Origin of the sequence: Stieleria mannarensis, from assembly GCF_014154935.1 — a bacterium.
Taxonomy (GTDB): domain Bacteria; phylum Planctomycetota; class Planctomycetia; order Pirellulales; family Pirellulaceae; genus Stieleria; species Stieleria mannarensis.
This window is the reverse complement of record NZ_JACEHH010000053.1, coordinates 1-57671: the sequence shown is the minus strand read 5'-3', so window position 1 is coordinate 57671 and position 57671 is coordinate 1. Positions and strand designations below refer to the sequence as shown.

41 protein-coding genes (1 of these 41 running past the window's edge) are annotated in these 57671 nt (G+C 61.0%); 19 read left to right on the top strand and 22 right to left on the bottom strand.

Going from position 1 to position 57671, the window contains the following annotated elements; translation table 11 throughout:
* Positions 1-634, top strand: partial view of an ABC transporter ATP-binding protein gene (locus tag H1B37_RS26975; RefSeq protein WP_182870387.1) — the 3' portion only. Its footprint begins 146 nt before the window's first position; only the last 634 of its 780 coding nucleotides appear in the window; its start codon lies off the left edge, out of view; its stop codon occupies positions 632-634.
* A complete protein-coding gene (locus H1B37_RS26970; protein ID WP_182870386.1) occupies positions 631-1662 on the top strand; it encodes an HlyD family secretion protein in 1032 nt (343 codons plus the stop codon). The genes H1B37_RS26975 and H1B37_RS26970 overlap by 4 nt, the downstream gene beginning before the upstream one ends.
* A 110-nt stretch (positions 1663-1772) precedes the next feature.
* Here the strand turns inward: H1B37_RS26970 and H1B37_RS26965 are convergent, their stop codons facing one another.
* The 4 genes from H1B37_RS26965 to H1B37_RS26950 form a co-directional block, all read right to left on the bottom strand.
* The gene (locus tag H1B37_RS26965) at positions 1773-4844 is read right to left on the bottom strand and encodes a serine/threonine-protein kinase (protein WP_353620932.1); all 3072 of its coding nucleotides are present in this window, start codon (positions 4842-4844) and stop codon (positions 1773-1775) included.
* Positions 4845-5218: 374 nt separating this feature from the next.
* Positions 5219-6211 carry a 2-hydroxyacid dehydrogenase gene (locus H1B37_RS26960; protein WP_182870385.1) on the bottom strand — a complete coding sequence of 331 codons (993 nt, stop codon included), beginning with the start codon at positions 6209-6211 and terminating at the stop codon, positions 5219-5221.
* A 69-nt stretch (positions 6212-6280) separates the two neighbouring features.
* Positions 6281-7744, bottom strand: a complete 1464-nt coding sequence (locus H1B37_RS26955; protein ID WP_182870384.1) for an NAD(P)/FAD-dependent oxidoreductase — start codon at positions 7742-7744, stop codon at positions 6281-6283.
* The gene (locus tag H1B37_RS26950; protein ID WP_182870383.1) at positions 7744-8616 is read right to left on the bottom strand and encodes a hypothetical protein; all 873 of its coding nucleotides are present in this window, start codon (positions 8614-8616) and stop codon (positions 7744-7746) included. Before H1B37_RS26950 ends, H1B37_RS26955 begins: the two co-directional genes overlap by 1 nt.
* Before the next feature lie 55 nt (positions 8617-8671).
* On the opposite strand from H1B37_RS26950, the gene H1B37_RS26945 reads away from it, so the two are divergent.
* The 3 genes from H1B37_RS26945 to zwf all read left to right on the top strand — a co-directional run bounded on the left by H1B37_RS26945 (position 8672) and on the right by zwf (position 13244).
* The gene (locus tag H1B37_RS26945; RefSeq protein ID WP_182870382.1) at positions 8672-8881 is read left to right on the top strand and encodes a hypothetical protein; all 210 of its coding nucleotides are present in this window, start codon (positions 8672-8674) and stop codon (positions 8879-8881) included.
* A 2140-nt stretch (positions 8882-11021) separates the two neighbouring features.
* Positions 11022-11492, top strand: coding sequence for a thioredoxin-dependent thiol peroxidase (gene bcp / locus H1B37_RS26940; protein ID WP_182870381.1), 471 nt, complete (start codon positions 11022-11024; stop codon positions 11490-11492).
* Between the two features lie 291 nt (positions 11493-11783).
* On the top strand, positions 11784-13244 hold the full coding sequence (zwf, locus tag H1B37_RS26935; RefSeq protein ID WP_182870380.1) for a glucose-6-phosphate dehydrogenase: 1461 nt from the start codon (positions 11784-11786) through the stop codon (positions 13242-13244).
* Between the two features lie 261 nt (positions 13245-13505).
* On the opposite strand, the gene H1B37_RS26930 is transcribed toward zwf, so the two are convergent.
* The 11 genes from H1B37_RS26930 to H1B37_RS26880 form a co-directional block, all read right to left on the bottom strand.
* Positions 13506-16340 (bottom strand): type II secretion system protein GspD, encoded by a 2835-nt coding sequence (locus tag H1B37_RS26930; protein WP_182870379.1) that lies wholly within the window; start codon positions 16338-16340, stop codon positions 13506-13508.
* Positions 16341-16488: 148 nt separating this feature from the next.
* Positions 16489-17073: a hypothetical protein gene (locus tag H1B37_RS26925; protein WP_182870378.1), complete on the bottom strand. Its 585-nt coding sequence runs from the start codon at positions 17071-17073 to the stop codon at positions 16489-16491.
* The gene (locus H1B37_RS26920; protein ID WP_182870377.1) at positions 17063-17758 is read right to left on the bottom strand and encodes a hypothetical protein; all 696 of its coding nucleotides are present in this window, start codon (positions 17756-17758) and stop codon (positions 17063-17065) included. The genes H1B37_RS26925 and H1B37_RS26920 overlap by 11 nt, the downstream gene beginning before the upstream one ends.
* Entirely contained in the window at positions 17755-18615 is an 861-nt protein-coding gene (locus tag H1B37_RS26915) for a hypothetical protein (RefSeq protein WP_182870376.1), read from the bottom strand. Before H1B37_RS26915 ends, H1B37_RS26920 begins: the two co-directional genes overlap by 4 nt.
* Entirely contained in the window at positions 18612-19634 is a 1023-nt protein-coding gene (locus tag H1B37_RS26910; RefSeq protein ID WP_182870375.1) for a hypothetical protein, read from the bottom strand. The genes H1B37_RS26915 and H1B37_RS26910 overlap by 4 nt, the downstream gene beginning before the upstream one ends.
* Positions 19635-19931: 297 nt before the next feature.
* Positions 19932-21191, bottom strand: coding sequence for a type II secretion system F family protein (locus H1B37_RS26905; protein ID WP_182870374.1), 1260 nt, complete (start codon positions 21189-21191; stop codon positions 19932-19934).
* A gap of 4 nt (positions 21192-21195) precedes the next feature.
* Positions 21196-23031 carry a GspE/PulE family protein gene (locus tag H1B37_RS26900; protein WP_182870373.1) on the bottom strand — a complete coding sequence of 612 codons (1836 nt, stop codon included), beginning with the start codon at positions 23029-23031 and terminating at the stop codon, positions 21196-21198.
* Between the two features lie 18 nt (positions 23032-23049).
* Entirely contained in the window at positions 23050-23382 is a 333-nt protein-coding gene (locus tag H1B37_RS26895; protein WP_182870372.1) for an STAS domain-containing protein, read from the bottom strand.
* Positions 23383-23400: 18 nt separating this feature from the next.
* Positions 23401-24933 (bottom strand): PAS domain-containing sensor histidine kinase, encoded by a 1533-nt coding sequence (locus H1B37_RS26890; protein ID WP_182870371.1) that lies wholly within the window; start codon positions 24931-24933, stop codon positions 23401-23403.
* Positions 24926-25435 (bottom strand): response regulator, encoded by a 510-nt coding sequence (locus H1B37_RS26885; RefSeq protein ID WP_182870370.1) that lies wholly within the window; start codon positions 25433-25435, stop codon positions 24926-24928. The genes H1B37_RS26890 and H1B37_RS26885 overlap by 8 nt, the downstream gene beginning before the upstream one ends.
* 85 nt (positions 25436-25520) lie before the next feature.
* Positions 25521-25949 carry a type II secretion system protein gene (locus H1B37_RS26880; protein WP_220498391.1) on the bottom strand — a complete coding sequence of 143 codons (429 nt, stop codon included), beginning with the start codon at positions 25947-25949 and terminating at the stop codon, positions 25521-25523.
* A 570-nt stretch (positions 25950-26519) separates the two neighbouring features.
* On the opposite strand from H1B37_RS26880, the gene H1B37_RS26875 reads away from it, so the two are divergent.
* The 6 genes from H1B37_RS26875 (at position 26520) to H1B37_RS26850 (ending at position 34991) form a co-directional block, all read left to right on the top strand.
* Positions 26520-27320, top strand: a complete 801-nt coding sequence (locus H1B37_RS26875; protein WP_182870368.1) for a hypothetical protein — start codon at positions 26520-26522, stop codon at positions 27318-27320.
* A 151-nt stretch (positions 27321-27471) separates the two neighbouring features.
* Positions 27472-29007, top strand: a complete 1536-nt coding sequence (gene nusA / locus H1B37_RS26870; RefSeq protein ID WP_182870367.1) for a transcription termination factor NusA — start codon at positions 27472-27474, stop codon at positions 29005-29007.
* Positions 29008-29395: 388 nt separating this feature from the next.
* Positions 29396-32395 carry a translation initiation factor IF-2 gene (infB, locus tag H1B37_RS26865; RefSeq protein ID WP_436298905.1) on the top strand — a complete coding sequence of 1000 codons (3000 nt, stop codon included), beginning with the start codon at positions 29396-29398 and terminating at the stop codon, positions 32393-32395.
* A 104-nt stretch (positions 32396-32499) separates the two neighbouring features.
* Complete coding sequence (gene rbfA / locus H1B37_RS26860; protein ID WP_182870365.1) at positions 32500-32946, top strand: 30S ribosome-binding factor RbfA; 447 nt, start codon at positions 32500-32502, stop codon at positions 32944-32946.
* A 108-nt stretch (positions 32947-33054) separates the two neighbouring features.
* Positions 33055-34167, top strand: coding sequence for a hypothetical protein (locus tag H1B37_RS26855; protein WP_182870364.1), 1113 nt, complete (start codon positions 33055-33057; stop codon positions 34165-34167).
* Positions 34168-34244: 77 nt separating this feature from the next.
* Positions 34245-34991 (top strand): YebC/PmpR family DNA-binding transcriptional regulator, encoded by a 747-nt coding sequence (locus H1B37_RS26850; protein WP_182870363.1) that lies wholly within the window; start codon positions 34245-34247, stop codon positions 34989-34991.
* Between the two features lie 143 nt (positions 34992-35134).
* Here H1B37_RS26850 and H1B37_RS26845 read toward each other — a convergent pair whose 3' ends face one another.
* Positions 35135-38128 carry a vitamin B12-dependent ribonucleotide reductase gene (locus H1B37_RS26845; protein WP_182870362.1) on the bottom strand — a complete coding sequence of 998 codons (2994 nt, stop codon included), beginning with the start codon at positions 38126-38128 and terminating at the stop codon, positions 35135-35137.
* 1106 nt (positions 38129-39234) lie between these two features.
* Here H1B37_RS26845 and H1B37_RS26840 point away from each other — a divergent pair.
* The 8 genes from H1B37_RS26840 (at position 39235) to H1B37_RS26805 (ending at position 49775) form a co-directional block, all read left to right on the top strand.
* The gene (locus H1B37_RS26840) at positions 39235-39534 is read left to right on the top strand and encodes a DUF202 domain-containing protein (RefSeq protein ID WP_182870361.1); all 300 of its coding nucleotides are present in this window, start codon (positions 39235-39237) and stop codon (positions 39532-39534) included.
* 27 nt (positions 39535-39561) lie between these two features.
* Positions 39562-41328: a biotin/lipoyl-binding protein gene (locus H1B37_RS26835; RefSeq protein WP_182870360.1), complete on the top strand. Its 1767-nt coding sequence runs from the start codon at positions 39562-39564 to the stop codon at positions 41326-41328.
* Positions 41319-42455 (top strand): HlyD family secretion protein, encoded by a 1137-nt coding sequence (locus H1B37_RS26830; RefSeq protein ID WP_182870359.1) that lies wholly within the window; start codon positions 41319-41321, stop codon positions 42453-42455. The genes H1B37_RS26835 and H1B37_RS26830 overlap by 10 nt, the downstream gene beginning before the upstream one ends.
* 20 nt (positions 42456-42475) lie before the next feature.
* Positions 42476-44761, top strand: coding sequence for a hypothetical protein (locus H1B37_RS26825; protein ID WP_182870358.1), 2286 nt, complete (start codon positions 42476-42478; stop codon positions 44759-44761).
* 114 nt (positions 44762-44875) lie between these two features.
* The gene (locus tag H1B37_RS26820) at positions 44876-45151 is read left to right on the top strand and encodes a hypothetical protein (RefSeq protein WP_182870357.1); all 276 of its coding nucleotides are present in this window, start codon (positions 44876-44878) and stop codon (positions 45149-45151) included.
* Positions 45152-45197: 46 nt separating this feature from the next.
* Positions 45198-46010, top strand: a complete 813-nt coding sequence (locus H1B37_RS26815) for a TatD family hydrolase (protein WP_182870356.1) — start codon at positions 45198-45200, stop codon at positions 46008-46010.
* Positions 46011-46233: 223 nt separating this feature from the next.
* The gene (locus H1B37_RS26810) at positions 46234-48417 is read left to right on the top strand and encodes an APC family permease (RefSeq protein WP_353620931.1); all 2184 of its coding nucleotides are present in this window, start codon (positions 46234-46236) and stop codon (positions 48415-48417) included.
* A 2-nt stretch (positions 48418-48419) separates the two neighbouring features.
* Positions 48420-49775 carry a serine/threonine protein kinase gene (locus H1B37_RS26805; protein WP_182870355.1) on the top strand — a complete coding sequence of 452 codons (1356 nt, stop codon included), beginning with the start codon at positions 48420-48422 and terminating at the stop codon, positions 49773-49775.
* Positions 49776-50138: 363 nt separating this feature from the next.
* On the opposite strand, the gene H1B37_RS26800 is transcribed toward H1B37_RS26805, so the two are convergent.
* The 6 genes from H1B37_RS26800 to H1B37_RS26775 form a co-directional block, all read right to left on the bottom strand.
* Positions 50139-50582 (bottom strand): hypothetical protein, encoded by a 444-nt coding sequence (locus H1B37_RS26800; RefSeq protein WP_182870354.1) that lies wholly within the window; start codon positions 50580-50582, stop codon positions 50139-50141.
* Positions 50583-50598: 16 nt separating this feature from the next.
* Positions 50599-51666: a flotillin-like protein FloA gene (gene floA / locus H1B37_RS26795; protein ID WP_182870391.1), complete on the bottom strand. Its 1068-nt coding sequence runs from the start codon at positions 51664-51666 to the stop codon at positions 50599-50601.
* A 208-nt stretch (positions 51667-51874) separates the two neighbouring features.
* Positions 51875-52462, bottom strand: a complete 588-nt coding sequence (locus H1B37_RS26790) for an NfeD family protein (RefSeq protein WP_182870353.1) — start codon at positions 52460-52462, stop codon at positions 51875-51877.
* 3 nt (positions 52463-52465) lie between these two features.
* Entirely contained in the window at positions 52466-54589 is a 2124-nt protein-coding gene (locus H1B37_RS34570) for an NfeD family protein (RefSeq protein WP_182870352.1), read from the bottom strand.
* Positions 54590-55023: 434 nt separating this feature from the next.
* Positions 55024-56010 (bottom strand): ParB/RepB/Spo0J family partition protein, encoded by a 987-nt coding sequence (locus H1B37_RS26780; protein ID WP_182870351.1) that lies wholly within the window; start codon positions 56008-56010, stop codon positions 55024-55026.
* The gene (locus H1B37_RS26775) at positions 56003-56749 is read right to left on the bottom strand and encodes a ParA family protein (protein ID WP_353620930.1); all 747 of its coding nucleotides are present in this window, start codon (positions 56747-56749) and stop codon (positions 56003-56005) included. Before H1B37_RS26775 ends, H1B37_RS26780 begins: the two co-directional genes overlap by 8 nt.
* Positions 56750-57671: the final 922 nt, after the last annotated feature.

The window sequence follows — 57671 nt, the reverse complement described above, 5'->3', positions numbered from 1 at the left end:
CTATGTCATCGGCGGCCAAGCTCGCCCGGTGCTCGACGGAATCGACTTTCACGTCGATCCGGGGGAATGCGTGTTTCTGGCTGGTCCGTCGGGAAGCGGGAAAACCACGCTGCTGTCGATCCTGGGGCTACTGTTGACATCAGATTCCGGACAGCTGTTTTTGAAAGATCGACGTGTCGACGGATTGAACGAAGTCGAACGCACGCTGGTGCGACGCCAGCGGATCGGATTCGTTTTCCAACGCTTTCAACTGATCAACGGACTGACGGCGGAAGACAACGTCGCCATCCCGCTAACCATGGACGGGATGCCGATGCGAGAGGCTCGCGACCGTGCCGGCGACCTGTTGTGCCGAATGGGCCTGCAAGATCACTGCAAGGCGTTGCCGACGTCGATGAGTCCCGGGCAATGCCAGCGAGTGGCATTGGCTCGCGCGGTGATCAATGAACCGGAGCTAATCCTGGCCGACGAGCCGACGGCGGCGCTCGACGGAAAATCGGGCAAGGCCGTGATGGAGTTGCTGCACCAATTAACCAAAGAGTTCGCCAGCTCGACCGTCGTCGTGACCCATGATCCTCGGATCTACGAGTACGCCGATCGCATCTGCGAGATGGAAAACGGGAGATTCAAATGAGACAGCTGTTTCTTGCTGGAGCATTCGCGGCGCTGGGGACCGGACTCTTGATCATCGCCGACCAGCACCAACGGGCCAGCTCCCGGCCGGCATCGCTGCCCGAGAAGGCGGAACCCGTGATCGCCAAGTCGTCGGTGCATGCCGCCGGTCGAATCGAAGGGACGACGGAAAACGTCTTGATTCGGCCCCAATTCCCCGGCCGAATCGAATCGGTCTTCGTGGCCCGTGGGACGCGTGTCGAAAAAGGCCAGGTGCTGTTTCAACTGGAAACACGTCGCTATGAAGCGCAACGAGACCTCGCCTCGGCGACCTTGTCGGCGGCACGAGCGAAACGAATGCGACTGGTCGCCGGTGCGCGGGAAAGTGAAATCGAAGCGGCCAAGCAAGAGATGATCGCCGCACAAGCACGCTATGACAGTTCCAAATCCCGATTCGATCGGGCGAGCAAATTGTTCTCTCGCAACGCGCTCAGCTCCCAAGGCCTGGAAGATTATCGCGCCGATCACGATGCCAACCTGGCGTTGCTGCAGGCAGCTCACCAGCGTTACGAAACGATCAAAGCCGATCCGCGTCTTGCAGACCTGATGGCCGCCGACGCCGAGATCGCTTCCGCCCAAGCCCAACTGCAGATGGCCGAGATCGATCTGCAGCGCTGTTCCGTCGTTTCGCCGTCCCCCGCCGTCGTGTTGGCGGTGGATATCAACCCCGGCGAATGGATCAGCCCCGAGATGCCCGATGCGGCGATTGAACTTTCCAACACCGAGCGTTTGCGAGTCGTCGCCGATGTGGACGAACGCGACGCGTTGACGGTGACCCTGGGGCAGACGTGTGAGGTCACCGCCGATGCGTTGCCGGGCCAGCATTTCTCGGGTGTCGTGGTCGAAATCGAACCGAGAATGGAACCGAAGAAGATCTATGGCGGCTGGGCGGGCGAACGCAATGAGACGCACACCCGGCGCGTTTGGATCGATCTGCGGACTGAGGTGACGCTGCCAGTCGGATTGCCGGTTGAGGTGATGATTCGATAGGTGACGGTCCGCTCGCAATGCCAGCACGACGCGTGAGCGAGTGGCACACGTCGGCGGCGGAGGGAGACTCGAGGGCCGCTCGCTTACGCTTCCCGCTGGCATTTGCGGCGTTACGGCAACTTCGGCAGATCGGGTTCTTGGAAACCGAAATAGATCGCTCCGTCTTGGCGGTAGTTGCTCGGCGTCAGCCGATGGTAGGTCTGCGATCGGGAGCGTGCCGACGACCAGCGGACTGACCAGCGCGGTCGTCGCTCGTCGATCCAGGGCAGCGACTGGGCGGCCAGCTCTTCCATCATGTACACCGACGTGTTGCCGGCCAAATCGGAAACATACAACACCGGATCACTCAGCGTCGGCGCGCCGACATAGGCGTTGTCTTCTCCGCGAAGCTTCAAGTAGGGCCGCTCGTTGGCGAGTGATTCCACGCCGATGATCTCCACGTGCGGCTGGCCTTCTTCGACCAAGAACACACACTGATTGGCTTCACGTTCGATCGGAATCGGAAAGATTCCGTCGGGGCCGAGCCGCATCCGGAGCATGCCGCGTGGGATTTCGGCGGTGACATTCCACAGTGACAATTGGATCGGGCTGGCGACGACCGTCGGGCGTCGCAGCGCCCCCGAAGTGTCGATCATGCGACCGCTGATGGCCAGCAAGCCATTCTTCCAGACCAATTGCAACGCGGCGGCATAGTCCATTTGGATCAGCGTTGCTTCGCCGCGCACAATGGCATTGTCCAGCTGAATCGCAACTAATGGTAGCGCGTTTTCGTTGGGGTTGAGAACTCGGCCCGGCAAGGTTTCCGAATCCGGCAGTGCTTTGGGGTCGGTGATGATCTGGAAAAACGACACGCCGTCATGGATCGCTTTGTTGACCAACGTGAACGTGCAGTTTTGAAAGCGTGTCAATCGATTGTCGTTGACCACGAACATCGAACCGCCGTCGACCTGCTCTTGGGCCAGTTCCCAATGAAAGTCCAGATTGCGGAACTGGGTGCGATTGTTCCCGATGTTCAACATTTCGCTACGGCCGATCGCCAACGTGTCGGTGGAGACCATGCGGATGGCCGTTCGCCCCACCGTCGATTCGAACACCATGTTGTCTTGGGGGATCGTCAGCGGACCGGTGACCAATTCGGCGGTGGCCAATTCCACGCGTCCGACGCCGAACCGCATCGCCAGATCGATCGCGTCGGACAAGGTTGAAACCAAGATCGCGCCATCGGTATCCCGATCCACTTGGTCGACACGCATCGAAAGAGCCAGCAGACTCGGTGACACCACGCGGACGGATTGGGGTGGCGGTAATTCAGCGGGCGTAACGGGGCGAGTCGGCGACACATCGGACGCCGATCCGGCTTGTTCGTTGATCCGATTCATCTCTGGATTTCCCGCACCGATCACGGATCCCGCCGCGGCCAAACTGCCGGCCGCGGACGCCGACATTCCGGACACCGTTGAATCCAACTCCGTGTCCGCAGCCGCACTGCCGGTTGCCAAAGAGTTATTGTCGGTCGATGGCGACAACGGTTCGTCACCGCTTCCGAGCGTTTCGGGGAGAGGCAATCGGGCGGTGAAGCTAGGCGGCCGAGCGGCGGCTTCGGAGACATCATCAAGAGTCATGTCGGGGTCCGACGTCGATGGATCGATCGTGTCGCGGTTGACGCCATCGGCTTGGCCGGTCGAGTCGTTGGATCCTGGCGTCTGGGAGCTTCCCGTCGGCGTGTTGCCGTCGGAAAACGTTCCCGCATCGGAGCCGGCCCCGCCATCGGAAATCGGGGCATCGCCGGAGGTCGACGGTTGGGGCACCGAAGGGACGAGCGGCGGAGACAGCGAGGACGGTCGGGCCGTCCCCGTGCGACTCATCGAGGCCGGGCGATTGATGACGAACGCATCACGGGTCGCCGTCGACTGAAGTTCTAAATAGCCGCCGATCATCAAAATCAACAACGCCACGATCATCCATGGCAGATGCAGTTGCAGTCGTTGCAGGCCTTCGTTGCCCGAGGGAAGCGTGACGACCGCGTTGGATTGCGCCCGCTTCAATTGGAATCGATACGCCAATTCGCTCAAGTCGGCCAGCAGGTCCCGCGCGTTTTGATAACGCGCCTGAGGATCTTTGGCCATCATCCGGTGCATCACCGCGATCGCTTCGTCGGGCAGATCCGGACGCAGCACCTTGGGGTTGGGCAACGGTGCATTGCCGTGGCTGATCAGTTTTTGCAGCATCGTGCCGCCGGTGTAAGGCGCTTCACCGGTGACCATGAAATAGAACGTGCAACCGAGTGAATAAAGATCGCTGCGGATGTCGGCATCGCGCGGATCAAACGCTTGCTCCGGCGAAATATAATCAAACGTCCCCAGCGTCACGCCGCTGGCGGTCATGTCTTCACTGAGCTCCAAATTGTCGCTTCGCGCCAGCCCCATGTCGACCAACTTGACCGAACCGTCCTCGGACACCAGAACGTTCGAGGGTTTGATGTCGCGGTGGACGATCCCCCGCTGGGACGCATGATCGAGTGCTTCGGCGACCTGCGAGGTGAAGACAACGGCGTCATCGAGCGACAGGGCACCGTGGTGGTCGACCAAGTCACGGACGTTGGTCCCGTTGATGTATTCAAAGACGATGTAGTGCCAGTCGTCGTAGTTGCCGGCGTCGAAGACCCGCGCGATCCGTGGGTGATCCAACTTCGCCGCGTTCTGGGCTTCGTTTCGGAATCGCCGCTGCAACTCGGGATCGTTCCCGACGAACGGGATCACCTTGAGTGCGACGATTCGGTCGAGCCGTTGATCGTGGGCGCGAAAGACGGCGCCCATGCCGCCCCCGCCGATCAGGGCTTCGAGGAAGTATTGATTCAGCTGCTCACCGACCAGCACTTTGGCGATGTCGGCCGGGGTGCGTCCGCTGCCGGTGTTCTTTCGCTCTCCCGCCGCGGCGACCTGGCGGATCACGGTTTTGGCTTCTTCCAGCCCCGGCGCGAAGTCGGCCTCGACCGCCTCCGAGTCGGTTTGCCGGGCCGATCGGCTCTTGGGAGACTGCCGCACCGCGAACACTTCGTCGGTCGTCCGCTCCAGCTCCACGGGGCCGCGCCCCCCTTCGCCCGACGGCTCGGGCGCGCGGTGGACGGTTGAATCGCTAGCCGTTGGTTCTTGGTTTTCCATCGCCAGAGAGTTGAAGAGCACGCCCATCAAGTTGACGCGTAACTGGCCCGCACCCAAGAAAATCCGTCATTCTGCTCGCACCGGCCTAGCTCGAATCCTACTCGTGGACCCGGAATCGGTCAACGAAATCGGGGCCTGCAAGGGCTGGGAGCGGGCGTGCTGTGCCGGATGCGCCGGTCGCGCGTGAGTTGGGAGTTGGGAGTTGGGAGTTGGGAGTTGGGAGTTGGGAGTTGGGAGTTGGGAGTTGGGAGTTGGGAGCTGGGAGTTGGGAGTTGGGAGCTGGGAGCTGGGAGCTGGGAGTTGGGAGCTGGGAGCTGGGAGCTGGGAGCTGGAAGTTGGGAGCTGGGAGAACCCGTGGGCCGCTCGCTGACGCTTGCCGCTGGCATTTTCTTTGCTCACTCGCCGGGCTGGCGGGGTGTCCAGTCCGGGTTGACCAGATGGGGTGGTCGCTCGCCGCGGCAGGCGGCCAGGCAGTTTTCGATCGCCAATTCGCCCATCCGCGTGCGGGTCTGGACGGTGGCGCTGCCCAGGTGGGGGGCGAGCACCACATTGGGCAACTGCATCAATTCGGGATGCACCTTCGGCTCGTGCTCAAAAACATCCAGCCCGGCCCGTGCGATTTTCCCTTCGCGGAGCGCCTCGACCAACGCCGCTTCATCGACCACCGCGCCACGCGCCGTGTTGATCAACGTGGCCGTCGACTTCATCCGTTCCAACTGCGGCTTCGCGATCAGATGCTTGGTCTGGTCGGAAAGCGCGACGTGGACAGATACGAAATCCGACTCGCCCAACAAGTCATCCAGTGTCCGGTATTCCACGCCGAGCTCACGTTCTTCGGCGGCCGACAGTCGGGTGCGATTCCAGTAGCGGACGCGCATGTCAAACGCCAGCGCCCGCTTGGCCATCGCCTTGGCAATCCGTCCAAATCCGACCATCCCGATCGTTGCTCCGGTCACTTCGGCGCCGAGCATTTGCAACGGATCCCAGCCGGTCCACTGACCGGAACGAACCAAGTGGTCTCCTTCGGTGACCCGCCGGGCCGACGCCATCAACAGCGCCCACGCCATGTCGGCGGTGCAATCGGTCAACACTCCCGGCGTGTTCGTGACCGCAACATTTCGCCGGTTCGCGGCATCGATGTCGATGTTGTTGTAGCCGACCGCGTAGTTCGACACGACCTTCAGATTCCCAGCGGCATCCAAAACGTCCGCATCAATCCGATCGGTCAACACACAAATCAGCCCGTCGACGTCACGCACGCCTTCGATCAATTCCTCTCGCGTCAGCGCACGATCCAAGTCGCCGTGACAAAGATGCGTCTCCGCCCCCAACCGTTCCATCGAATCGGGCGGAAGTCGCCGCGTTAACAAGACCTTCGGAGGTTTCATTTCAGGTTTCAGGTTATCCGACATTTTCTTGTCTTACTCTCGTTCATTTTTCTGCCCTCTCCCCCAAACCTACTTTGTCGCCGTATAGGCGTACCGATTGCCTGCGCCGTCAAACAACCCCGCCGTATTCCAAGGTTGGATCAGCTCTCGCATTCGGCGCACCACTTCATTGTCATCCGCGTCAGAACCGACCAATTCGGCACAGCGACCGACCGCCGCGACAAATCGCTGATCGTCGGCTTGCCACAGTTTGCTCGGCTCTTCACCACCACCGATCCGTTCTTCACAGGCGATGGCGGCGGCAAAGTAGACCATACAGGAAGCGGCGAATCGCCGAAACGAGGGCATCGCTCGATAGCCCATCGCGACCATCTGGTCCAAATGCATCGCCTCGGCAAGAATCGACTCGCGGTAACGATGGACAAACCCGCCACGTTCCGGCGTGAGAAGAACGTCGGCCAATCGTCCCACGCCGGCCAGTGCATGGGCGATCCCGGTGCTGTGCAGCGGATCGATCGCAACCGCCGTCGTCGGCATCATCACACAATTCTCTGCGATGACGGGGTCGTACAAGCGTTGCACACGGCCGATGGAACGGATCTCCGAATCCGGCGCCACGATCTCGCTGTCTCGCATGATTTGATGCAGCGTCGGGTAACCACGGAAACGGTTTTCCAAAATCTGGACGGCTTGATCAACGGTGTTGCGACTGGTCGATGTATCGGCGGGGATCGGCGAGGTGATGCCGACGCTGGTGATGCCGTTGTTCAATCGCAGCATCCACACCCAACCCTGGTCGATCAAATGGTGTTGGGCTGCGGCATCAGCATCAAAGGGATCCCAGGCTCGCTGGTCGCCATGAATTGAGTTGAACAAATTCGCATAGGAATCGACGCCACGAAAATGAGCGAACGCCGCACAGGTTCTTGTCCGCAGACGCGCCGTCAACGGAGCGACGCCCAGCAATCGCGCCGACACCGCGGCCTGTCCAGACGCATCGACCACCATCGCGGCGGCGATGTCGTCCCCCGAGGCGAACCCGATGCGTGCGTCTCCCACCGCGGACAGATCCAGCGCCGTCACGGCGACGCCCTCCTGCGCGACCGCTCCGGCTTCGACCGCTTTGCCAAACAAGTACGCATCGACCTCGCTGCGATACCAATGCGTGTCGCTCTTGGAATCGCTGGGGCTGGCCGCAACGATCATCGAACGTTCGCCCCGATAGGATTCAACGCTCCCAGTTCGGTGATCGAAGTAGCTGAAGCCTCGCTTCATCCCACACGCCAACTCGGGAAACGATTGTCGCCAGTTTCCGTAGGCGGAAAGAGTTTCCAAATCCGGAAAACCGTAACACTGGCCAAGACGCCGGAGCAACAAGTCGGCGATCGGCGTCGAAGATTCTCCGATCGCGAATCTTGGATGGGTCGCGGCATCCAGCAGGGCCACGCGTCGGCCGCGGGACGCCAGGATTCGGGCCAGAATCGAACCGGAGAACCCCGAACCGATGATGGCCACATCGAATCGTCCCTCCATCACCGACTCGCTTTCTGATCAAGGATGGCGGATTGGAACCGATCTAGCATTCGGCGTCGTGGCTCACTCAATCGGTCTCGGTCGACGTCCCACAGATCGACCGACAGACATGCGGTCGTTCCTAGATCCGCCAGCGATTCATCGTACAAATCGGCCAGGTGCTCCAGTTCTATCTTTGGCAAGGAATCCGCCATGCCGTTCCATCCATGACCGGATCGCGCCGGAATCAAGCTGATGTGACGCGCGCCCGATTGGATCGCATGACGGACCGACAGCCGTGCCCAACGGAGTGATTCTTTCACCGACAGCTGTGGTGCGCCGACGATCAGAAACACGCGGAGATCGATCTGGCGCAAGCGTAAGAACGACGCGTAGCGATCGAAATCATCGCGTGACATCTGCTTTCGCAATCGATTCAAGATCCTGGGCTGGACGGTTTCCAATCCCACCGCGACTTCAAGCGTGCCGGAAACAAGATCACGAAAAGCTTCATGACGCCGAGCGCCGAATCGAGGGTGGTTTTCGATGATCACACGGTCGAAGCCGGCGCAAAGTTGTCCGATTTGTGCGTAGTCCTGCGGCGGTATACTGGAGGGATCGAAGAAATTGCCGCTGTTGTACAACTTGATCCAATTGGACGATTCCAGTCGAGTCTGGGCGTGGCGAATTTGATCGGGAATCGCGCCGGGCTGTGACGGCCCGGGCAACGTGTTTCGATGCAGATCACACATCGAGCAACCGACCGGACATCGGCTGGCGGTCAAAAAGACGGTCGCGACCGTGGCGATCGATCGCTGACCGTGAACGTCGCGCGCCGGTTCGCGCTCGTTTAAAAAGGCGTAGGGACGGCTGGGATCGAGGACTGCGGACAAGCGGCTTGTGAAAAGGCGGGCGTGTGGAAAAACAAACAGGCGGCGAGGCGAACGGGTGACGACGAAGCAAGCGATTGAAGAATGCCTGAATTGTAACGCACGGATCCACGCCCGCGTCACCGAGTGCCCCTGGTGCGGTCAAACGCGCGAAATCCCCGACGCGACGCCGGTTCGTAAGCGACTGTCGTTGGGAGCGTTGATCACGATCTTGACTCTGGCCGCGCTGTTGATGTGGCTGATGTCGCTAACCGGTCGCGACGTCTGATTGCGTTGGCGGGAGTCCGCAGAGGGATGGCAGAATGATTCGGGGCAGAATGATGAAATGTCCACAGGCTGGCGCAGACGGCTGATCGAAGGGGCGCCCCTGCCCGCGCTACGCTCGACTGTATTGTTGATGGATTCAGTTGCTCTTGTTCCGCGTGTCATCAAAGATCACTACGCTTCGTTCGCCAACGGCGATCTACATCTTAGCCTGGGGTGAGACCGGATGAGCCCCAGCGAATCCGGGCGTAACCCCAGGTCCACGCACACCAAGAAACCTCCCCCCTTTCGATCGGCCGGCGGCAAAGCCGCCGGCCGATCGAAAGGGGGGGAGAAGATGGGCTTTCTTTCCTGGGGTTGCGGTCACTTCGCTGCGCTCGTTCCCTGACCCCAGGCTATGGATGTGTATGCCCTTTGGGCAAGTGCTGCGGAAGAATTCTGCAGATATTGAAACAGCCTTCTGGGCAAACAAAGTCCCCAAGGGAGGTTCTCTCTCTCCTGGCGTCGATGCCCCGGGCGTGTTCCTACTCTCGCCGATCATTCAGTCGGTCCTACAGGGGCCCGTTGAAACTGTCATATCCGGAACGTCCGGGCGAGCCGTTGTGACGTGACCGCCGGGGAGTGCTTGGTGGGCAATTCTGTCAGGAAAACAAGGGAAGGCGATGCCGGCAGGACGATAGCCATTTCTGCACGAAAGACCACGGATCAATGATCCGAGGGACTCGTGAAGCAAACGCTGCAAAACCAAACGGTAGTGTCGGCGAGTGATGATCGAAATAGCAAGACACGATCTGGCAAGTGCTCACCGGCACGGGTCACCACCACCACCGATTCAGCAGCCGAAGCGCTGGCAAGACCCTTCCAAATCTAATTCATGGAGAATCACGATGCGTCGTGTAATCGTTCCTGCTTTGTTGGCCGTCGCTCTGGTCGCAAGCACTTCGTCAAACGCAAGCGCGTTTGGCCTGTTGGACAAACTTTGTAAGAGCAGCTGTGACAGCTGCTGTGCAGAACCCGCTTGTGGCTGCGAAGTCGCTTGCGAGCCTGCCTGCGGATGTGAAGTGGCCGTTCCGTGTGGATGTGCTGCCGAGCCGATGTGTGGCTGCGAAGTCGTTGATCCCTGCGGCTGCGACAGCGGCTGTGCACCGCGTGGCGGCCTGCTCGCCAAACTGTTCGGCAAGCACCGCGGATGCGGATGCGACGCCGGATGCTGCGACGTCGAGCCGGCTTGCGGTTGCGAAGTTGCTGCTCCTTGCGGATGTGCCGCTGAACCGGCTTGCGGATGCGAAGTCGCTGCCCCGACGTGCGGTTGCGAAGTCCCCGCTTGCGACAGCTGCTGTGCCCCCAAGAAAAGCCACTTCGGCCTGCTGAAGAAGCTGTTCAGCAAGAAGAGCTGCTGCGGATGCGACTCCGGTTGTGCCGCTGAGCCGACTTGCGGTTGCGAAATCATCGAGCCGGCTTGCGGATGCGAAGTCGCTGCTCCTTGCGGATGCAACTGAGACTGAACTGAGAGATGCCGAGGATCGGGACGACATTCCTCAAGGAGTTCCCGCCAAGCACCCTGCTCCAACCGGCTGACTAGGAAACGACTCGCATCTTCTCCCTGGCGAGTCAACCGAGTCCGCTGTGCAACGCTCCGAGCCGATTCCGATTTCGAAGCGAATATCTCGAAAGCCCCGATGGTTTGCGAAAGCCATCGGGGCTTTTTTTGTTGGTTTTGAGCGGAGTGAGGCGGCGAGAGGGGAGGGGCAAAACGATGGGGGCAAAACGATGAGAGACGCCCCGTGTGTTGGGAAGCCGGTTGGAGGCAGCGGAGGGATGGCAGAATGATACGAACCAGAATGATGGGGGGCGTGCCGGCTGGAGCGTGCCCGGCTGGAGGATGCCCGGCCGCTCGCTCACGCTTCCCGCTGGCATTGGGTTGCAGACGCCAGCACGACGCGTGAGCGAGTGGCCCACGCCGGAACCGGGGTAGCCCCCACAGGCCGCTCGCTCACGCTTCCCGCTGGCATTTTGGATGCCAGCACGTGGCGTGCGCCAGTGGCCGATGATAGGATTCCCGACACGCCGCTCGCGGACGCTTCCCGCTGGCAGCGACGAACCGACGTGATCGTTTGTGACCTTTTCCCCTGAGGATTTCTTTGATGGCTGATTGGCTGGAACCCGGTACCAAGGCACCCGCATTCACCCTGAAAGACGACCAGGGCAACAAGGTCAAGCTGAGCGATCTCAAAGGCGGCCCCGTCGTGCTGTACTTTTACCCCCGCGATGACACGCCCGGTTGCACCAAGGAGGCTTGCGCGTTTCGCGACCGCTACGACGAAATGAAAGAACTGGGGGCGCAGCTGTTTGGCGTCAGTGCCGACTCGGCCGAAAGCCACGCCAAATTCCGCGACAAGTATTCGCTGCCCTTCCCGCTGTTGGTCGACGAAAAGCACACGATGCTGGAAAAATATGGGGCATGGCGCGAAAAGAACATGTACGGCAAAAAATCGATGGGGATCCAGCGCAGCACGTATCTGATCGACGCCGACGGCAAGGTCGTCAAGGTCTGGAAACGCGTGAAGGTCGACGGCCACGACCAACAGGTAATCGACGCCCTAGCAGCTCTGTAAGGCGGTCTGGTTCGCCATCGGAGCCACCACAACAGCTCATCCCTGTACGACGGCGCTTCCGGGCGGTGGTCGAGGCAGTTTTCACCGCGACGGCGCAGTCTTCACCGCGACGGCGCAGTTTTCACCGCGACGGCCCGCAAGGGACATCGTCCCGTGGTGATTGGCGTCGGCCCGGAAGGGCCATGGTACAGAAACCAGTCCCCTGGCAGGGAAATACACCGCGGGCTACCCTTCCGGTGAACGCTCTGGCGTCGCGACCCCCATCCTCTCCGCGCTGCACTTGCCTTTGCCATGGCTCACACGATCGTCATTTTTGGTGCCTCGGGCGACCTGACCAGTCGCAAACTGATCCCCGCACTGTACAGCTTGTTCAAGAAGAACAAGTTGGACGACGTGGTCCGAATCGTCGGCGTCTCACGCTCGCGGTTTGAAAATCAACAGTTTCGCGATTCACTCCGTGAGTCGGTCGCAAAGTTTGCCGGCAAGCTGTTCGACGGCGAGACCTGGGACGAATTCTCTCAGCACGTCTACTACCAGCCGGGCGACATCAAGGACGCCGACGACTTCAACGCCTTGGCCAAGTTCTTGGACGAAATCGAACAGGGAGAACCGTCGGGACGGTTGTACTACCTGTCGACGATGCCTCAGTTGTACGAAGAGGCGATTCGGCAACTCGGCGCCGCCGGGTTGGCTGACGATAGCGACGGCTTCCGACGGGTGATCATCGAAAAACCCTTCGGCACCGACCTGGCGACCGCACACGCACTGAACGATTCGATCCACAAGGTGTTTCGCGAAGACCAGATCTATCGGATCGACCACTACCTGGGCAAGGAAACGGTTCAGAACATTTTTGCCCTGCGGTTCGCCAACTCGATCTTTGAACCGATCTGGAATCGCAACTATGTCGATCACGTCCAGATCACCGTCGCCGAGGAAGTGATCATTGGGCGACGCGCCGGCTACTACGACAACGCCGGCATCCTGCGGGATATGTTTCAGAACCATATCCTGCAATTGATGATGATCACGGCGATGGAGCCGCCGGCGAAGTACGACGCCGCGCTGGTGCGTGACGAAAAAGTCAAGGTGCTTCACAGTGTTCGCAAAATGACTGGTGCGGATTTCGCCTCCAACACCGTGCGCGGCCAGTATGAAGGGTATCTGAAAGAAGAGGGCGTGCCGGCCGACAGCCAGACGGAAACCTATGCGGCGCTGAAACTGTATTGTGACAACTGGCGTTGGAAAGGCGTTCCGTTCTATCTGCGCAGCGGCAAAGGCATGTCCTGCCGGACGACACAAATTGTGATCCAGTTCCGACACGTGCCCCATATTCTTTTCGGCCACAAGACACGTAGCCCGGTCGGCAACCGGTTGGTCGTGCAGATCCAGCCGGCCGAAGGGATTCAACTGCACTTCGAGTCCAAAGTGCCGGAGAGCGAAATGAAGACGCGGACCAGCACGTTGGACTTCGATTTCAACCAATCTTCCAAAGGCGACATGCCGGACGCCTATCAGCGATTGCTGTTGGACGCCGTCCTGGGTGATGCCAGCCTGTTCGCCCGCAGTGATGAAGTCGAATTGGCGTGGGGCATCATCGACCCCATCCTAGCCGCTTGGCGAAGCCCCGCCGCACCGGAGTTGTTCCAATACCAGCCCGGATTGTGGGGACCGCCGGAAGCAAACGAGTGGATGGCCGCCCAACACCACCGCGAGTGGTTCGACGTCTGCCCGGTGCTGACGCACCCCTAGTACTTTGTTCCAAGAGTCGCCGTGTTCTCCGAACTCGACGTGCGTGAAAAGGGGACGCTTTGCCCCGCGCCGACCTCGGAGAGGACGGCGACGGTCCAGCCCAGCCGAAAACCAAGCGGCGGCGAACTACGAGACTTTGTCCCTAGACCCGGCAAGGGTCATATGTGGTAGCGGAATTCGCCAAGAATTTCGGCTTTTCCCTTGTCGACTGCTGCGAGTCGAAAGCCTTGGCGGCTTCCGCTACGGGTTTTGGGACAGAGCCTAATGGTTCGAGTAGCGGATTTCGGGCGAATAGCGGAGCTCCGATGCGGCATGCGGGGGCAACGCCTTTTGCAGATCCAAGCACTCTTTTTCACGAACCGGATTGGGGTCCCGCATGATGTGCGTGACCAGCGCGACGACCAACTCGTTGCGCCGACTCTCGGCGGCGCGTTTGTTGAACAGCCGCTTGATGACCGGGATTTGTCCGACGACCGGGACGACCGCATCGCTTTGAGAATCGGTTTCGCGGATCAGACCGCCGATGACCAACCCGCTGCCGTCGGGCATCAGCACCGTGGTCGAAACCTGGGTGGTGTCTTCTTCGGGAAAACCGCTTTCGGTGATCTTTCCGCCGGAGACTTTGGGCAGCACCGTCATCAAAATCTGGTCGTCGTGTGTGATCACCGGAGTGACCTCCAGCACGATTCCGACATCCAAGAATTGGACATTCTGAATCGTCGCGGTCTGTGTCGTGGTGGCGACGGCGTAAGGCAAGCGTTGACCGATTTGGACCTTGGCGGTTTGCCGATTGACGACGCTGACTTTGGGAGACGCCAATGTGCGTGAATTCGTGTTGGTGTGAATCGCTTCGATCAAATGTCCCATGTCGGTCCCATTGATCCGGAACGCAAATGACGGCCCCTCGGGGTTTTCTTCGGCGAAGTTCGATCCTTCCAAAATCACCTTGGCACCCGAAATCCGAGCCAACCCCCGCAGGTTGACTCCATAGCGTTCTTCGTCGTCCAAGTCGATTTGCAGCACGTGGGCTTCGACCAAGACTTGACGCGGCGGCACGTCGATTTGGGCGAGGTAATGTGCGACACGTTGATGCCCCGCTTCGTTGTCTTCGACGATCAACAATTCGCGTGTCTTCAACTGGTCCACCGCATCGGATTCACTGGTATGCGCCTTACCGATCGGCGAGAGCAATCCGGTGACGACCGATTGCACATCGGCGGCGGCAACGTAGTTGAGCGGATAGACCTGCAGCCGTCGCCCTTGGACCTTGGGGTCCAACGATGCCGCATCCGCCCCGGTGACGTACAACAAGTTTCCCGATTGATGCCAATGAAATCCGGCGACGCCCAAGATCGCATCGAGCACTTCGTCCAATCGCGCACCACGAATACTGACCGTGACCGGTCCGGTCACATCGGGCCCGATCACAAGGTTCAACTTGTGGTGATCGGCGATCATCCGCAACACGCTGCGAAGCTCGGCATCGTTGGCGACCAGGGTGACCAGATCCTGGTGTTTTTCCAACGTCGCGCGGTCGGTTCCCGGAGCGGGTTTCAACGGGATCGCAACGGCGTTTTTGCCGGTCGGCGGCATGGCGGGCGGAACCGGTGCCTTCAATTCTTGGTCTTCACTCGCCTCGGACGCTGCGGCCACTTGCACGACGTCGTCGGATGGCGGGGGCAGCGCACCGACGATCAAGTCCGCGATTCCATCTTGACGTTGTTCTTCGGCGGACGCGCCGGCACGGTGGGCAACCGGTTGGATCGTGTTCACCGAAGCCGCGTGTTGCGGTTGCGGCGTTGGTTGCGGCGTTGATGCAACCTGGATTGCGTGGATATTCCCGATGTCGGTCGACGGGATCGGCCGCGACGGATTGAACGGAGCCTTCATCGGCGACGGCCTCGTCGGCTGTGGCATCGCCCCGGCCGGTTCGGGAGCCGCTATCAATCGCGACGTCGCCACGGGGCGCAGCCGGTCGGGCACGCGAGTGGGCTGCAGGGCGTTTCCCGCGTTAGTCCTCTGCCGCGACGATCCGCTTGCATTGGAAGCGGAGCCCTTAGGTGCGGCAGTGACGGGAATCTGCGTCGGCGTGCTTCCCGCAATCGGGACGCCTTTGGAAGCATCGCTTGATCTTCGTTGGCGTCCGACGATCGGGGCGGCGTCGGAAACGGTCAAGTCGCGGTCAGGAGAGTTTTCGACAGGCCGACGCGTCTGGGCTGATGCCGAGCGATAGTCCGACGTTGGGGCAGAGCTTTCCAGTCCGAATTTTGGCGTGTCGGGTTGCGGCAACATCGCCGCGCTGACACCCGTCTTCGATTCCGGCCGCGGCGATGTTTCGATACCCGGGCGATTCTTGGTCGTCGCGGGCGACGATTTCGGCAATGGTTTCAGATCCGTCGGTGGCGAGGGCATCGATGTCAACGGCGGAAAGCTGCGACCGGACCGATTGACCACCGGTCGTCGCGTGGTCCATTGAACTTGCTCGACGTGCGCGATCGACATCTCGGACGTCTTCCGCCGATCGGCTCGCGATTGTTCCAACACCGCCAATGCAATTGAACCGCTGGCAGCGTCGTCGTTTGCGGCGACCAGCTGAATCGCAGCGGCTTGGATCTCCGCTGGCAGCGGAGTCAGCTGATGGGCGGCTGGCAGCGAGGTTGTGGCGTTCGGTTTCGGCGTGGTCGCAGAGCCCGAGTCATGGGAAGTAGACTTCCGAGCCGCCCTCCCCTCGCGACGCTCGACCCTCCCACTCGTGGGGGCATTGCCTGGGGAATCCGTTGCTGGTGTGGTTTCGGCCTGCAGGACGGATTTGGATTTCCCGCGCAATAGAACGACGGGAGAATCGGCGGCCGGCGGCTGTTGTTGCGCCGGCAGCGGTTGGCGGTCTTCTTTGGCGTTGGAGGTGAGTTGCACCGCAGCGGGTGGTCGGTTCGGGATGCCGGGTTGGAAATCACGCTCGGCGATCGTCCCGGAGAGCGCACCCGAGGGCGTAACGATGAGGCCGCCGTCCCGTTTATCGTTGGAATCCGCGGTTTGCGCGCACCACATCATCCCTACACCGAGGGCTGCGATGATCGCCAGAGACAGAATCCGCATCCGGAGAGCTTCCTTGCGCCGTGGATGAAACGAGAACCCAAATAATCCGCACAATCGGTATAAACCAACTCTCTTGACGTATCGGCGTCTGAGAGGAGGCAGCGAAGGAAAACCCGTGAACTTGACCCGTTTTTGCCAGATTCGGGGTCTACGGCGTCACTTCCACGCCCTCTGGAGAGACTTGCAGGACGATCACCCCGGCGTCCAGTTCTTGCCCCGGCTGGACGATTTTGCCATCGATCAAGGCCTTGCGATCGTTGCCGTCGTAGGCCCCGTAGACGGCTCCCAACGTGTATTCCGCCCTGGGTTTCGGCTTTTCCGGCTCCGCAGCTGGCTTCGCAGCCGGCTCGGCGGGTGGTTCGACGATCTCGACAGCCGCGCTGCGAAACAAATCGACCGCCGCCAGCTCGTCGTCGGCCAGCGTGGGCAACTGGTCGACGGCGACAAACCGCTGCGTCAAATCATTCGGTTGGTCCCCCGGGGCCTGCTGCGAAAGCGGTTTCAACGAAACGAGCGACGTTTTGACCGACGGCGCCGCGCTGCCGCCGGCCGGGCTGGCCGCACCGCTGGGGTCACCACCGGATGGTGAAAACACCAGCGCGCCCAGTAGCACGACCAACAGGACGGCGACCAGGACGAGCTGCTTTTTCTTTTTCGCATCTTGCGGCGTACCCGAGCGCGAATGCTGCCTGAGGGAATGCGGGTTGTTAGTGCGAGTGGCTTCAGCGGTCATCGTCGCTCCTTTGCCGCAACAATTTTGCCGCCGTGGTCGCTTTCCCGGCGTAGGGGACTCTCAGCGACAGCGTGGCGAGACAGCGGACGGGTGGTTGATCGCCGCCGCTCGCTTCGGCGGGGCGATTGGAACCATCGGCGCGGACCACTTGGATCTCGTCGCACCAGATCGGCAACTCGGCGGTGACGATCTGGTGCAGAAACTTGCAAACGTTGCCGTAGGTGCCTTGGATTTCACATTCGGTGTCCAGCACCGCGACACGAATTCCGCCGTGTGTGGTCCCGCGATCCATGGTCACCAACTGGACGCCACTATCCGCCGCGACGTCTTGCAAGACCGATCGGACGTCTTCCCACGATCGGTTTTCCGGCAACCAATCGGCAATCCGATCGACGCGCAACCGGTTTTGCTCGCGTTGCTGTTGGGCATGTCGAAATTGATTGCGGAATTGATTTCGGTTGGAAATCAATTCGATCGCTTCGGCGATTTCCTGTGGCTGATGCGTGCGGTCGGCGGCCAAGCTCTCTGGACGCAACCACAACAGGCAGGTCACCGCGACCAATCCAACGGCGATGATTCCACAAACCAGATGACAGCGCAGCGGCGTATTCAACCAGCGCACCACCAGCGGAGAATGAGAGCGCCGCTTGTTTGTCCCGCGACGCAGGCGAATGCTCGGCTTCATGGCACCAACCTTGATGCGAGCGGCTGTGCGGTGACGCGAATCAGGGCCTCGCGCCAGGCACCGCCCGGGGTGGTCAGCGCAACGTCCTTCAATCGCCCCGTTTTCTCCAAGCGATCGTTCCAAGGCATCAAGACGTCACGGCTGTTGGCCATCACCGTCAACGTGAATCGGGGTGTCGCCCAATTCGGCGGCTCTTTCAACGAAGCGTCATATTCAAGTGGCAATTTGATGTCGATCGACTGGACATCCAAATGTTGCTGCGGCGGCAATGCGGGTCCGGGATGGGTGGCGAGCGTGACGGCGCCCATCACTTGGGCCACACTGTCGTCCGGTTTCGCCGACTCGACCCAGGAACACCATTTTTCCAGCAACGCGTTCTCGGCCTCCAACAACTGTGTCTTGCGGCGGAGCTCGGCGATCGGAGCGGATTGGGTGACCAGGTCCGCGTTCTTAGCGATCAATCGCTGGCCTCGCATCCAGAGTGCGATCGAGGAGCCGACGGTGATCGACAACAGCACCAACAGCACCCCCGACCATTTCTGAAACGCTTGCCCGGCGTGACGACGCGAACGGTAACTCGGCGGCAGCAGCTCAAAGTCCTGCCATCCGCCCAGCGAATCGAGCACGATGGTCGACTGGCCGGACGAATCCGATTGGGGCGTGGTCTGGTCGGGTGCCAGTCCGGGGGCCTGCCTGTTGGCCTCCTGTCCGGGCATCTGGCGATCCACGCGGCCGTTCGAATCGGCGGGCGGCCACGGCATCGCTTCAGCGGCACCGGACGGCTCGGGGACAAAGTCAATTCCGAGGTCGTTCTCGCTGTGACACGAGACCGTCTCGTGCTGCGTTTGCTGTCTCATCGCCCGTACCCTCGCCGAGATCCACGGGAAGCGGCCAGGGCCAGCGAGAGTGCTCCGGCGAACGACGCGTCGAGTCGCCGAACGAATTCCGGGTCACGATGGCGGTGTTTTGCCAGTGCAGCCGGCCGCTGGGCCCCTTGGTACGACCAAACCGCGACGGGTGTTTCCGTCAAAGTCGCGATGATTTCATCGACGCCGGGAATTTCAGCGAGCGGACCGGCGATCAAGATCGGCTTTTTCGAGGCCACGGTCATGTCCGCGCGGGCGGCATAGCGCGCGCTCGCGCGAAATTCTCTGGCCACCTCCGACAGGTAGGGACGTAATGCGTGGGCGTCCAACGGACGATCGGGCTGATCCAAACGTAGGATTTGATCGGGTACCGAAGGCAGCGTGCGGGTCAACCCGACGCCCGTCTGGTGCCGCATGGCGATCAGCGCCGAAGCTTGACTGAGCCACAACACACATTGGGCGTCGATCCCGGTCAGCGAATCGGCGGCGTGGGCCAGCACGACGCCGTGCGGCAAAATCGATTGAACGGTGTAGCCGTTGTCGCTGACGATGTCGGTGACCTGGCACGCGGTCTGCTCGGCCGTGGCTGCGATGACATACTGGTCTTCGCCACCGGGTTTCCCATGGTGGACCCCGACGACGGGCCAATGGCTCAGGTGCGCCGGGCTTTGGAACACCGATCGCGCGAACATTTCGCTACAGCGCTGACGCGTTTGCGGGATCTCGTTTCCGACGACGGTTTGATAGTGGGTCCAGGCGATCGGCAAGGCGATGGCGGTCAGATTGGTGTCTCCGTCGATACATCGCGGCAATCGTTGGTCCACCGTTTCCAGCACACCCTCCAACCACTCCGGCGTCATCTCCTGGTTTCGCTCGGTCGGCAATTCAAACTGGTGCCGGCCGACCCAGGCAAAGTCATCCGGATTGCGACCGATCGGGCGCAGCGTTGCCACACGCACCACGTGTTCGCCCACGTCGATGCCGACGAAGGCCTTGCCGGTCTGTGACAACCAACGACTTCGTCGACCAGGGGTCGTCTCCGGCGCAGCGTGACTGGCGTCTACCGAGGGATGCGACGTTTGGGGCGGGGCCGATGTCATGAGGGGTGGGGCGAGAAAAAGCGACTCGGTAATCAAGTTTCATCCACGATTGATCAATCACCATGGATGTACGTCACAGAGACGAACCGTCCAAATGAATGCGGGCAGCGCACTCGTTGCGGCACAGCATGACCGGCGTGTCGGACTAGCGTTGCCGTCGCAATCGGAATATCCGGACGGGCGGTCGAGAGCATCGCCGCCGCCCGATCACCCCTTTTGGATCGTCGAAACGTCCAGCAGCGGCAGCATGACCGACATCACGATCCCGGCGACCAAGACGCCCATCAGCAAGATGATCATGGGTTCGAGCGCGACGACCAAACGTTTGATCTTTCGCCCGCCCTCTTGTTCATAGAACCGACCGATGTCGTCCAGCACTTCGGCGACGCGTCCGGTCCGTTCGCCGGTCGCCATCATCTGTGTCGCCTCGGTCGGCAGGAAGTCCGCCGTGGCGAGCGCTTCGCTGGCACTGAGTCCGTCGATCAGATTGTCTTCGACCCGGCCGAGCAACTCGTGCCACGAACGGTCTTGGACGGTGTCGCGTGTCAGTTGAACCGCTTGCAACATCGGCACGCCGCCACGGACCATCGCCGCGATCGTGCGAAAGTAGCGTCCGGCAATCAGCGGTCGGTAGGCGTCCTTGATCATCGGCGCGTACAACAGCATCTTGCCCAGCGGCCGCTGAACCAACGCATGACGTCGAAGCATGAACGCCCCGGCCAGGATCGCAAATCCGACGGGAAACAAGATCATCCAATACGCTCGCCCGAACGTCCCGACATCCAACAAGAACTGCGTCGACGCCGGGACGGGCCGCCCGGTGGATTGGAACACGCGTCCGAATTGAGGCAGCACGCCCAGGATCAGCGCGGTCATCACGACCGATGCGGCGGCAATCAAGATCACCGGATAGATCATCGCACCGACGATCGATGCCCGCATTTCCAGTTGCCCCCGCATGCGCTCGCACACGTCGGCCAGGGTTTGCGGAACGTCGCCGGTTGCTTCGGCCGCGGCCAGCATGGCCGGCAACGAAGCGGGAAAGTACTGGCCATGGGTCGCCACGGCGTTGGAAAACGTCATGCCCCCGCTGAGCGCAAGGTGGATCGCATCAAGCGACGCCGCCAATCGCGGATCCTGGCAATGGTCCGCGACGTGTCCGACCGCTTCGGCGATCTCCACCCCATTTTGACTCATCACGGCCAATTGATTCAGGCTCAACAAAACCGTCGACGACGAGACGGGAAACAGATAGACGCCGCCGGGGGATGCCTTTCGTGTGGGCGTCCCCAATGCCGTGGCGGCCAGGTTCACTCGGGCCCCCGGGCGTGGTCCGGACAGCTCGCTACCGGTCGCTCGGAACGGCTTTTCACCGACGGCGAATCGATCGGACGACGGCGAGGCGGAAAAAGCGGACGCGGCATCCCGATCGCTCGGCAAGGGTGTCAGGGGTGAAAACGCTTTCATGACTTCAATCGACCAGTGCGACCCGACCGACCTCCTCCAAACTGGTCACCTTGTCCTGCGCCAACTGGATCCCCTCGCTCAACAGCGACGGTCCGTTGCGTGATTGACGCAGCGTTTCCAAGTCGGCGCCGTCATTGATCAGCGTGCGAATGTCCGGCGTGATTTCGAACAGTTCATAGACTCCCGTTCGGCCGCGGTAGCCCGATTCGTAACACTCACCACATCCGCGGCTGCGTGCAAAACTCTGGCGTGGGTCGCCGGTGTAGTGCAATTCCTCCAGCGTCCTGCTCGAGGCGTAGTAGGTTTCTTTACAGTTCGGGCACAGGTTTCGCATCAACCGCTGTGCGATCACGCCGACCAGACTGGCGGCGATCTTAAAACTTTCGATCCCCATGTCCATCAAACGTGTGATCGCCGCGGCGCTGTCGTTGGTGTGCAGCGTGCTCAGCACCAAGTGTCCGGTCAGGGCGGCCTGGATCGCCGTTTCGGCGGTTTCGCGGTCGCGGATTTCGCCGACCATGATCACGTCGGGGTCCTGCCGCAAGATGCTCCGCAGGGCCTGGGCAAACGTCATCCCGGTTTCTTTGGCGACTTGGACCTGGTTGATCAATTCCAACTGGTATTCGACCGGGTCTTCGACGGTGATCACGTTGCGTTCGATGCCTTTGATCAGTTCGATGGCCGAATACAGCGTCGTCGTTTTTCCGCTTCCGGTCGGCCCGGTCACCAGGACCAACCCGTGCGGCCGCGACAACATGCGGCGGACGGAGGTCAACGAGGCGTTGGGCAAACCCAGGCTGTTCAGGTCGAAGGTGACGCTGTTGCGGTCGAGCACCCGCATCACAACCTTTTCCCCCAACACGGTCGGCAGCGTGCTGACTCGCAGGTCGACGTCGCGGCGGCTGATTCGCACGTGCAACCGTCCGTCCTGGGGTTGACGGTGTTCAGCGATGTCGAGCTTCGCCATGACCTTGATTCGCGACACGATCGCGGCGTGCATTTCCTTGCGCGGCTTCATGACCTCGCGGAGCGCTCCGTCGATGCGAAACCGGATCGAGGTGAATTTTTTGCCGGCTTCGATGTGGATGTCGCTGGCCCCCTGACGGACGGCCTGGATGATCGCATAGTTGACCAGGTTGATCACCGGGCTGCCTTCGGCCAACTGTTGGGTGCCGTGCAGGTCCAGATCGATCGCTTCGCTGTCCAGTTCCAGCTGTTCGACGTCTAGATCGGCGGTGACCGAATCGACGGCGAAGTCGTCTTCATAGCATCGCGGCAACAGCCGTTCGATGCCGCTGGCCAGGGTCAGAACCGGGCGGATCCGGCAACCGCTGACATCGGCCAACGCATCGATCGCGGCCAGATCTTGGGGGTCCGCCATCGCGACGGTCAACTCATCGCGGACCCGCATCAGCGGCAGCACGCGATACCGTTCGGCGTAGTCGCGTGGAATCAACGCAACCGCGATCGGATCGATCAACCCCTCGCGCAACTTGACGCCTTCCACGCCCAGTTGTTCGCCCAGCATGGGAAGCAGGTTGGCTTCGTCGACCAATCCCAGTTCGGCCACGACCTCGCCGAGCCGTTTAAAGTGTTTGCGTTTGACCCGGCCGATCGTGTCGGTGCCCTCTTGGGCCGCCAAAGCCTGCAACCGATCCTCTTCGCTGGCCTGGTGCGCCAATGCCGTTTCCAGCTGGTCCTCGCGGATCAATCCGGCTTGGATCAGTCGGCTGCCCAGCGGCTGGACCGAGTGCGCGTTGCCGGCGCGGCGTGAGGGATGCACAATCCGGGGCGGGGCGAGGGCGACGGAAGAATTGGACGGATCCGAGTTGGTTTTCATGGCGATCACCTCTTCCGTTTAAGCAAAACTGCCGAGTGCGGTCGTCAGATCCGGAAAGGATTCGATGCTGGATCCGACGCCGGTGATTCGCAGCAGGTCGTCACACAATTCGCTGACGCTGCACAGCCGCAAACAGCCGCCACGACGACAGCACTCATCGCTCAGATCCAACAACCACTCCAACCCGCGGCTATCGATCAGCGGGGTGTCGTTAAAATCGACAACGACGGCCGGGACGCCGCCGGTCAGTTTGCTGCCGATCATCTCTCCGATCGGACCGATCGTTTCTGCCCGCAGCGGACCTTCGCTGCGGACGACGTAGACGCTGCCGTGTTTATCAAGACGGACCATCGATGAACTCCGCCCCCGTTAGATACCGCTGCGTGAATGGCCGCCGATCGGCAGACGCATCGTGAACGTCGACCCGCGGCCGACCTCGCTGTCCAAGTCGACTTCGCCGCCGTGCATCCGGGCGACTTCGCGAGTGAACGCCAGCCCTAGTCCGTTGCCGCGCATCTCGCTGTCGGCCGCATTGCTGCCGCGGAAGAACTTGTCAAACACTTTGTCCTGTTCTTCCTCTTCGATCCCCGGGCCGTTGTCTTGGATGTCGATGCGAACCCAGTTGTCGACGACGCCGCAACGGACGATGATTTCGCCTGCGGCGGGGGTGTATTTGACGGCGTTGCCGATCAGGTTGACCAGTGCGGCTTGCAGCTTGTCGCGGTCGCCGAAAACCGTGGGAAGCTTGGCGGCAAAGTCCGTCGCCAAACGCTGACGTTTCTGTTCGGCCTGGGCTTTCATTTGATCGGCGGCGTATTCGACCATCGGCAACAATTCCAATTCGTGCCGATTGGCGACCATCGACCCGGCTTCCATCTGGCCGACGGTCAGCAATTGATCGACCAATCGTCCCAGACGATGGGCTTCGGAAACGATCACGTTGCAGAACTCTTTCTGTTGATCGATTTCCAGGTTTTCTTCGGCCTGTAGCGCCTCGGCATAGGCTTGCAGATTGTTCAGCGGGGTCCGCAATTCGTGGGTCGCGGTCAACAGAAACTGATCGCGCGATTGGGTTGCCAATTCTTGTTGGGTCACGTCGGTCAGGATCCAGGCCATCCCTTCGCCGTCGCCGCTGCGGCCGTCGAGTCGGGAGCGGGCGATCCGCAAGTGAACGCGTTCCCCGCCCATGGTGACTTGGTGGCGTTCCTGGATCATCCGCACGTTGCTGAGGAAGCGTTGGCGTTTGTCGATCACCGAATCGTCGCCCGCTCGCAACCCCAGCAGGTCCAGCAAGTCGCGTCCGATGTGGTTGGCGTCTTCGGTCAGACTGAACAGACTGCACGCCGGCGGGCTGATAAATAGCAGTCGGCCGTCCAGGTCCGTGATCACCCAGGCCGTCGGCAACCCACGCATGGCGCGGGCCAGCGTGATCGCTTCTTGATCCAACGAGGCGGGCGTGCGCTCATCGCTGTGGATCGACGCCGACTCGGCTTCCCGCAGCAATTCGTTCCACGCCTCGGTGATCCTTTCTTGACCGATGATCGGGCGGACCGTTCGCCAACGTTCCGGCCTGCCGCCGCTTTGCAACAATTCCGCTTCGATCGTGCGGAGCGTACGGACCGAACGCATCGACATCACGCCGCTGAGCGAGCAAACCGCCACGGTCGCCACCCACATCAGCGACTGAAACGAGTGCAGTTGCGGAAGCGAACTGGCCGCCACGCCGCAGACCAAAGCGCACAAGGCGGTGATGCAGAATAGAACGCCGATCCGGGTCGTGACCAAGGCTTGACCGGGAGCGGCCGGATCGGATTCGGGCGTCTGATCGGAACGGATTGCATCGACGGCCGGTGCGGTGCGATCGCCGCTGCCGGCCGCGCTGGTCGGTTGGGAATTAGGCATCTCCATGGCCCTGAGGCGGATGGGGAATCCCCTGCCCCGGCGGCAAGCCAAGCGACAAATTCAGCGGCGGCAGGGTGGGAATCTCTCTTTCGACACGGGGGGTGTCCGACGCGGTGAGCTGGCCCTTTTGTTCCAAATGCCGGACGATCACTTCACTCAATTTGCGAGGACTGAACGGCTTGTGCATGATGCACGCCAGTCGAAAGTCTCGGCGAAGTTGTTCGCTATCGAGTTCCAGGCCCTTGGCGGTGCACAGGATCGCCGGCGGGCGTTGGTAATCGTCCAGTGCGTCGAGCCGCTGCAACAGTTCGACGCCGCCACAACGCGGCATCTGGAAATCGGTGACGATAAAATCGATGCCGCCTTTGAGCAGACGTTCGTATCCGGCTTCACCGTCGTTGCAGGTCTCCACGGCGAGTCCACTTTTAGCAACCGCAAAGCTAAGCACCCGACGAAAGACGGGGTCGTCTTCGATAATCAGCACGGTCGGCGTAGGGGACATGAAAAGCGATCTCGGAAGGGGCAGGCTTCAGTCTTGAAAAACTGGGGGGCAATCACACAGCTGTTACGAACAACGGCGGCGTGATTCACCAATCCTTGCCGATGTCGGTTCCGGCCGGATCCAGATTCAATTTCAAACTGCCGTTGTGTGGTTTGTAGGCCCAGCCGCTGGTACCGTCCGGTGACGGGACAACCGGAGCGGAGGTCGTCGTGGTGTCGTAATAGACTTCCTCCAGCCCTCGAACGGGACCGAACGTCGGCACCGGAAACGGACCGTTCAGCATGTCCGCCATCGCGGTTTTCAAGTCACCGCTGGGCGGGTACTCGCCCTCTTTGGCGCGATACATCTCGATCGCGTTTCGCAGCACGGCCAGTTGTTGACGCGTGGTGTTGATCTCTGCCTGTTCGGCGGTGTCGAACATCCGCGGCGCGGCGACCGCGGCGATGATGCCCAGGATCAAAATCACGATGACCATTTCGATCAATGAAAAACCTTGACGCTTGTTGCGTGTCATATCCATTTGCCCTTGTGGTTGATTGCTGAAGCGCCAGCTGATTTGTTGTGAACGACGATCCCACACCGATCGTTGACCACGGTCATCGATTCGTGTGCCGGTCCGCCTTGTGACGCATTGAAAACTAGGACGGGTTTGTCTGACGGACGACGTGCAAGGGCAAATTCCGTTCTTTTGGACCACCCTGAAGAGTGCCCCGTCGCATTGCAACCGACACGACCGTTGCGACTGATCAACGGTGGCGGACGTGCGTCAAGCGTTGCCCCGGCAGAACACCGTGTTGCAGGATGTCATCGCGCGTGCGGCCAACGCAACGTTTCGTCGCCAACGCGACGACGCGGCAATGACACGCGTGGAAAGTTCTTTTTTGCGGCCAATGCTCGCCGCCGAAGAGGGATTCGAGCGCTCGCGCCCCGCGTCGGTCGCCACCGGTGGCGGTTTAGACCGGGGCCGATTCCGACCGATCACCCTCGCTTGGCTCTCGCTTGGCCCTGGATTTGCAAACCGAATCGGCACACCCATCGGCACACCCCACGCCCGACTCACCCCACGCCATCATCGAGACGTCCGTTGAACGAGAACCAACGCCCCCTGTGGATCATCATCTTTGCGATCCTTTTGGCAAGCATCGCGATCCGAACCAACGGCCAGGAACCCAATGGCCAAAACCTTGAATCGGACGTGACGCCGACGACGACTCCGGACGAGGACGCATCGGCGTACACGGAAATGCAACTCGGCGATCGCATCATCGTGGTCAAGCGTGCTTCGGCCGAGCGCGACGCCGCTCGCTCGCTCCGGTCGCGGCGTCCCCAGTCCGCCTTGGTGACTGCCGAGATCGCACAATTCGATTCCGATGCCGATCCCGATGGTTGGCTGGCCAAAGTGATGTTGATCGGCAGCGACGACTGCAGGGTGACGGTGCGGCGGGCCACGGCACGGTTCGAATTGATGCCACGGCTTCCGACCCACGATTTCACCGGCTACGTCGATGCGAACCTCAAGCCGATCGTTTGGAATTCGCCGCTGCGGTTTGCCGACGATGGCGTCGCGACGGTGCGGTTGCCGCTTCGCAACCCGATCGCGCCGCTGGTCGGTTGGCCGGCGACCTCCCATCCGGCCGTGGGCGATGCCGGCGGCTTCTTTGCCTCGCGTCGCGGCATCATCCGCCACACCAGCCCGGCATTTGAAAGCCGCACGGCACTGACCGACCGACACGACCGGGCATCCGCCCGATCGGCCATCGGCATGGCGAGTTTCGGTCAGTTGAAGGTGCGTGTCTCGGTGCCCGGCGAAGGCGTCTTCGATGCCGTCGCTCCGATCACCTTACGCCCCGCGGTCTTGGTTGACACTCGTTGGCCCTATCAGTAACTTGACACTTCATCAGCACTGGTACACGCAACTGCCCGGTCCTGCCCCAAGGCCCGGGTTTATTTTTTGCCGTCGATCAGTGCTCGATTGCTCGCCTAGGCCCTGAACCAAGCCCGATTCCGCCCAACCAGCGCATGCCGCGACGCTTGCTATGAACCCACAAGACATTCTCCGATATGTCGATTCGCTTCACCGCGAAAAAAATATTGACACCGAACTCGTGTTCTCGGCAATCGAGGCGGCTTTGCAGACCGCGGCAAAGCGACAATATGGCGAAGACGCCGATATCCAGGTCCAGCTCAATCGCGAAAACGGACGCATCGCCGCCTCGCTCGACGGCGAACAACTCGGTGACGACCAGATCGGCCGGATCGGCGCCCAAACCGCCAAACAAGTCATCATCCAAAAGGTCCGCGAGGCCGAACGCGACTCGCTGATGGCGGAGTATCGCGAGCAGATCGGAGACACGGTCGCGGGGATCATCGGCCGCGCCGACGGCGGCGTGGCAACCGTCAATCTGGGCAACGTGGAAGCGATCTTGCCACGCAGCGAACAGATCCCCGGCGAAACCCTGCACGCCGGCGAACGCGTCCGGGCCGTGGTGTTCGAAGTCAAAGCGACCGGCAACCGAGTCCGCGTGGTGCTCAGCCGAACCCGCCCCCAGCTGGTCCAACGGCTGTTCGAACAGGAGATCCCCGAACTGAGCGAGGGGGTGATCGCGATCAATTCCATCAGCCGCGAACCCGGCTACCGCAGCAAGGTCGCCGTCAGCAGCGAAGACAGCCAGGTCGACCCGATCGCCGTCTGTGTCGGCTACCGCGGCAGCCGCATCAAAGCCGTCCGCGAGGAATTGGCCGGCGAACACATCGATGTCGTCCGCTACAGCGAAGACCCCGAGGTGCTGATCCCCAACGCCCTGCAGCCGGCCGAAGTCGAACAGGTGCTGCTGTGTGACATGATCGGACGCGCGATCGTCCTGGTCCAAGAAGACCAACTGTCGCTCGCGATCGGACGCCGAGGGCAAAATGTTCGCCTGGCCAGCAAGCTCTGTGGCTGGGACATCGAAATCATGACCGGCGGCGAACTGGAAGAACAAATCGAACGTGCGGTCGAAGCGTTCAGCCAGCTCGAAGGAATGACCCCGGAGATCTCCCAGATTCTGGTCGAGCAGGGATATTTGTCCTATGACGATTTATCCGTCATCGAACCCGATGCTTTCATGGAAATGAGCGGGTTGACCGAGGAGCAGGTCGATTTAATTGTCAACACTGCCGAGGCAAAGGCAGAGGAAGCCGAAGAAGCGGCGGCACAGGAACGGCAAGCCCGCCGGGAACGTGAACGCCTGCACAAGGAAGCCGAAGCCGCCGGAGTGATGGAACCAGAACCCGCACCCGAGGCAGCGGCCCAGCCGGCGGCCGAAGCCGAAGCACAGCCGGCGGCCGAAGCACAGCCGGCGGCCGAAGCCGAAGCACAGCCGGCGGCCGAAGCGACCGAGGAAGCCGAAGCAACGGAGGCGGCCGACCAGCCCGCAGCGGAACCAACCGACGGAGGGAGCGAGGCGAGCGAAACCGAAGCAGGGGAGCAAAGCAGCCCTTCAGACGGGGCCGAGCAATCCCCGGCAGAGGCGTCATCGGACGATTCCGAGCCCGCCGAAGCATCGGAGGTTAAGTCGCCCCAGGAAGGCTAGAGCGGTGCTGAGGGAAAAAGTCGAGTGAAATCTAGGCTTGCCCCCAGGTCGGACCTCTGCGAAGACGGTCTTTTTCGCTATCCTTTGCTTCCAACGCGGGCGATTTCGATTTCCTCGACTTGGCCCGACCATTAACTGAAAGACGAAAACCATCCCGGCCTACCCCGTTCCACGCTCTCGCGGTCTAACCTTTCACCGCGTCAGATTGAGACTTGGTTCGGTCGCCCGTTGGACGCTACCGCGTGCGACGTGCGTGCTGAGTCTCGGCCGATGGAGGAGCTTTTTATGTGACCTTTAGAAAAGAAGATTTGGAACGCCGCCATGAGAAAAGCAGGCAATGCACGAGAGGCATGGTGGGTTCCGCCCAATTTGACAGGATTTGGACCCAGTGGCACGCATTTACGCGCTCGCAAAAGAACTTAATCTCGATAGTAAAGATCTGGTTGATCTCGTTAAGAAAGTTGGCATCACCGGAAAGGGCTCGGCACTCGCCAGTCTGACCGATGACGAAGTCCAACGGGTGCGCGATCATCTAAGCGGTGGTGCCGATACGGCAAAGGCACCCGCTCCGGCTTCAACCGCGACGGCAGTCAAAGAGAGCAAGCCCGTCGCCGTACGCGAGGCCGTCCGGCCCGAACGAAAGCCCGTGAATCTACAATCCGTTTCCAAGGGCGGTGGTGGAGCTGCGAAAGCGCCCGCCGAACCCAAGCCCGCCGCCAAGCCGGAACCGAAATTGCGGGCCCCCGCCCCGCTGCCCCCGGTTTCCGAGCCGCCGGCTGCCGCCAAAGAAGAGACACCCGCCCAATCCCCCGACGTCCGACTGCCGGCCACCAGCCGACGCAGCAGCGGGCTCGCCGGCCGCGTCGCACGCGGCAAGGAGTCGGGTGCACCGTCGTCTCCCAAAGCACCACCGGCTGCGGAAAAACCGGCCGCCAAAGGCCCGGCGCCCAAGTCGCCGGCCAAGCCCGAAAAAGCTCCGTCGCCGCCGGCCCGCAAGCCGGAACCCGCGTCGCCCGCCAAGCCGACGCCGCCGACACGCACCGCGCCCCCCCAACGCCCCGCCGGCCCCCTGGCCGTTCGCGGCAACACCGGCGGTGCCGGGCGAGTTCGCTCCCTGGACAACCGCTCCAGTGGTGGAGGTGAAGGCAAAAAGGGTGAAGGGAAATCCAAACGCCGCGAGCCGCGGATCGCCGTGAACCTGGCATCGCTGCCCGACGCTCCGCCGGAAGTCCCCGCCAAGGCCAAGGGCGAACCCAAAGCGCAGAAGCCGGAAATCAAACTCAGCCCCGACCTGATCGCCGGCCACAAACAGGGCATGAAGGCGCCGCTGGAAAAACTGGCCGCCGAATCCGACGAACAAAAACGCCCCTCCGGAAAACGTGGCGGATTGTCGGGCTTTACCGACAAAGGCAAACGCGGGATCGACGAAGACGAAAAGCCTCGCAAGAAAGGCCTTTCCGGCATGGCCGGCGTCCGCCAAGACCGCAGCGGAAAACGACGCCGTTCCGGTGACCTGTCACGCTCCTATGGCCGCGATGACCACCGCGGTCAACGGCGAACGCTGCAGCACAAAGGAACCAACACGGCCGCGCCGCGGAAGGAGCCGGTGCAGATCGAACTGCCCTGCACCGTGCGGAGCTTTTCCGAAGCAGCCAGTATCGGTGTCGCCCAGGTCCTCAAAGCGTTGATGGGCATGGGAATCATGGCCAACATCAATGCCGAGCTGGAATTCGAAACCGCCGAACTGGTTGCAGCCGAACTGGACCTGGAACTGCAGCTGAAGGAATCCGAGTCGCTCGAAGACGAGTTGATCACGGAAATCGAAGAGCTGAGCGACGATCCCGATGCGTTGGTCACCCGTCCGCCGATCGTGACCTTCCTGGGCCACGTCGACCACGGGAAAACCAGCTTGCTGGACTACCTGATCGGGATCAACGTCGTCAGCGGCGAAGCCGGCGGGATCACCCAGCACATCCGTGCCTATGAGATCGAAAAGGACGGCCGCAGCGTCACCTTTGTCGATACCCCGGGTCACGAAGCATTCACCGAAATGCGTGCCCGTGGTGCCAACGTCACCGACATCGCCGTGCTGGTGGTGGCCGCCGACGACGGCATCATGCCGCAAACCGAAGAAGCGATCAGCCACGCCAAAGCGGCCGAGGTGCCGATCGTCGTCGCGCTCAACAAGATCGACCTGGAAGGCGTCGACGCCAACCGCGTCATGACCCAATTGACCGAACATCAATTGACGCCCAGCGAATGGGGCGGCGATGTCGAAGTCGTTCCGACCAGTGCGATCAACGGCACCGGGATGGACGAATTGCTGGAAACGCTGCTGACGATCGCCGAGCTGAATGAGTACACGGCCAACCCCGACCGCAACGCGTTGGGCGTCTGTCTGGAATCCGAACAGCAGGGTGACCGCGGCGTCGTCGCCAAACTGGTCGTCCAAAACGGAACCCTCCGCGTCGGCGATATCCTGGTCTGTGGCCCCACCTACGGTCGGGTCCGGGCGATGAGCAACACGTTGACCGGAGAAGCGATGACCGAAGCCGGTCCGAGCACGCCGGTCAGTGTGATGGGTCTGGAAGACCCGCCGGGTGCGGGTGACCGATTCCACGTGCTGGAAGACATCACCGACGCCCGCGAAATCGCCGCGTCGCGTGCCGACGCGACCAGCCGCCAATCGCTCTCGGGCAACACCACCGCGGTTTCGTTCGAGAACTTCCAAGAAATGCTGCAAGGCGGCCGCTTGGGACAGACCGAAGAAAAAGTCAAACTGAACGTCATCGTGCGTGCCGACGTCAAAGGCTCGCTGGAAGCGATCGACAAAGAGTTGGGCAAGTTCGATCACCCGGAAGTCGAAATCAAAGTGCTGCAACGCAGCGTCGGCGGCATCACCCTGGCCGACGTGACGCTGGCCAGTGCCTCCAACGCCGTCATCTTGGGTTTCAATGTGATTCCCGACGAACAGGCTCGGGCCTTGGCCGACGAACGCGACGTCCAAATTCGACGCTACGACGTGATCTACAAATTGACCGACGACATCCGGGCGATGATCGAAGGCCGATTGAAGCCGGAAGAACGCGTCGTCGAACTCGGACGGGCACTCGTCAAGCAAGTCTTTTCGATCAGCCGCGTCGGAACGATCGCCGGTTGCTACGTCGCACAAGGATCCATCCAACGCGGCTGCCGTATCCGCGTCAATCGCGACGGTCGAACGATCGGCGACTACGCCCTGGATTCGCTGCGTCGTATCAAGGAAGACGTCAAAGAAGTGCCTCGTGGAATGGAGTGCGGGATTCGTTTACAAGGTTTCAATGACGTCAAACAGGATGACGTGTTGGAAGCGTACCGAATCGAAGAAGTGGCCCGAACGTTGGATTGATTCGCCCCACGTCGAACCCAGGGGCCGAGCGATTTCGCCAAGCCCCGGGTCGATCGACAAGTCCAACGACCGTTTCTCTCGTTTTTTCCCCGCTCAGGTTCATCGTGACCAGTCGTCGAATGCTGAAAGCCGCCGAAGCGATCCGCGAGGTCGTCGCGTCGGCTATCTTGACCGAAATTAGAGACCCCCGCGTCAAAGACGTCACCGTCATCTCTGTCGAAGTGACGCCCGACATGCGCGAAGCCACCGTGTCCATCAGCGTGATGGGGGACGAGGCGCAAAAACAACGCTCGCTCCGCGGCCTGCAAAATTCCGCCGGGTTTCTGCAATCAAAGATCGCCAACCGCATCGACACGCGGTACACGCCCCGGCTGCAATTCGAACTCAACCGCGGCATGGAAAACGCCATGGTGGTGGGCGAACTGCTGGGCAAGATCCGCCGCGAACAACAGGCCGATCAGGACGGCCCGACGGAGGAATCCGATGGCCAGCCCACGCCGGTCGACGGCGATCCCCCCGCATCGGCCACCGGCGCCCCAGAATCTTCGTGATTCTCGCTGCCAACACCTACCAAGACGCAACACTCTGATAAGACTGCGACGCAGCGACTGGACGCACGACGCAACTCCCGCAAACACAATTCCCGAACCACGAAAACGATGGCCGCAAGTAACCGAGCCAAGCTGATCACGAAGCTGCACACCGAGCTGAAAAAGAAGTACACGCTGCCGCCTTCGCAACCCTCGCGCCCGCTGCTCGAACACCTCTTGTACGCTTGCTTGCTCCAGGACGCGCCCTACGACCTGGCCGATGAAGGCTTGGCCAAGTGCGAGCAGGAGTTCTTTGACTGGAACGAAGTCCGCGTGACCACCGTCACCGAGTTGACGCAAGTGCTGTCGGGGATGCCCGATCCGGCGAAGACCGCGCGTCGGTTGAAAGAAATCCTGCAAGCCGTGTTCGAAGAGTTTTACGCGTTCGACCTGGACCATCTGAAGAAAGAGAACCTGGGCAAAGCCGTCGCCCGATTCGAATCGATGCCGGTGATGACGCCGTTCGTGCTCAGCTACACCATCCAACACGGCCTGGGCGGTCACTCGATCCCCGTCGACTACGCCGCCATGGTGATCATGTTGGCGACCGGCATCGCGTCGCAAAACGAAGCCGCCGACGGCAAGATCCCGGGGCTGGAACGGGCGATCCCGAAAAACAAGGCCGTCGAGTTCTCCGCACTGTTGCATCAAGCCGGCGTCGCGCTGTTGTTGGATCACAATGACAAAAAGGCACGCGCCCTGATCGATGCGGTCGCCAAGGGATCCTCCGAACGCTACGACGAGTGGGAAGCGAGCAAGAAGGCCGCGATCCGCCGCGTCAAAAAGCGTCGACGCGAAGAAAAAGCGGCCGCCGAAATGGAAGCCGAGGCGGAAGCGGAAGTCGCAAAGCAAGGTAAATCGACGAAGAAATCGTCCGCCAAGGCCGACACGGCCAAGGGCAAGCCCGGCGCGTCGGCGACCAAGAAATCAAAATCCGACAGCAAGTCCGCGCCATCGGCCGCGAAAAAGGCTGCGGAAAAAAAAAGCACCGCCAAACCAGCTGATGCAAAAGAACCTGCAAAGAAAAAGGTGACGGCCAAAAAATCCGACGCGGATCCGGCGTCCGGCGAAGCGTCTTCAAAGTCATCCAAAAAGGCTTCGGGTGCCTCCAAGTCAGCGACCACCAAGGCGGCGACCAAGAAATCCACCAACCGAAAACTTTCCAAGCGTAAACCGCGTTAGGCTCTTCTGACGCGGAAACCGCAGCCGGGGCAAGTCCCCCGATTCCACCTCTTCCATCTTCGATTCCGAGCACGGTCATGGCAGGTCACTCGAAATGGGCGAACATTCAGCACCGCAAAGGTCGCGTGGATGCCGCCCGCGGCAAACTTTGGAGCAAGCTGAGCAAGGCGATCATCATGGCCGCCCAGAGCGGCGGGGGCGATCCGGCCGCGAACTTCAAATTGCGCAAGGCGATCGACGACGCCAAAGCCGTCAGCATGCCCAAAGACAACATCACCCGCGCGATCAAACGCGGGACCGGTGAACTGGGCGGCGACCGCGTCGAAGAAGTGTTGTACGAAGGTTACGGTCCCGGCGGCGTCGCGATCATGTGCGAAAGCCTGACCGATAACCGCAATCGGACCGCCCCCGAACTGCGATCCATCTTCTCCAAACTCGGTGGCGAACTCGGTAAAACCGGCTGTGTGTCTTACCTGTTCGACCGCAAGGGGCTGTTCGTCTTTGACGCCGAATCGGTCGACGAAGAAAGCGTCACCCTGATCGCGCTTGAACACGGCGGGGAAGACGTTGAGGAGACCGACGAGGGAAAGCTGCAAGTTACGTGCTTGCCCGACAGCTTCGACGCACTCTCGGAGGCCTTCGAAGCGGCCGAACTGGAAACGGAAGTCAAGCAGGTCACGCTGATCCCGCAAACGACGGTCGACGTCGACGAGGCCACCGGTCAAAAAGCGATGCGGTTGCTGGAACAACTCGACGACCACGATGACGTCCAAAACGTCAGCACCAACCTGAACATCACCGACGAGATGATGGCCGGCGAGTAGTCCAGGCCCCGGGGTGCGCTTCGCGACCCCGGGCTGTGTTGTGGCACCGCACTGCCGTGGAAGCGACCTACATCTCCCCCACCAAAAAAAGGCCCACGCATTCGCGTGGGCCTTTCGTCGTTTGAGAGGGTCGCCCGGGTCGATCAGCTGCAACCCATGCTCGCACCACAATTGTGACACAGGTAGCAGTTGCCGTTGCGGACCGTGATACTGCCACAGTTATCGCAACTCGGGGCATCGATCTGGAACCTGGCAAACTGGTCTTGCCGGTTTCCGTCCTTGGCCGCGTGGCCGTTCCCGCCGTTCAAACTGGCCAGCAAACTGGCCCGTTCGGATGCCATGATGGACGGATCCGCGACGACGACCTCGGGACCGTTGGCGCTGTTGATCGGATCGCTGGGGACCGTCGGCACCGGGTCGGCCGCGACGCTGGAGTCCTTGCTCATGAAGGTCAGCCCCAACCATCGTGCGATGTAGTCGACCACGCTCTTGGCGATCCGAATGTCCTTGTTGCTGGTGTGGCCCATCGGTTCGAACCGGGTGTGGCTGAACTTGTTGACCAGCACTTCCAACGGCACGCCGTACTGCAGGGCGATGGAAAGCGCCGTGCCGAAGCTGTCCATGATGCCGCCGACGGTCGATCCCTCTTTGGCCATCGTGATGAAGACTTCGCCCGGTCGTCCGTCGGGGTACTGCCCGACGCACAGGTAGCCTTCGTGGCCGGCGATGGTGAACTTGTGCGTCACGCTGCTGCGGGTATCGGGCAACCGTTCCCGCCGCGGTTTGTAAACGATCTTCTCGACCGTCTTGGTGACCACATTCTTACTGACCGCCTCTTCGCCTTCATCGGATTTGGTGTTCAGCGGTTGTGACTGCTTGCTGCCGTCGCGGTAGATCGCGATGGCCTTGAGTCCCAATTCCCAGCCCCAGTAGTAGGCGTCGGCGATATCCGAGGGCGTCACGTCCTGCGGCATGTTGACGGTCTTACTGATCGCCCCGGACAGGAACGGCTGTGCGGCGGCCATCATCGTGATGTGGGCCCGCCAGGAAATGCTTCGCACGCCGTTGGCCGGTGTGAAGGCACAATCGAACACCGGCAAGTGTTCGGTCTTCAATTCCGGTGCACCTTCGATCGTGTCGTTGACGTCGATGAATGCCAGGATTGCTTCGATCTGGTCGGTGTTGTAACCGAGCTTCTTCAGGGCCTGGGCGACGGTCTGATTGACGATCTTCAACATGCCTCCGCCGGCAAGCTGCTTGTATTTGACCAGCGCGATGTCCGGCTCGATCCCCGTCGTGTCACAATCCATCATGAAACTGATCGTGCCGGTCGGTGCCAACACGGTCGCTTGGGCGTTTCGGAAACCGTAGCGTTCACCGATCTCCAAGACGTCATCCCACAGCTTTTGGGCGGCTTGTTTCAGCTCCGCCGGGCCTTCGTCGTTTATCTGGTCGGCCGCTTCGCGGTGCATTCGCATGACGCCCAGCATCGGTTTTTCATTTTCGCCGTAACCGTCGAACGGACCGACGACACCGGCCAGTTCGGCACTGGTGCGATTGGCTTCGCCGTGCATCAACGCCGTCAACGATCCACACAACCCGCGTGCGGCGTCGGAATCGTATCCCATCCCACGCGACATGATCAGCGAACCCAGGTTGCTGTAACCGAGTCCCAGCGGGCGGTACTTGTGGCTGTTGCGAGCGATCGGCTCGGTCGGGTAGCTGGCGTGATCGACCAAGATTTCTTGGGCGATGAAGAACAGACGAGCCGCGGCGCGGAAACGTTTGACGTCGAACGAACCGTCGCTGCCGGCGAACTTCATCAAGTTGATTGACGCCAGGTTGCACGCCGTGTTGTCCAGGAACATGTATTCCGAGCACGGGTTGGACGCGTTGATCGCGCCGCTGTTGGGACAGGTGTGCCAACGGTTGATCGTGGTGTCGTATTGGACGCCCGGGTCACCGCAGTGCCAGGCACATTCGGACATCTTGTTCAGCAGTTCTTTGGCGTCATACGAGGGCGCATCGCCGGTCGCCTTGTCCGTCACCCAACGCGTCTGCCAACGCTGGCCGTCGCGGACCGCATGCATGTAATCATCGGTCAAACGAACCGACAGGTTGGCGTTCTGGAAACAAACGCTGCTGTAGGCTTCGCCGTTGAAATTCGAATCGTAGCCTTCGCGGATCAACGCATGGGCCTTCTTTTCCTCCGACCACTTGCTCTCGATAAACTCCAAGATATCCGGGTGCCAGACCTTCAACGACTGCATCTTGGCCGCACGGCGCGTCTTTCCGCCGCTTTTGACCACCCCGGCGATCGAGTCGTACACTCGCATGAACGACAACGGCCCCGACGGCGTTCCGCCACCGGACAGCTTTTCGCGCGAGGACCGGATCGTCGACAAATCCGTTCCCGTTCCCGAACCGAATTTGAACAGCATCGCCTCGGCACACGCTAGACGCATGATGTCTTCCATGTTGTCTTCGACGGCTTGGATAAAGCACGCACTGCCCTGCGGGAACTCGTAGGGATTCTCCGGCTGGAACGTTTCATTCTCCTCTCGGTTCCACGCCCAATTGCACTTCGCCCCGGTCACACCGTATTGCTGGTGCAAACCGACGTTGAACCAGACCGGGCTGTTGAACGCACCGTGCTGGTGCAGGCACAACCAAGTCAGATCGCGATAGAAATTCTCGCCATCGGCCGGCGTGTCGAAATAACCGTCGGCCAGCCCCCAGTCGGCGATCGTCCGCGTCACCCGGTGCACCAGCTGACGGACCGAGCGCTCCCGCTCGTCCATCTTCTTGGGGTCCCCGTAAAAGTACTTGCTGACCACAACGTTGGTCGCCAGCTGGCTCCATTTGGCGGGAACTTCGCAGTTGTGCTGTTCGAACAGCGCGTTGCCGTTTTCATCCTTGATCGCCGCCGAACGCAGTTCCCACTGCGTCGTTGCAAAGGGGGTCTTGCCGTCGGCCGGGCAAAAAACGGGATCGATCTTCAGCCCGGATCGGTCGCCGCGAAGCGTCGTGCCAAACACGCGCGTCGCATACTCCACCCCGTGTTGCTCGTTGACCTTTTCAAAGTCAGGGTCACCACCGGCCGAAGACTGAGATTGAGTGGGGAGAACAGTTGCCATCGTTGAAACAAACTCCGTGAATCGTCCGTGGGACCAACTCCATTCGATTGTCCTTCAGTAGGTCGTCCGACGCGAACGTTTCTGCCCCGCATCGTGCGCCGCCTCTTCGGCTTGATCAGCCCCCCAAGTCACCTTCCCCGGGCCGCCCGATCGCACTGATTGAATGGTTTTGGTCGTCCGTGAAATAAAAGGAAAGAAGAACACACCAATCACGCCGACCCAAGTTGAGGATGCCGAGACAACAGCAAAGAAGTCCTCCAGGGATCCTTCCCAACCGTGCAAGTCTTCCTACAGGGCCGGCCGCGACAAATCCAGCAATACCAGTAATGATGTCACTACCGGTAGTGAGATTTGACGCGACGGGCACTAAATATGGGCGACGCGGAGAATCTTAGAGATTGCTTGTAGAGTGTCAATGAAATTCCCGGACGTTTTGCAAGCCTTTCTCTGGTAATGGGTTACGTCGACGCCTTCGCTAGCATCGTCGAACTACGCCTCCACCGGCCGTCGACGTAAACCTTGGTGAGATGAAGGGTTAGTGAAGATTCCGTGGTCGACTAGGTGCTTCGTGGAAAACATGTGAGTGGCAAAAACTTTTCTACCGGAGCTCAAACCACCTGGAGGACTGGGCAAACAGGGTAGCGCGGGTCGACTTTAGCGAGTCGTCGCGTGCCCCAAGAGAAAGAATCCGCCATTGGAACAGAAACCAACAGGGATAGGTTTCCGGGGAGTCGATGCACAACAATGGGTGCGTTCTTGATGATCCACGGAGAGCCGTTCGGCCAACCAGCGTACGGCGTCCTTTCCGGGTGAGGGACGCGGCATCAGGTTATGAATTAATTTTTCTCCTGGGAGGGTCGAACGCAGCGAGGGGCAGCGGCGCCAAGTTAAGACTTCACCCTCCCAGGCTGGGAGGGTCGAGCGTAGCGCGGGGAGGGTCGAACGGTGGTGTTTGGTATAACTGAGCCACAACAAACCCTCCCCGCTCCGAGCGTAAACTCCTCCGCGACCCTCCCAGCGGGCGGGTGAAGGCGTAAACGCCTGATGGATCAAAGGTTGAAAACCGCACGACCTTTTCCGGTGAGAATTTCCAAACAATCATCCCAATGAACCCTGATCCGTCGAACCCACAGGAAGCACCGTCTTCCCCCCCGCCCCCGCAAGCGGTCCCCAATTTGGCGCTGATCCGGACCGACCTTGCCAACGAGCGAACGCTGTTGGCGTACGGCCGTTCCGCGTTGATGTTGGTCGCCACGGGCGTGTCTTTGGTTAAATTCTTAGACGTGTCGTTCGATTTCGTCGTGCTCGGTTGGGGCTTGATCGGCTGTGGCGGGATCGTCGGGGCGATCGGCACGTACCGATTCGCGTCCTTGAAACGGCGACTTAACACGGTCCGCGAGGATTAACCATCATGCCAGGTCGGTGGTCCAGCCATGCCCGATGATCCCTGGGATCGGTGCGCCGACGTCATCGCGCGGCTCGAGGACCGGCTGAAGTCACCGATCGACGGCGAGCTGTTTCCGCAGACCGCCGACGATCTCATGCAGCGTCTGAGCGCAATTGCGGCCGTCGCGATTTTTTTCCCCGCCGACCAGCCGATCTGTCGCCGCGGCCAACCACTCGCGCGGGATCCAGATCTGCAATCCCAGCCGCCGGTGACCGAAACCTCGTCGCTGACGATTCACCTGTGGCTGCGATCCTCGCCGCCGACCGAGCCCGCGACGCGGCAGGCGATCGAGGAAGCGTTGCCGGCGATCGGCAGCCTATTGGTCGCGGCCGTCGCCCGAATCGGTTTGTCCCAATCGCAACACGAACTCGACTCGCTCACGCACCTGAGCGCTGAGCTGTTTGCCGATGGCGATGCCGACACGCGGTTGCATCGGATCGCCGCCGAGCTGGCCCGAACGATGCGTGTCGATCGATTGAGTCTGCTGCGACGATCGGGTGCTCACTACGAAATGATCGGCTCCTCGGTCCAAGCTCGATTCGACCGACGAGCTGACCAGGTGTGGCGGACACAGAACGTCGCCCGAGCAATCGATCAAACGCTGGACGACCATCCGGGTTTGGTCGTCACGCTGGGACACGATGACGGCGATGCGATTGAATCGTTTCTGAAAACCGGGAACGCCACGCAGCTACACGCGACACGGTTGGGCGCGGATCAAATCCTGGTGATCGGCGAGCGTTTTGAAGCGACATCACGTGACACCACAATGCGAGACTCCCGCGATCTTTCGCCACTGCGGCGTCAGTTGTTTGATACCGCGCTTGCCGACGTCCTACGCCGGCAAGGTCAAAATGCCTGGGACCGATGCCGAGCGATTTGGCGGAAACCGGCCGCCCGCTGGCGACTGGCCGCTGGGGTCGCGCTGCTGCTTGTCCTTTGTCTGTACCCGATCACGATTCGTGTCGCCGCCGACGGCCGCATCGTACCGCAAACCCAAACCGTGGTTCACGCGCCGGTGAACGGGCAAATCGAGCGTCTGGCATGTGAATCCGGGATGGAAGTGACCCGCGGTCAAGTCCTCTGTGAATTCTCCAGCCACGACCTGGAATTGGAAATCACGCGTCTGGGCGGCGAGTTGATCACGGTCGAGGAACAGTTACAAATTGCGGCAACGCGGCGCGGTGACGAATCCGGCCAGGACGTCGGATCGGATCGCCGCGTCTTGGAAGCCCGCCGCGATGGACTCGGCCGGCAGATCACCCTGCTAGAAAAACGCCGCGACGAGTTGGTCGTGCACAGCCCGGTCGCGGGAACCGTCACCTTGCTGATGTCTGACGACGATCTCGGCGGCCTCCAGACACCACGCCCGGTTCAACGCGGCGACGCCGTGATTCGCGTGATCAATCCTGCCGACGGGTATCGGGTCGAACTGGATGTCCCGGACCGCGAAGTCGGTTATGTGTTGGCCGCCATCGAACGACAGGCCGTGGATCCGGTCGAGTGCCGATTCCGGCTGCGGTCTCAGCCCCAGCGGCAGCGCCAGGGAACGTTGCTGGGGTTGGCCCCCTCGGCCTCGTTGGATCGCTTCGGACGCCTGGTCGTTGCGGCTTCGATCCAGCCGAACGAACACGACACCATGTTCTCCGCCGACGCCGGTGTGGTCGGCTGGATCGATTGCAATTCGGCCGCGGCCGGGTTTGTCCTGTCGCGCAAGGTGATCGAACAACTCAGATTATGGGGATGGCTATGAACAACGATCGGTTTCCAACGCGTCGTTATCGCTTCATACTCGATGGCGATCGCGGCCCAATCGTCAGCTTCGGTCGCCTGGCACAGTGGACCGCCATCGCGATGATGCTTTGCATCGCGCAGACCGCCGCAGCGGAGGATCCGCAAGCGGCCATGCCGAAAGTCATCGGTCCGCTGGTGATCAAGCTGATCGATCAAGTCGAAGTCCCGGCGCTGGAAGCGGGGCCGATCGGCAGCTTGGAAGTCAGCCTGGGCGATCCGGTCAAAGCCGGCCAAGTGATCGCGCGAATCGACGACCACATCAGCCAGGCCCGCCGCGAGCTGGCGGCCACCGAGCTGGCAACCAGCCGACAGCGATCCAGCCAGTATCGCGACGACCTGATCGCCGAAACGGAATCCCAAGAAAAGGAAGCGGTGCTGGAACAACAACGTCTGTTGGCGAAGATCGCATCGGAAAAATCGCTCAACCAGGTTCGCGTTTCGGCAGCGGAAAAGGCCGAAGCGGTCGCCAAGAACGAATGGTCCCGAGCCGTCCAGGCGCGGGAGACGTTCGCCGACAGCGTCTCCGAATCCGAGCTGGAAAATCTGCGGCTGAAATATGACCGTTCACAACTGGAACGCATCCAGGCCGAGTTCGAACGGCGGATGGACCAGCTTTCCGCCCAAAGTGAATCCCAGGGCGTCAAGATCGCCGAGTTGGCCGCCAAACGCGCCCAGTTGCGACGTTCGGTGGCCGAGTCTGACGCCGAGTTGCTACGGATCGAGATTGAAACGAAACAGAAAACACTGCACATCGCCGAACTGAACGTGGCCCGCCATCGGGTCGTCGCTCCGATCGATGGCGTCGTGGTGGAGATCTACAAACGACGCGGCGAATGGGTTCGCCCCGGCGACTCGGTGGTGCGTGTGATCAATCTGGATCAATTGCATGCCGAAGGCTTCTTCAGCGGTGGTGTCCGACCGAAGCCCGGGCAAGAGGTCCGCTTGAGATCGGCGGACCGAGAAGTCCTCGGCACGATCGATTTCGTCAGCCCAGAACGCGATCGCGTCAGCGGTGAATTTCGATTCCTGGTTCGTCTGCCCGGCAGCGAATTCTTTCCGGGGGATCGCGTGGAAATCCAATGGTGAATGGAGCGACGCGGGGCAGTATGCAACCCCACGCCACCACGCGCGGCCGTGACCTCTGGCGGCTGCGGAGGGACCTGCACTTCTGTTGGGTCGACGGGATCGGCGAGGCGGACGGCTACTGGGTCGTGAACGATCCGTTGGCCGGTGAGTGGTTTTGTCTTTCGCAAGTCGAGAAGCGATTGTTGGAACTGGCCGATGGCGGTCAGTCAGTTCGCGAGCTGTGCCAGTTGGCCGCCGCGACGATCCGACCGCTGGAATCCAGCCTCAACGCGCTGCTGTCGTTTTACACGCAAGCCCGCCGTAAGGGGTTGCTGGTGTCGGTCGGTCAAGCCGGCCCGATCGATCGAGCGCTGCAATCACAGGCCGCAGCATCCGACACACGATCGGCGCAAGCCGGGGGAATCGTTCGCTTTGTCAGCCGCCTGGTTGCGTTTCGGTTGCCGGGATTCAATCCGAACCGCTGGTTGGGTCCGGCAGATCCGTCCATGGGAAATGTCTTTTCGACAACGGTTTGGATCGTGCCGATGTGCCTTGCGATGTTAGCGATCGCGCTGCTGGTCGGCCGCTTTGATGTTTTCGCAGCTGAAGTCTCATCGGCGTTTGCCCGCCGCGACCCGCGTTGGCTGGTCGGTCTGTTGATCACGATCGCGTTGGTCAAATCGGTTCACGAGCTGGCGCACGTGCTGGCGTGTCGTCGGGTCGGCGCGGAATGTCGTGAATTGGGTGTGATGTTGTTGTTCGCAACGCCCTGTTTGTATTGTGACGTTTCCGACCTGTGGCGTGTGCCCCGACGCAGCGAGCGGGTGCTGGTTTCGGCCGCCGGCATGCTGGCCGAATTGTGCTTGGCCGGTTTGGCGACGGTGATTTGGGCGGTGACCGCACCGTCGGTCCTTCACGACCTGGCACTCGTCGTCATGGTCGTCGGTGGCGTTTCGACATTGCTGATCAACGGCAATCCGTTACTGCGTTACGACGGCTACTTCATGTTGGCCGATTGGATCGGCGTCCCCAATCTTGCCCAGCGTGCTGGCGGGGTGCTGCGTCACGCGGCCAGGCGACTGGTCTGGGGCGCTGCGGCGGATGTTCAACCGGATGAATCACTCGGCCGCGTCGTTCCGCCCGGCGCACTGTTGCTCTACGCCGCCGCCAGCGCACTGTATCGCTTGTTCGTCGTCGGCGTGATCACTTTGTTGATCTACCACGCCTCGGTCGATGTCGGCCTGGGGTGGTTGGGCGCCGCGTTTGCCGGGACGCTGCTGGGATCGATGGTCTTGCGGGCCGTCGGTCCCGTGCTGCAACCGCCAGCCCCCGCACCCGTCTCGGTGGACTCGGCGAACGCGGAATCATCAGCGGCCAATTCGTCAATGGCCGCACCGCCGCAACGATGGTGGCAACATCGCCGGGCGGTCGCGGTGGTGACGTCTGCGTTGTTGCTGTTGGCCGTCGGCATGGTGATCCCATTTCCCAAGCACGTTGTGGTGCCAATGTTGGTCGTCGCCGCCGATCAACAGGAACTCCGCGCGCTGGAATCCGGGCGGATCGTCGCACTCGCCGAATCGGGAAGCCAGGTGACGGCGGGTCAGGTGTTGGTGCGGCTGCAAAACGACGCCTTGGAGGACCAGCTTGCCAGCGCCCAAGCCGAACTGGAGCTCGCAACCGCACTGGTCACGGCCTGGGAATCACGCAAAGGATCGTCAGGGGCGAACCCGACCGCGCTGGCACTCTCGGTCAAACGCCGCGACGCGGCCGAACAGCAGCATCGGGTCCTGACCCGGCGTGTCGATCGTTTGACGCTTGTCGCCCGCTCGGCCGGTCGCTTTGTGCATTCGGCCCCGCGGCCGGTCGACGCCCGCGACCGACGATTGCAATGCGGACAATGGGTTCCACGCAGCACGTTGTTGGGTTGGGTCGGACACCCCATCGATCGCAACGGAGTCGCGTTGGTCGATCAAGATCAAATTGATTGGGTCGCTGCCCAACAAGAGGTTCGGGTGCGTCACGCGTCGATGTCGTCGCGGCGCGGCCGGGGAACCGTGCGACAGATAGTCCGTGCCGTCAGGGAATCGATCCCTCCAGAGCTGTCAACGGGCGACGTCGCCGGGATCGATCGATCGAAATCGCCGGACTCGCAATCTCAGGATTCACAAGATCGGGACACGCTGTATTGGGTTCGAATCACGTTGGAGGATCCGTTGCCGCTGACCTTGCCGTCTCGATCGGTGGTCCGCGCAGAAATCCACGTCGATTCGACCAGCCTCTGGAACCGGCTGCGACGATTGATAGCCTCGCAATATCGCGGACTTTGACACCGCGTGTTGGGGGAGTCGAGCGAAAGTCGGTTGGCAGGTTATAATGCATTGAATCGGAACGCACACGTGGACCGACAACCGGCATGTCCCTTCACATCATCGAGCAAATCTATGACAAACGAGCGAAACGGCGATGCGATTGTCGCGGAATCGTTTTTGGATGTCCGCGCCAAACTGCTTGAAGTCGCCGCAACGTTGGATCGAATCGACCGAGCATGCCAGTCGGAGACGTTGCAGGAGGCGGCCCAATCGAAGCGGGATCTGTTAGGCGAGGCAACGAAGATCTTGTTGTCTGACGCTCCCAACCGTGCCGAGCAACTGCAGCAATTGTTCTCACGCGAGTACGACGCCGACTGGCGCGAGCAATTTGGATTCACCGCCAACTGACGCACCTGACGGTCAGCGTCCCCCCTTACACCTTGATTGATGACGTATGGACTACATCGACCCGCACATCCACATGGTTTCCCGCACCACGGACGACTATGCGACGCTTGCGCGGATGGGCTGCGTGGCAATGAGCGAACCGGCCTTCTGGGCCGGCTATGACCGTGGCAGCGTGGACGGTTTCCGCGACTATTTTCGCCAGCTGACCGAAACCGAACCGGCGCGCGCCGCACAATACGGCATCCAACACTTCACCTGGCTGTGCATCAACGCCAAGGAGGCTGAGAATGTCTCGCTGTCGCGCGAGGTGATCGCCATGATTCCGGAGTTTTTAGACAAGCCCAACGTGCTCGGGATCGGCGAAATCGGACTGAACAAAAACACCAAGAACGAAGCGACGATCTTTCTGGAGCATCTGGACTTGGCGGCTAAGTACGGCCAGTCGATCTTGATCCACACGCCACACCTGGAAGACAAGTACCAGGGGACGCGGATGATCCTGGACATGCTGTGCGACGACCAGCGACTGGATCCCGATCGGGTCTTGGTCGATCACGTCGAAGAGCACACGATCAGCGAAGTGCTCGATCGCGGGTTCTGGGGCGGGATGACGCTGTACCCGGTCACCAAGTGCACCCCCGAGCGAGCCGTGGACATGATCGAACAGACTGGCGGTGAACGCCTGCTGGCCAATTCGGCCGGCGATTGGGGGCCGAGTAAGCCGACCGCCGTCCCCGATTTGATCTTCGAAATGCGACGACGCTCTCTGCCGGAATCGTTGATCCGTAAAGTCGTCTATGACAACCCGCTGGAATTCTTCTCCAAGAGCAAGCAGTTTAATTTCACTCCGCGGGGCTAGGGCTTCCGTCAATCCTGGTGTCGGGGTAGCGGAAGTCGCCAAGAGTTTCGCTGTCTGCGGCGAAGCCGCCCGGGAGAACGCCGAAAGCCTCCGCGGCTTCCGCTACCGCCCCCCACACAGCGCCCGATCCCGCAATCACCGTATTGCCGCTAGAATTGTCCGGCGACCGGCCGGTCTTGCAGGGACCGGTTGCGCGTTTCAGCCATGCGATCCGGAGTCCGCTGTGAAGGGTGGAGAGAAAGGGAATTCGTTTTCGACCTTTGGTGGCGTCTTCACCCCGTGTGTGTTGACCATCCTGGGCGTCATCATGTTCCTGCGCTTCGGGTTCGTCGTCGGACAGGCCGGAGTGTTTGCGGCATTGGTCATCGTGCTGGCCAGCAATGCGATCACCACGCTGACCAGTTTGTCGCTTTCGGCGATCGCCACCAACACACGTGTCGAAGGCGGCGGGGCGTACTTTCTGATCAGCCGCAGCCTGGGGCCTGAATTCGGCGGCGCGATCGGGTTGGTGTTTTTCGCCGCCCAAGCCCTTTCGGTAGCGATGTACGTGATCGGTTTCTCCGAGGCGTTGATGGTCCTGCTGCCCGAGGGGACGTCGCCGATCCTGGTCGCTTCGGTGACCAATCTGCTGGTGACGGTCTGCGTCTGGGTCGGCGCCAGCTGGGCGATCAAGATTCAATTTGTGATCCTGGCCAGTGTGGCGATCTCGCTGCTGTCGTTTTTTGGCGGGGCGGCCGGACAGTTCGACGCGGGCAATCTGGCCTCCAATTGGGGCACCGGCTTTCAGGGTGGCGAATCGTTCTGGACCGTGTTTGCGTTGTTTTTTCCCGCGGTGACCGGGATCATGGCCGGTGCGAACATGTCGGGCGACCTGCGTGATCCGGCCCGCTCGATCCCCGTCGGGACGTTGTCGGCCGTCGCGACGACCATGCTGATCTATGCCTTGATGGCGGTCTGTCTGGGTGCGAGTGCCAACCGTGACGATTTGATCGGAGACAACATGGTCGTCGGCAAGGTCGCCATGTTCCCGATGCTGATCACCTTGGGCGTGTTTGCCGCGACGCTTTCGTCCGCCTTGGGCAGCATGATGGGCGCCCCGCGGATTCTGCAATCGTTGGCCCGCGATCGCGTCTTTTTGCGGCTGGTCCCCTTCGGCGTCAGCGGCAACGACGGCGAACCGCGGCGGGCGATTCTGGCGACCGCCCTGATCGCGCAGACCGGAATCATGGCGGCGGATCTCAATTCGATCGCGCCCCTGATCACGATGGCATTTCTATTGACCTATGGGCTGCTGAACCTGGCGACGTTTTACGAATCGATCACAAACAATCCCAGCTATCGGCCTCAGTTTCGTTACAGTAACTGGGTCACCGCGCTTGCCGGCGCGATCGGGTGTGGTTTGGTGATGCTGTTGATCGATTGGCGTTGGGCGATCGTCGCCAGCGGTTTGGTCGCCGCCCTGCACAGCTACCTGACGCGAGCGGACGTGAACGCGGAGTGGGGCGATTTGAGCAGCGGTTTGCTGTTCGAACGCACCCGCCGCAATCTGCTGAAATTGGAAGACAGTTTTTACCATCCAAAGAACTGGCGGCCTTTCGTCCTGGCGTTCAGCGGCAGCGGTTTTTCACGCCCGCATCTGGTTGTCTTCGGCAGTTGGCTGTCACGCGAAACCGGCGTCTTGGCGCTGGCCCAAGTGATCCCCGGCGGGCTGGATGACCAATCGGAGCGTTTGGCCACTCAGGAATCAATCTTGCACGCGATGATCAAAGAACGCCACTTGGCGGCGTTCCCGGCGGTCGTCGTCGCCAGCGATTACACCGCCGGCGTCCAGGCGCTCGTTCAATGCCAGGGGCTCGGACGCCTGCGCCCCAACGTGGTCTTGATGGGATGCCCCCTGTCGGGCGATCGGATGCGCGTCTTTGGCGGCCTACTGAGAAATCTGGAAGGACTCGATCGCAGCGTCGTGGTGCTGCGGCAAACCGATGATTCCGAAGGCGAAGACGTCGCACCGGCGGGCACCGTCGACGTCTGGTGGCGGGGGCGAGCGAACGGGGAACTGATGGTATTGCTGGCCCACCTGATGCTCTCCCACCCGACCTGGCAAGGGCGACAATTGCGACTGTTGCGGGTGGTGCAAAGCGATTCGGCGATTGATGAAGTAAACTCACACCTGGAAGGTTTGCTTCGGGAAGCCCGTATCGTCGGCCACACGGAAGTCGTGGTGTCGGACGATCCGGCCACGGCGATTCAAACGACCAGCCGAAATGCCGCGTTCGTCTTTCTGGGATTGGCGATTCCGGCCGAAGGGGATGATGTGGAATTTCTGGCACGATTGGAAGCACTGGTCGGCGACCTGCCGCGGGTCGCGTTGGTGCACAGCGGCGGCGGAATGAAGTTAGAGAGTTAGAAATGGGCAGTGTGTTCCAAGAGTCCGCCGTGCGGAGCGGTTTGGTTTCCAAGCGACAAATGGACAAGGTCCTGGAAAAGGTCGGCCGCGATGACGATGCGCTGATCGCCGCCACGCTGGTCAAAAGCGGTTTGATCACCGAATACCAGGCACAACAACTGCACGTCGGACGGACCAAGTTGACATTGGGGCCGTACCTGATCACCGACTGGATCGGCCAGGGCGGAATGGGCCAGGTGTTTAAAGCGGTGCACAAAGTGATGGGCCGCGAGTGCGCCGTGAAAGTCTTGCCGTTGGAAAAGTCGACGGCCCTCTCACGCGATTCCTTTACCCGCGAAATCCGAGTCCAGGCCGGGTTGGATTGCCCTTTCGTCGTCCGCGCCTACGACGCCGGTCGCGACGGCAACGTCCACTACCTGGTCACCGAATACGTACCGGGAACCGACTTGCGAAAACTGGTCCGTCGCGGCGGCCCTCTCTCCATGCAGCACGCCGCATTGGTGATTTCCCAAGCCGCTCGCGGGTTGCAATACGCCCATGACCTGGGTCTGGTGCACCGCGACGTGAAACCGGGAAACATCCTGGTCACCCCCGAAGGCCACGCCAAAGTTTCCGACATCGGACTGGCAGCCTGGAGCATGGGGCTGGACGATGACCCGCGGGCCGGAAAGATTGTCGGGACCGCCGACTATTTGTCGCCCGAACAAATCCGCAACCCGCGCGCGATCGGCCCCGCCAGCGACCTCTATTCGCTCGGCTGCACGCTGTACTACACCGTGACGGGCAAAGTCCCCTTTCCCGGCGGCGATTCCAAAAGCAAGTGCAAACGCCATTGCGAACAGACGCCCTGGCATCCGCGAAAATTTGCCCCCGATTTGTCAGAAGACTTCGTTGACACCATCGCCGACATGATGGAGAAGGATCCGGCACGGCGAATTGCGACCGCCACCGAAGTGGCCGAACGACTGGAAGCCTGGTGCGCCACGTCGTTCGAAGTCGACCGGCCGATCGAGCGGCAAGCTTGGACCGCGCCCCCGATCGGCATGGACGACGCCCCGGAGTTCTATCCCAATGCCAGCCCCGATGCGCCGCCCCTGTTCGGCCCCAATCAAAACGGATCGGGACACTACAGTTCGGGTCAATACAGTTCCGGCCAGCAAGGCTCGGGCAACATGGGATCCAAAGTCGGCATGGTCCCGTCGGATTCCTCCATGCCGGCGATGTTGGACCAGCCGATCGATCCGGCCATGTCCCGCGAGCGACGCAAACCGTTCCCCGTGGGCTTTGTCGGCGGATTGTTGCTCGGGATTGTGCTCGGCGCCCTGACGGCGCTCTACTGCGTTCGCGAGTTTCTGTAAACACGCGCTGACGCCAGCCGGGTGCGTGAGAGATCATGCGTTTTTTGGAATTGCACCCTCCCTGGAGAGGTCGTGCGGTTTTTAACCTCTGATTTAGCAGGCGTTTACGACTTCACCCTCCCGCTGGGAGGGTCGCGGAGGCGTGAGCGACGACGCGGGGAGGGCTGATCCGCGATTCGATGCGACCGGTGGATGAAAGTTTGCGCGGCAATTCACCGTTCGCCCCCCCCTCGCTGCGCTCGACCCTCCTGCCAGGAGGGTGAATGCACTTGTTTAGTCGCTCCGTCTGTTAACTTGGCTTCGATGGGGCCAACGGAGCGCACGCAAACACGACGCTTCCAAGCACTCAAACCCAGAACGCCACTACCAACGATCTTGGGGACGCTCCAGAATCTCGCGCAATATGAAGGCTTGTTGCAGCCCACCGGGGCGGCGCAGAAGATCCAGCAGTTGTTCGGCGGGAGTGCCACCGGCGATTGAGATGACACCTCGATCGGCCGGCTGAGGATCATGAATCTCGGCAGTTTGCTTTGCCAACCGTGCACGTGCTTCCTCGGCCTTTTTTTTTGCCTCGGCCAGTTTGCGTCGCCGCTCGGCCAGCGGGTTGACCGGTTCTTCGACAACTTCCGCCACCGGAATCGCCTCTTCCACCTGCTGGCGAACTTGGCGTTCTCGTCTGGCTTCGGTGTACTCCGGGCGCGGCCGTGGCTTTGGCCTGGCCGCTCCACCGCCACCGCCAGCTTGCTGCTGCTTTTGGGCGCGGCGTTCAGCGGCACGTTTGAGAAAATCTTCCAGGTCGCCAGCCATGTTTCACTCGGGTGGGTTAGGCGTTCTTGCGTTCCAGACTGTCACGAGACTGACCGGTCGTGGCGATCGATTTTCGCATCTCCGTATCGGCGCTCACGTTTTGCAGTTTGTAGTAGTCCAAGATATGCAGTTTGCCGGTTCGGAACGCTTCACTCATCGCTTCGGGGACCGAGGCTTGGGCCATCACCAATGCGGCACGGCTTTCTTCGACCTTGGCTTCATTCTCGCGCTCTTCGGCCGCCGCGGCCGCACGTTTGCCTTCGGCACGAGCCCGCGCGACTTGGGTATCGGCTTCGGCCTGGTCGGCCATCAGTCGTGCACCGATGTTGGCACCGACATCGATGTCGGCGATGTCGATCGAGACGATTTCAAACGCCGTTTGCGAATCGAGTCGTTTCGCGAGCACCGCTTTACTGATCACGTCAGGGTTTTCCAACACCGCGGCGTGACTGGCCGCACTACCGATCGCGCTGACAATCCCTTCACCCACCCGGGCGATGATCGTTTCCTCGGTCGCACCACCGATCAGCTGTTGCAAATTGGCTCGCACCGTCACCCGGGCACGAACTTTCAATTGAATACCGTCTTTGGCGACCGCATCGAGCGAGGGTTTGACCGCACCGCGCGGCGGACAATCGATCACTTTGGGATACACACTGGTCTTGACCGACTCCAACACGTCGCGGCCGGCCAGGTCGATCGCCGCCGCCTCTCGGAATGTCAATGAAATCGTCTTTGCCTTCTTGGCCGCGATCACCGCGCGGACGACTTGTTGCACGTTGCCGCCGGCCAAGTAATGCGCCTCCAACGCCTCGCTGGTCATCGCCGGATCGTCCAACCCCGCTTGAACCGCCATGATCTTGCTGCGGACGATCGATCGTGCATTGACCTTTCGAAACGTCATCCCGATCAAATCGCCGAATCCGACGCCGGCACCGGTCAACCAGGATTGAACCCAGATCCCGAAGTAACTGGCAAAGACAAACACGACGACCAGCACGACGCCGATCAAAATCAACGCGCCCACAAGCGCCGGGACCGTCAAATCACTCGCCTCGACGGCAAGCAACCCCAGTGACGACATGTCCGGTGTAGAGCGAAGTGACGACCCGAAAACCATTGTGTTGCATCCTGTCCGTGCGAATCGAGTTCAGCCGATCGGCTTGCTTGACCAACCGCGGTGACTACCAACGCGCGCCGGCCGATCAAGACCTCCGTCAAATGTACAGGATCCGATCCCCCGTCGCGACACCCGTCAACATGGCCGCAAAAGAGTTTTGAATCCGTTTCCGTCAGTCGTCCAAGTCCTCCAAATCCAACGACTCCAGCGTTGCTTCGATCGCATCGGTTCGACGTTCCACTTCCACTTGTTCCGGTTCGATATCGGACCGCTCCGCGGCGCGGACACGCAGTTTGCCGGCCACCGCGCTGATCACGACGATCGGCGTCCCGGCATCGATCGGGCTGCCGTCGGACACCGCATCGAGTCGCTTGCCATCGATCACCACCAATCCGCTGGGCAACAGGTTCGTCTTGGCGACCCCTAAATGCCCCACCAAATCTTTCCGCTTTTCGCCACTCCGCAATCGACTCTCGGTCGGTTCATCCAACTGACCGGGACGACGATTCAAAATCAGTTTGCCGATCGGGGAATGCGGCCAAAATCGGATCATCAGGTACAACACCAGCGGCGTCGAACCCATGACCGTCGTAGTGACCGCAAAACCGGCCGTCGCACTATGAGTGAACGCGATCACGATCGATGTCGTCCCGGCGATCGCCGCGGCAACGCCGACCATCCCCGCGCTGGGAATAAAGAACTCGCCCACCAGCAGGACAAAGAACAAAGCTAGCAAAGCAAGCGAATAGGTCAGGGGCATGGGCTACTCTTCGACCACCACTTTGGCACCTTGCACGTCGACCACCGTCACCGAAACACCTTTGTCGATCATCGATCCGTCGCTGACAACCTGGACGATTTGATCTCCGAACCGTGCCTTTCCACTCGGCCGTAGCGGCGTCGTGGTCTGCCCGGTCTGGTTCAGCAGCGCGCTGAAATCCGCCAGCTTCTCCGCTTGATCGATCGCCTGGGCGTCCGGTGTCTCCATGACCAAATGGCGAAACAGGGGCAAATGGGGAAAGAACTGACGCATCAGGACGAACCCGCCAAATAGGCCCATCAGACCGCCCAAAGCCGCCCAGATCCCGCGTGTGATCACGGTCAGCTGGTACGAGTTCTGCGGCAGCACAAACGTCTGGCTCATCAACACGATCGATGCAATCGTCATGATCAGCCCGCCGATGCCGAACACCCCGAATCCTGGAATCACAAAAATCTCCAGCGCGATGCATGCCAATCCCAGCATCAACAGCACCAGTTCGAGCCACTCCGCGGTCCCGGCCAGATAATTCATCCAGAAAAACAGTCCGAAACAGACCATCGCCAGGAAACCGGGCACGCCCATTCCGGGCGCGTTCATTTCGGCCGACAAGGCGACGAACCCGACCATCAACAAGATCATCATCAGCCCTTGGCTTCGCCCGAGTCGCTCCACGAAGCGAACCAGCCCGCGATCGGACACCGGTTTGGGGACCGATTCCATGCCACTGCGGCGGGCGACGTCGTCGATCGAGTCGCTGCGACCATCGGCCAACCCCAACTCGATCGCCCGCTCAGCCGACAGCCCGTCCTTCATTTCAATGCGTTCGCCTTTTTCCCAGCGGTCGCGTTCTAAATCGGGATCGTCGGCCTGGGCAACCAAATCGGCCGGGGTCGAATACTTGACTCGGCCGGTCTTCTTGTTCGTGTACCGATAGACCTCCAAATCGCTGCACAACAAACCGCGAATCAACCCCGCTGGTCGTTTCGTGGCCCTGGCGATGGTGTCGATCAGCTCGTCGTGATTGTCCAAATCGGTCAGCGAGATCTCGTCGGCCCCGCTCCCCCCCAACACCGCTTCGGCGGTCATGTACAGTGGTTTGCACGACAGTGCCAACAGTGCGCTGTCGCTGCGGGCCTCGGTGCTGATGAAACCGACGACCGAACGCAAGGGCGGTTCGGGCAACGCGAACGTGCTGGCCAAACTGGCGCTTTGGTCCAGGTCACCGCCGTTGGAATCGAACGCGACCAGCCAGGTGTTGACCGAACCGTCGGTCAGCGATCCGTTCAGATTGCTTTGCCAGCGTCGGACGCGGCTGCGCGAGATCGAGCCGGCGATTTCCAGCAACACGCCTTGGGTAACACCTCCGACGGCGGCCGAGTCGACCGGGGTGATTTGCGCCAGATCCAACACCTCGGCCGCTTCTTCCAACGTTTCCACGATGCCGGCGGCGATCCGCGCCGAACGCAATTGGTTGGCCGAAAGCGTTCCCGGAACCCCCGCCGCGCTCCACACCTCTTCCCCGAGCACCTCGCCTGTTTCACGTAGTTTCACGAGATCGTCACCCGCGGCGAATGTTTTTCCGCCGCCGACCTTGCTGACCCAAGCCAATTCGACGTCGGGATCGATCAAGGCGCTGACGACCGATTTTGGGAACAGCCCCCGCCGCGCGGCGATACTCTGGTAGGTCAGCACGATGGTTTCGTCGTCGTCACTTTCCCCGGCCGACGCATCGATCAATTCCGACCCGGACGAAAGCAGAATTGCGTCCGACGCCAGGATGGGCAGCAGCGAATGCCCCGTCACCGTTCCTTGGACAAACGAGACGACTCGCAGGGATCGCAGGCGGTCGCCGGTGACGGCCCGCGCGACCTTCAGTGCGTCTTCAAACGAGGTCGCTTCCCCGCCCGAGGAATCCGCACCGTAGCGCAACACCACGTCCAAGCGCCCGTCGGTGGGCGCGGATTTTGCCAGTCGTTCCAGCTGGCCGACCAGGGCCGTCGCCGACTGGCTGCCCAGCGGCACGGGAACGTCCACCACATAACCACTCTCGGCGTCCGCGGCGGCACCCGGCGGAATCCAAAGCAGCGCCAAAACGGCGAACGAAAACCAAGCTCGAAAGGTCACGACACCCACTCCATAAACGACAACGACGACGCACGTTTGATTATAGGGCACGAAAGCCCCAGGACGAGGTCGCTGTCGCTTGTAGATGTCGTCCCCGGTGGAAGCGGGGCACGTCGGTCGACGCCGGGATACTCAGCAGAGCGTGGAAAAGACGCAGAATTTTCCTTGGCAAGGTCGCCGCACTTTATCGACAAATCGTCCGGCGAAAGAAAGACACGGGCTGAATCGGCTCTCGGGAGAAAGATCCGCCCGCGGATGGCAAAGCGTACCCACGGATGTCATTCGGCCGGGAATCCGCGGCTACGCTTTACCATCGGTGGCGTCAACTCGTCGCGGCGTTCCGGCACCGCGTTTGCAAGCAGGCCAACGCATATTGAATCGGTGCGATTTACGTCGGCGACGCTGATACCCGGACCACCGCGATCAAACCGACCTCAGCCGGCCACTCGCAGCTTGGGCCGCGATTCTTCGGTCAGCATCGCTCGGATGCGTTCAAAATCCTCTCCATCGCTGAAATGGATGGTGATTTTGCCGCGGCCGCGGGCGCTGCTTTTGATTTCGACCTTCGTGCCGAACACCATCCGCAATTCCTGCTGCATCGCTTCCAAGTGCGGGGAGGCTTGGCGGCGTTTTTGGCGGGTCGCGTTGACGACCTTTCGCCCGGTCTCCTGATCCTCCTCGGCCTTCAGCATTTCCGACACCAAGGTTTCGGTGGCGCGGACACTGATCCGGCCTTCCATGATCTTGTTGGCCGTCGTGATCTGGACCTGTTCGTCGCCGATCGGCAATAGCGCCCGGGCGTGCCCGGCAGTGATCTTGCCCGCTTGCAGCAGATCCAGAATGCTTTCGGGCAGTTCCAGCAACCGCATCAGATTGGCGATCGTGCTGCGGTCAATGCTCAACCGCCGCGCCAAGTCATCTTGTTTACATTTGTGCTCGTCGATGTAGCGTTTGAACGACAACGCCTTTTCGATCGGGTTCAGGTCCTTGCGTTGCAGGTTTTCGATGATCGCCAGTTCTGCGACCAGACGATCGTCCGCCTCGCGGACTTCGGCACGGATCTTTTCCATCCCGGCGTGAATCGTCGCACGAAGTCGACGTTCGCCGCTGATCAATTGATACCGGCCGTCGACGATGCGGACCAGGATCGGCTGTAGTTGCTGGTGGCTCTTGATGCTCTCGGCCAGCGACGCGATCTCTTCGGAATTGAACTCCCGCCGCGGCTGGAACGGGTTGTTTTCGATCTGGTCGACCGGCAACATCAGCGCCTGGACGCCGTTGGACTGGCCAGCGTTAGACTGGCCGCCACCGCCCGATTCGCTTTGCGTCGGATTCCCTTCCTCGTCCAGCGGGCTGCCGAGCAATGCGGCCAAACCTTTCCCCAAGCGACGATCTTTTGTCCCGGCAGATGAACTAGTCACGCTGTAGCACCTCCATGCACAACTGCGTATAAGCGAACGCACCACGGGATCGCGGGGCGTATTGGAAAACACTTTTGCCGTGGCTGGGGGCTTCGCTTAGCGAAACGTCCCGCGGCACGACGGATTCAAACACGATATCACCAAAGAACTCGCGGACCTCCTGGTCGACTTCGCGAGTCAGTTCCAAACCGGGATCGTACATGGTCAATAGGATCCCGCCAAAGGTCAGTCGGCCGTCGGTTGCGACGATGACCTTGCGAATGGTTTTGATCAGCTGCGTCAGCCCTTCCATTGCGAAATACTCGCACTGGATCGGCATCAAGACCTCGGTGCTGGCCGCCAAAGCGGTTTGAGTCAATTCGCCGACGCTGGGCGGACAGTCGATCAGCACGAAATCGTACTGCTCGAGCACACTGTCCAGGTGCTTGCGGACTCGCATCGATTGCTGGTCGTCCGAGGTGGCCAACAAGTCGATGTCCTGGAACGTGCGGCTGCCCGGCAACAGCGACAATCCCGGCTGTCGGGTCTGGACGATCGACTCGGCGATCGACACGTCGCTGACCAAGGCATGCCCGTTGGTCGGCTCCTGTCCCAGCGAACTGGTCGCATTGCACTGCGGATCCATGTCCAGCAGCAAACAAGACTGCTCGGCGATCGAAAGCGCGGCCGCCAGATTCACCGCGGTCGTCGTCTTACCGACGCCGCCCTTCTGGTTCACCACGCAAAGGATTCGTCCCACGGTCATCGTTCCCAAGAGAAACAGTTCCGAACCGAACAGCGGTTCTCGTTTCGCGGGAAACTAGGCAATGCGACTCTGGTGAAACAAGGCCGGTTTCACAAGAAACTGGGGTTGACGCGGCGGGGAGGGGAGTTGGGAGTTGGGAGCTGGGAGAAGGGGAGCTGGGAGCTGGGAGCTGGGAGATGGGAGATGGGAGATGGGAGCTGGGAGAAGGGGAGATGGGAGATGGGAGATGGGAGATGGGAGAAGGGAGATGGGAGATGGGAGATGGGGAGAAGGGGGCAGAATGATGGCATGCACGTGGGCGGAAGCTCGGCTGGCTGTCGGGACGCCGATTAGCTGACTGCCGCTGTTGGCATCCAAAGCAGATTCTCTCTCTTGGAAAGTCGATTGAATGATTGCGGCTTCCAGCATCCCGTTTAAATTCTCTCTCTGGGAGAGACGGCGTTTGCGCAGCAAGCAAACGCCAGAGAGGGCGCGCGCTGCAATCGTCGCCGCCGGAAACGCTGCTGGTTGGCAAAAGTCCCGGCGACTTCCGCTACGCTCATCTCCATCTGAAGCGACCATCGGCGTCCCCCGACCCGGAGCAAGAATCCCCGCCGGCCAGACGCCGCCCCCAGTTCGCGTTCCCCCGCGCCCCATTGCCAACATCGCGAGAAACGGCCTCCCAGCTCCCAGCTCCCAGCTCCCAGCTCCCCACTCCCCACTCCCCACTCCCCACTCCCCACTCCCCACTCCCCACTCCCAACTCCCCACTCCCAACTCCCAACTCCCAACTCCCAACTCCCAACTCCCAACTCCCAACTCCCAACTCCCAACTCCCAACTCCCAACTCCCAGCTCCCAACTCCCAGCTCCCAGCTCCCAACTCCCAACTCCCAACTCCCAACTCCCAACTCCCAACTCCCAACTCCCAACTCCCA

What these genes read in the sequence shown, in the direction of transcription:
- H1B37_RS26970 (WP_182870386.1), top strand. Translation starts at nt 631, where the DNA reads ATGAGACAGCTGTTTCTTGCTGGAGCATTCGCGGCGCTGGGGACCGGA.
- H1B37_RS26960 (WP_182870385.1), bottom strand. Translation starts at nt 6,211, where the DNA reads ATGAAACCTCCGAAGGTCTTGTTAACGCGGCGACTTCCGCCCGATTCG.
- H1B37_RS26955 (WP_182870384.1), bottom strand. Translation starts at nt 7,744, where the DNA reads ATGGAGGGACGATTCGATGTGGCCATCATCGGTTCGGGGTTCTCCGGT.
- bcp (WP_182870381.1), top strand. Translation starts at nt 11,022, where the DNA reads ATGGCTGATTGGCTGGAACCCGGTACCAAGGCACCCGCATTCACCCTG.
- zwf (WP_182870380.1), top strand. Translation starts at nt 11,784, where the DNA reads ATGGCTCACACGATCGTCATTTTTGGTGCCTCGGGCGACCTGACCAGT.
- H1B37_RS26930 (WP_182870379.1), bottom strand. Translation starts at nt 16,340, where the DNA reads ATGCGGATTCTGTCTCTGGCGATCATCGCAGCCCTCGGTGTAGGGATG.
- H1B37_RS26925 (WP_182870378.1), bottom strand. Translation starts at nt 17,073, where the DNA reads ATGACCGCTGAAGCCACTCGCACTAACAACCCGCATTCCCTCAGGCAG.
- H1B37_RS26920 (WP_182870377.1), bottom strand. Translation starts at nt 17,758, where the DNA reads ATGAAGCCGAGCATTCGCCTGCGTCGCGGGACAAACAAGCGGCGCTCT.
- H1B37_RS26915 (WP_182870376.1), bottom strand. Translation starts at nt 18,615, where the DNA reads ATGAGACAGCAAACGCAGCACGAGACGGTCTCGTGTCACAGCGAGAAC.
- H1B37_RS26905 (WP_182870374.1), bottom strand. Translation starts at nt 21,191, where the DNA reads ATGAAAGCGTTTTCACCCCTGACACCCTTGCCGAGCGATCGGGATGCC.
- H1B37_RS26900 (WP_182870373.1), bottom strand. Translation starts at nt 23,031, where the DNA reads ATGAAAACCAACTCGGATCCGTCCAATTCTTCCGTCGCCCTCGCCCCG.
- H1B37_RS26895 (WP_182870372.1), bottom strand. Translation starts at nt 23,382, where the DNA reads ATGGTCCGTCTTGATAAACACGGCAGCGTCTACGTCGTCCGCAGCGAA.
- H1B37_RS26890 (WP_182870371.1), bottom strand. Translation starts at nt 24,933, where the DNA reads ATGCCTAATTCCCAACCGACCAGCGCGGCCGGCAGCGGCGATCGCACC.
- H1B37_RS26885 (WP_182870370.1), bottom strand. Translation starts at nt 25,435, where the DNA reads ATGTCCCCTACGCCGACCGTGCTGATTATCGAAGACGACCCCGTCTTT.
- H1B37_RS26880 (WP_220498391.1), bottom strand. Translation starts at nt 25,949, where the DNA reads ATGACACGCAACAAGCGTCAAGGTTTTTCATTGATCGAAATGGTCATC.
- nusA (WP_182870367.1), top strand. Translation starts at nt 27,472, where the DNA reads ATGAACCCACAAGACATTCTCCGATATGTCGATTCGCTTCACCGCGAA.
- H1B37_RS26855 (WP_182870364.1), top strand. Translation starts at nt 33,055, where the DNA reads ATGGCCGCAAGTAACCGAGCCAAGCTGATCACGAAGCTGCACACCGAG.
- H1B37_RS26850 (WP_182870363.1), top strand. Translation starts at nt 34,245, where the DNA reads ATGGCAGGTCACTCGAAATGGGCGAACATTCAGCACCGCAAAGGTCGC.
- H1B37_RS26845 (WP_182870362.1), bottom strand. Translation starts at nt 38,128, where the DNA reads ATGGCAACTGTTCTCCCCACTCAATCTCAGTCTTCGGCCGGTGGTGAC.
- H1B37_RS26840 (WP_182870361.1), top strand. Translation starts at nt 39,235, where the DNA reads ATGAACCCTGATCCGTCGAACCCACAGGAAGCACCGTCTTCCCCCCCG.
- H1B37_RS26835 (WP_182870360.1), top strand. Translation starts at nt 39,562, where the DNA reads ATGCCCGATGATCCCTGGGATCGGTGCGCCGACGTCATCGCGCGGCTC.
- H1B37_RS26830 (WP_182870359.1), top strand. Translation starts at nt 41,319, where the DNA reads ATGGCTATGAACAACGATCGGTTTCCAACGCGTCGTTATCGCTTCATA.
- H1B37_RS26825 (WP_182870358.1), top strand. Translation starts at nt 42,476, where the DNA reads ATGCAACCCCACGCCACCACGCGCGGCCGTGACCTCTGGCGGCTGCGG.
- H1B37_RS26820 (WP_182870357.1), top strand. Translation starts at nt 44,876, where the DNA reads ATGACAAACGAGCGAAACGGCGATGCGATTGTCGCGGAATCGTTTTTG.
- H1B37_RS26815 (WP_182870356.1), top strand. Translation starts at nt 45,198, where the DNA reads ATGGACTACATCGACCCGCACATCCACATGGTTTCCCGCACCACGGAC.
- H1B37_RS26805 (WP_182870355.1), top strand. Translation starts at nt 48,420, where the DNA reads ATGGGCAGTGTGTTCCAAGAGTCCGCCGTGCGGAGCGGTTTGGTTTCC.
- H1B37_RS26800 (WP_182870354.1), bottom strand. Translation starts at nt 50,582, where the DNA reads ATGGCTGGCGACCTGGAAGATTTTCTCAAACGTGCCGCTGAACGCCGC.
- floA (WP_182870391.1), bottom strand. Translation starts at nt 51,666, where the DNA reads ATGTCGTCACTGGGGTTGCTTGCCGTCGAGGCGAGTGATTTGACGGTC.
- H1B37_RS26790 (WP_182870353.1), bottom strand. Translation starts at nt 52,462, where the DNA reads ATGCCCCTGACCTATTCGCTTGCTTTGCTAGCTTTGTTCTTTGTCCTG.